This window comes from Pseudomonas sp. B611 (assembly GCF_055407965.1).
Genome location: NZ_JBUZST010000019.1, coordinates 57,672 through 106,492, shown reverse-complemented (window position 1 = coordinate 106,492; position 48,821 = coordinate 57,672). Strand labels below are relative to the sequence as shown.

The window sequence follows — 48,821 nt, the reverse complement described above, 5'->3', positions numbered from 1 at the left end:
GATGAACTGAAGCAACCTGCTGCCGAAACCTACATAACTCATTGTTTACCAAGGAGTTTTCCGTTTCGACTGCGCCGGAAGTGGGGCGAATTATAGACAGTTACAATTCGCCGTCAACACTTAATTACAGATTTATTCGGATTTGAGCGTGATACGCGCAAACGCCTTCTTTCCGGCCTGGCAGACATGGGTAGCGCCCAGCTCGTATATAAAGGTGCGATCGACAACCTCACCATCTATACGCACACCGCCCGAACCCAGAAGATCACGCGCAACCGCCGAGTTCTTCACCAACCCTGCCTTATTAAGGACGGCAGCAATCGGCATAGCCTCCGCAGCAGTCAGCTCAACCTCTGGCAGATCATCCGGCAGCTCGCCATCCTTCATGCGATTGCCCGCCGCGCGGTGAGCACTGGCCGCAGCCTCTTCACCATGGAAACGCGCAACAATCTCTTCCGCCAGCTTGATCTTCACGTCACGCGGATTGGCGCCCGCCTCGACATCAGCACGCAGCGCATTGATCTCGTCCATCGAGCGGAAGCTCAACAACTCGAAGTAACGCCACATCAACGCATCCGGAATCGAAACCAGCTTGCCGTACATAACGCCCGGCGCCTCCTGGATACCCACATAGTTACCCAGCGACTTAGACATCTTCTTGACGCCATCCAACCCTTCCAGCAACGGCATAGTCAGGATGCACTGAGCTTCTTGCCCATACGCACGCTGTAGCTCACGCCCCATCAGCAGGTTGAACTTCTGATCGGTACCACCCAACTCAACGTCCGCACGCAGCGCCACCGAGTCATACCCCTGGACCAGCGGATACAGGAACTCGTGAATAGCGATTGGCTGGTTGGTAGAGTAACGCTTGTCGAAGTCGTCACGCTCAAGCATGCGCGCGACGGTGTACTGAGAGGTCAGGCGAATGAAATCCGCCGGTCCCATCTGATCCATCCAAGTGGAGTTGAACGCCACTTCCGTCTTGGCCGGATCAAGGATCTTGAACACCTGAGTCTTATAGGTCTCGGCATTGTCGAGCACTTGCTCGCGCGTCAGCGGCGGGCGCGTCGCACTCTTGCCACTGGGATCACCGATCATCCCGGTGAAGTCACCTATAAGGAAGATGACCTGATGCCCCAGCTCCTGGAACTGGCGCAGCTTATTAATAAGCACGGTATGACCCAGGTGAAGGTCCGGCGCAGTCGGATCAAAGCCGGCTTTAATACGCAGGGGCTGGCCACGCTTGAGCTTTTCGATCAGCTCCGCTTCCACCAACAGTTCTTCCGCACCACGTTTTATCAGCGCTAGCTGCTCTTCAACCGACTTCATAACAGACCCGCAAGGCTCAGATTCAAAAGGGAACCAACCATACAAGATCAGGGACTAATTACAAGTTTTGCCCTGCGAACGGACACCGTTCAGCAAGCCCAGCGTTCGCGAGCTTGCGCCACAGATGATTTGGTTATATTTTATACAGTTATTTCATCTTCATCATGTCATTCATCTTTTCCATTTCATCTTCAAAGTCAAAATTACTTATGACCACTGAACCGTCTAAAGCGCCGCCGCTTTACCCGAAGACCCACCTGCTCGCCGCAAGTGGTATCGCCGCTCTTCTCAGCCTGGCACTCCTGGTATTCCCTTCCAGTGACGTAGAAGCCAAACGAACATCCCTGAGCCTTGACCTGGAAAGTCCAGTTGAACAACTGACACAAGATCAAGACGCTTCCGACGCGCTGCAAGCCACAAATGCACCCACCGAATCACCGTTCGCCCAGATAGACGGCAGCCCGGAAGAGACTCAGCAAGCAACCCAGGAACAACCTGCGCCTGTTACCACTGCGGCCAAGAACCCGCAGCACCGCGAAGTAATCGTGGCCAAAGGCGATACTCTTTCGACCCTGTTCGAGAAGGTCGGCCTGCCGTCAGCCACGGTTAATGAAGTATTGGCCAGCGACAAACAAGCCAAGCAGTTCACCCAGCTCAAGCACGGCCAGAAACTGGAGTTCGAACTGACCCCCGACGGCCAACTTCACAACCTGCACAGCAACATCAGCGACCTGGAAAGCATCACCCTGACCAAGGGCGCCAAAGGCTTCGCCTTCAACCGCATCACCACCAAACCCGTGATGCGCTCCGCCTACTCCCACGGCGTGATCAACAGCTCCCTGTCGCAATCGGCCGCACGCGCCGGCCTGTCCCACAGCATGACCATGGACATGGCCAGCGTGTTTGGCTACGACATCGACTTCGCCCAGGACATCCGCCAAGGCGACGAATTCGACGTGATCTACGAGCAGAAGGTCGCCAACGGCAAAGTGGTCGGCACCGGCAATATCCTCTCTGCACGCTTCACCAACCGCGGCAAGACCTACACGGCCGTGCGCTACACCAACAAACAAGGCAACAGCAGCTACTACACGGCTGATGGCAACAGCATGCGCAAGGCCTTCATCCGCACACCCGTGGACTTCGCTCGTATTAGCTCGCGTTTCTCCATGGGTCGCAAGCACCCAATTCTGAACAAAATCCGCGCCCACAAAGGTGTCGACTATGCCGCCCCTCGCGGTACGCCTATCAAGGCCGCAGGTGACGGCAAAGTCCTGCTCGCCGGCCGCCGCGGTGGTTACGGCAACACTGTCATCATCCAACACGGCAACACCTACCGCACCCTGTATGGCCATATGCAAGGCTTCGCCAAGGGCGTGCAGACTGGCGGCACCGTGAAGCAAGGCCAGGTGATCGGCTATATCGGCACCACCGGCCTGTCCACCGGCCCGCACTTGCACTATGAGTTCCAGGTCAACGGCGTACACGTCGACCCGCTGGGCCAGAAGCTGCCGATGGCCGACCCGATCGCCAAGGCCGAACGCGCGCGTTTCATGCAACAAAGCCAGCCACTGATGGCACGCATGGACCAGGAGCGCTCCACCCTGCTGGCCTCGGCGAAGCGTTAAGGTATGTCGCTCTATATAGGTGTGATGTCCGGGACCAGCCTCGACGGCCTGGACATCGCCCTGATCAAACAGGGCCCGGCGATCGAGCTGATCTCCACCCACTACATTCCCATGCCCGCCGCCCTGCACACCGAATTGCTCGGACTGTGCGCCAGCGGTCCGGATGAGATCGCCCGTTCGGCCATCACCCAGCAACACTGGGTGACGCTTGCAGCCCAAGGCATCCACGCCCTGCTCGACCAGCAAAACCTCAAGCCTCAGGATATTCGCGCGATTGGCAGCCATGGCCAGACCATCCGCCATGAGCCCGCTCGCGGTTTTACCGTACAGATCGGCAACCCTGCCCTGCTCACCGAGCTGACGGGCATCACCGTGGTCAGCGATTTTCGTAGCCGCGACGTCGCCGCCGGTGGCCAAGGCGCCCCGTTGGTTCCGGCCTTTCACGAAGCGCTGTTTGGCGAACGCACCGGCAATCGCGCGGTTTTGAACGTAGGAGGCTTCAGCAACCTAAGCCTGATCGAGACTGGCAAGCCAGTAGCCGGTTTCGACTGCGGCCCAGGCAATGTGCTGCTGGATGCGTGGATTCATGAACAGCGGGGTGAACACTTCGACCGTGATGGCCAATGGGCAGCCAGCGGCACTATCGTGCCACAGCTACTCAACGCCTTGCTCAGCGACCCCTTCTTCCTGACCAAGGGCCCTAAAAGCACCGGCCGCGAAGTGTTCAACCTGGGATGGCTGCAACAACACCTTGGCCGCTTGCCCGTATTCGCGCACCAGGACGTCCAGGCCACCCTGCTGGAGTTGACCGCCCTGACCATCGTGGAGTCCCTGCAAACCGCCCAACCCCAGACCGAAACCCTGCTGGTCTGTGGGGGTGGCGCGCACAACTCGACATTGATGAATCGTCTGGCGGCGCTACTCCCCTCAACCCAGGTCAGCAGCACCGCGACCCATGGCGTAGACCCTGACTGGGTCGAGGCGATGGCCTTCGCCTGGCTGGCACATTGCTGCCTTGAGGGCATCGCCGCCAACCGCCCCAGCGTTACCGGCGCGCGCGGGCTTCGAGTACTGGGCGCGATCTACCCCGCCTGACTCTCCCCCACAATCAGCAGACAGCAAAACGCCGCTTGGCCTATGAAAGCCAAGCGGCGTTTTTGTATCCGCTATCGATCAGATCGAGAACGAAGACCCGCAACCACAAGTGGTGGTGGCGTTAGGGTTCTTGATCACGAAACGCGAACCTTCCAGACCTTCCTGGTAATCCACCTCGGCACCTGCCAAGTACTGGAAGCTCATCGGGTCCACGACCAGGCTCACGCCTTCGCGCTCGACGATGGTGTCGTCATCGGCCACATCTTCATCGAAGGTAAAACCGTACTGAAACCCTGAACAACCGCCGCCCGTAACAAATACGCGCAGCTTCAAGCGATCATTACCCTCTTCATCGACCAGGCTCTTCACCTTGTGCGCAGCACCGTGGGTGAATTGCAAAGCCGTGGGGGTGAAGGACTCAACGCTCATGCTGATAATCTCCCGGCGTACCGCCGCCATATGCGTAATGGCGGGCATTATCCGCTTCTCCTAGAAAAGCGGTCAACTATTGTTACGGTATATCAATCTGCGCAGCGGCCATTAAAAACGCAAAAGGCCCGATCAACGGGCCTTATGTGCTACCACCGCAATGCCTTAAGGCAGCATGCCGGCGTGGGACAAGCCCAGCTTCTCATCCAGGCCGAACAAGATGTTCATGTTCTGCACCGCCTGGCCCGACGCGCCCTTGACCAGGTTATCGATCACCGACAACACCACCACCAGGTCGCCGTCCTGTGGACGGTGCACGGCAATACGGCAAACGTTGGCACCGCGCACGCTGCGGGTTTCCGGGTGGCTGCCAGCCGGCATCACATCGACGAACGGTTCGTTGGCATAGCGTTTTTCAAACAGCGCCTGCAGATCCACCGAGCGATCGACCACGGTTGCGTACAGCGTGGAGTGAATGCCACGGATCATCGGCGTCAGGTGCGGCACAAACGTCAGCCCCACATCCTTGCCGGCCGCACGACGCAGCCCCTGGCGGATTTCCGGCAAGTGACGATGCCCTTTTACCGCATAGGCCTTCATGCTTTCCGACGTCTCGGAGTACAGCGAACCTACCGCAGCACCACGACCGGCACCGCTGACGCCCGACTTGCAGTCAGCGATCAAACGCGATGCATCCGCCAGCCCGGCCTCCAGCAGCGGCAGGAAACCCAGCTGCGTTGCGGTCGGATAGCAACCTGGCACCGCAATCAGGCGCGCTTGCTTGATCTGCTCACGATTGACTTCCGGCAGACCGTACACCGCCTCTTCAAGCAATTCCGGGGCGCCGTGAGGCTGGCCGTACCACTTGGCCCACTCATCGGCGTCTTGCAGACGGAAGTCAGCCGACAGGTCGATGACCTTGGTACCCGCCGCCAGCAACTCACCGGCCAGTGCATGGGCAACCCCGTGCGGCGTAGCGAAGAACACCACGTCACAGGCGCCCAGGGTCTTGATGTCCGGCACGCTGAACGCCAGGCCGTCATAGTGGCCTCGCAGGTTCGGGTACATATCGGCCACGGCCAGCCCAGCCTCGGATCGGGAAGTGATGACCACCACCTCTGCCTGCGGATGCTGAGCCAACAGACGCAGCAATTCGACACCGGTGTAACCCGTGCCGCCGACGATACCGACCTTGACCATAAACCTGCCCTCAACGAACCCACTGGAAAGCCGACGATAATAGGGGCCGTATCGTCCTGCGACAACCGCCAACGTGACGTACGGGCGCATGAGCCACTACTATCTTGGCTACCGTGAACCTGGGAATAACTAAAAATGCTTTATCTATGGGTCAAAGCCTTCCACATCATCAGCATCGTCTGCTGGTTTGCCGGGCTGTTCTACCTGCCACGCCTGTTCGTCTACCACGCGCAAAGTGAGGATACCGTCAGCAAGGAACGCTTCAGCCTGATGGAGCGCAAGCTGTATCGCGGCATCATGGGCCCGGCGAGCGTGGCCACGCTGGTGTTTGGCGGCTGGCTGATCTACCTGAACCCGAGCATCTTTCAATCGGGCGGCTGGATCCACGCCAAGCTCACCCTGGTCGTGCTGCTGATCGGCTACCACCACATGTGCGGCGCGCAGGTAAAACGCTTTGCCCGTGGCGAAAACACCCGCAGCCATGTCTTTTATCGCTGGTTCAATGAAGTCCCGGTTCTGATATTGCTGGCTATCGTAATTTTGGTCGTGGTCAAACCGTTCTAACTTCAATCACACGGGGTAACTCCAATGTCGCTGCCCGCTTTGCTCGAACAACGTCTGCGCCTGCCTGTGGTGGTCGCGCCGATGTTTCTGATTTCCAATCCGCAACTGGTACTGGCCTGCTGCCGCAATGGTGTCGTCGGCAGTTTCCCGGCGCTCAACCAGCGCGAAAGCAGTGGTTTCAAAGCCTGGCTGGAAGAAATCGAAGCGGGCCTGGCGCAGTTGGACAACCCCGCGCCCTACGCCGTGAACCTGATCGTGCACCACAGCAACCCACGGCTGGAGGCCGACCTGGCGATCTGCGTCGAGCACAAGGTGCCGATCGTCATCACCAGCCTCGGCGCGGTGAAGGAGTTGGTCGATGCCGTGCACAGCTACGGCGGCCTGGTCTTCCACGACGTGACCACCCGGCGCCATGCCGAGAAAGCCGCTGAAGCCGGCGTAGATGGCCTGATCGCCGTGGCCGCCGGCGCCGGTGGCCATGCCGGCACCTGGAGCCCGTTCGCACTGATCGCCGAGATTCGTCAGTTCTTCGACAAAACCTTGCTGCTGGCCGGTTGCCTCAACCACGGCCACGAGGTCCTCGCGGCCCAACTGCTGGGGGCTGACCTGGCGTATTTCGGCACGCGCTTTATCGGCACCACCGAAAGCCACGCCCCGGATGCCTATAAAGAGATGCTGCTCACATCGCGCGCCGCCGACATCGTGCACACTCCCGCAGTGTCCGGCGTGCCCGCCAGCTTTATGCGCCAGAGCCTGGAGAACGCCGGTTTCGACCTCGCTGCGCTGCAGGGTAAAGGTGAGGTCAACTTCGGCTCCAAGCTCAAGCCATTAAGCGACGAAGCCAAGGCCTGGAAGACCGTCTGGTCGGCAGGCCAAGGCGTTGGTGAGATCGATGACCTGCCCAGCGTCGATGAACTCGTTGCCCGCCTGGATGCCGAATACCGCAAGGCACGCGAACAGGCGGTACAATTGCGCTGGCCACGCTGAACCCACCGCAAGGCCTGCCGATTGAGCGGGCCTGCATTACCTCCCCGATTAAGTGACAAGGAAGCCCGCATGAGCGACAACCGTTTCAAGATTGTGTTTGATGGAGCCTTGCTCCCGGGGGTCGAAAGCACCACTGCCAAACTGAACCTGGCCGAGCTGTTCAAAAGCGAAGTCGAGGCGATCGAGAAGCTCTTTACCGGCCGCACAGTCGCGCTGAAACGCGACCTGTCCCGTCCGGATGCAGAAACCTATCTCAATGCGCTGAAAAACGCCGGGGTCGATGCACGCATCGAAGCCGAGCAGCCCGTCGCATTCAGCCTTGCCGAAACCCATGAGACCGATTCGACTGCGCCTGGCGCATCCCCCTACGCACCGCCGCGTGCTGCCGTAGGTGATGACTTGCCGGAGTACGCCACCCTCAACGTGTTCACCCTCAACGGCCGTATTGGCCGCCTGCGCTACCTGGCGTGGATGTTGGTGATGAGTGTCGCGATGCTCTTTGCGGCTGGCATTATCATCACCGTGGGTGCCGCCATATCGGTCGCCTCGCCGTTGGTCGCCATGATTGTCGGCCCGCTGCTGTGGCTCGCGCTGATCGTCGCGATGTTCTGGATCAGCATACTCATCAGCGTGCAGCGCCTGCATGACCTTGGCTGGTCTGGATGGTTGTACGCGCTGAACCTGGTGCCGGTCGTCAACACCGTCTTCGCCATTCTACTGCTGGTGCTTCCGGGCAACGCCGGTGCCAACCAGTACGGCGCGCCACCACCGCGCAACTCGACCGCGGTAAAAGTCCTGGCCACCCTGTGGCTGGCGTTTATTCCCGTGATGCTTGCCATCATGGTCACGTTGAGCATGTACGGCTACCTCGACCAACTCGGCGCCAACATCGACAGCAGCTACGAAAGCAGCTCCATCACCTCCGATGCTGACAGCGAGCAGAGCGTGATCGTTGAGGAAGACGACGCGCAAAGTGCTGACGAAGCAGCTGAACCTGTAGACTCTCCAGAACAGTAAGAAACGCCCGCCGCCTGTGATGCCTCTGTCACAGGCTCGGCGGCGTTGCGATGGAGAAAGGCATGACCCGTTACGCTCTGATCACCGGTGCCTCCAGCGGCATCGGCCTGGCTTTGGCCGAAGCCCTGGCCCGCCGCGGCCGCAGCTTGATTCTGGTGGCCCGCCAGCGTGATCAGTTGGAAAGCATTGCACTCGAATTGACTCAGCGTTTCGGCGTCGAGGTGCTGTTCCGTGCCTGCGACCTGGGTGAGCCGCTGCGCTTGTCCGGTTTTCTACTGGAGCTTGAAGAAGGCGAACGGCAGATCGACCTGCTGGTCAACTGCGCCGGTATCGGCACCAGCGGGCCGTTCCTTGCCCAGGACTGGATGACCGAACAGGACCTGATCGAAGTTAACATCCTGGCCCTGACCCGCATGTGTCACGCCTTGGGCAATTCGATGGCGCTGCATGGTGGTGGGCAAATTCTCAACGTCGCCTCGGTGGCCGCCTTCCAGCCTGGCCCGTGGATGAGCAGTTACTACGCCAGCAAAGCCTACGTGCTGCACTTTTCCGAAGGCTTGCGCGAAGAATTGAAGACCTGCGGCATCAAGGTCTCCGTGCTCTGCCCCGGCCCGACACGCACCGCGTTCTTCGGCACCGCGCAAATGGACACCGCCAAGCTCGAGCGCAGTGAAAAACTGATGAGCCCGGAAGAAGTGGCCCTGTTCACCGTGCGCGCCCTGGAAAAAAACAAAGCCATCATCATTCCCGGCCGCCGCAACCGCTGGCTCGCCTTCAGCCCGCGTTTCAGCCCACGCTGGCTCACCCGCAAGATTGCCGGCGCGATCAACAAGGCCTATTGCCCGCGTTGATTGCCTGAGTACACTCACCCTGCCTATTCAAAATGGAGAAACAGCTGTGGATACTCTGTTCACCAAGATCATCAACCGGGAAATACCGGCGGACATCATCTACGAAGATGATCAAATCCTAGCCTTCAAGGACATCTACCCGGCAGCGCCCGTGCATTTCCTGGTCATCCCGAAGAAACACATCGCCACCCTCAATGACCTGACCGAAGAAGACAAAGCCCTGGCCGGCCACATCTTGTTCACCGCCCAGCGTTTGGCGCTGGAGCAGGGTTGCGAGGAAGGCTTTCGCCTGGTGATGAACTGCAACCCGAAAGGCGGGCAGACCGTTTATCACATTCATATGCATGTGCTGGGTCAGCGCCAGATGAACTGGCCGCCGGGTTGATTTCCCTCCGAGGGAGCTTGCTCCCTCGCCATCAGGGCAAATTGACTCAGCGCAAACGCTTCACCTTCTCTTGCGGTAAACTGGCCGCCGAGATTCTTCCCGGAGGTCAGCATGACTACCCAACGTCACTACTCGCCGATTGACCGTCTGTTGCTGCAAGCCGACATGGCGATGCGCACGCTGCTGCCGTTCAGCGGCCAGCCGTATCGCCCTTCGCCAGCCATCGTGCAGCCCGACGCGCAGATGAGCGAGACCGACACCCGCCACGTCGCCGGCCTGATGCGTATCAACCATACCGGCGAAGTCTGTGCCCAGGCGCTGTACCAGGGCCAGGCGCTGACGGCCAAGCTGCCGCAAGTGCGCGCAGCCATGGAACATGCCGCCGAGGAAGAAATCGACCACCTGGCCTGGTGTGAGCAACGCATTCGCCAGCTCGGCAGCCATCCCAGCGTGCTCAACCCGCTGTTCTACGGTTTGTCGTTTGGTATCGGCGCCGCAGCCGGGCTGATCAGCGACAAGGTCAGCCTGGGCTTTGTCGCCGCGACTGAACATCAGGTGTGCAAACACCTGGACGAACACCTTGAGCAATTGCCGGCCGAAGACGAAAAGTCTCGCGCCATTCTTGAGCAAATGCGCATCGATGAAGAGCACCACGCAGAAAGCGCGCTGGATGCCGGCGGTTTCCGCTTCCCAGCGCCGGTGCGGTTCGGCATGAGCCTGTTGGCCAAGGTCATGACCAAAAGCACGTACCGTATCTGACCCACAAAAAAAGGGCGCTTTCAAAGCGCCCTTTTCTTTTGCCCATCGGCAATCAACCCAGTTCGATAATCTCGTAATCATGGGTGATGGCCACACCGGCCGCGCCGAGCATGATCGACGCAGAGCAATACTTCTCGGCCGACAGCTCGATGGCACGCTTGACCTGGGCTTCTTTCAGCGCCCGGCCCTTCACCACGAAATGCATGTGGATCTTGGTAAACACCTTGGGATCTTCAGTGGCGCGCTCGGCTTCCAGGAAGGCTTCGCAGCTTTCCACGGCCTGGCGGGACTTCTTCAGGATGCTCACCACGTCGAAATTGCTGCAACCGCCTACACCAAGCAGGAGCATTTCCATCGGGCGTACGCCCAGGTTACGGCCACCGGCTTCCGGCGGGCCATCCATGACCACTACATGGCCACTGCCCGACTCACCGAGGAACATGGCTTCGCCCGCCCATTGGATGCGTGCCTTCATCGCCCAGACTCCACTGCTAAAAAAGGGTCGCCAGCTTAGCACAGGGCCCGTCGCCGGCTGCGCTTCCCATCAAAGCGATCAATAGCAGGGTTTGCCGAGTAAATTGGCTAATCGAGTCAGAATGTGTCTGTTAAGCTGGCGCCAAATCGATGGCGTATTGCTAGCATTTATACAACGCGCATCAATGCCGATACCCACGAATACAACAACTTCGCGCTGTCTTCCGGGATACAACCATGGTTGCTCTTACGCCCATACCCAAGATCAAGAATCTCGACAAGCTGTTGATGCACTGCCAGCGCCGACGTCACCCGGCCAAGCACAACATCATTTGCGCCGGCGAACGCTCCGAAACGCTGTTTTTTATCATCAAGGGCTCGGTCACCATCCTGATCGAGGACGAAGACGGCCGCGAGATGATCATCGCCTACCTCAACACCGGTGATTTCTTTGGCGAGCTGGGGTTGTTTGAACAAGCGGGCAAAGAGCAGGAGCGCAGCGCCTGGGTGCGGGCCAAGGTCGAGTGCGAAGTGGCCGAGATCAGCTACACCAAGTTCCGCGAACTGGCCCAGCAAGACCCGGACATTCTCTACGCCCTCAGCGGCCAGATTGCCCAGCGCCTGCGGGACACCACGCGCAAGGTCGGCGACCTGGCGTTCTTTGACGTCACCGGACGCGTGGCCCGCTGCCTGCTGGACCTGTGCAAGCAACCCGATGCCATGACCCACCCCGATGGCATGCAGATCAAAGTCACGCGCCAGGAAATCGGGCGCATTGTCGGTTGTTCGCGAGAGATGGTCGGCCGCGTGCTCAAGGATCTGGAAGAGCGCAACCTGGTCAACGTCAAAGGCAAGACGATGGTGGTGTTCGGTACCCGCTAAACCGCCAGGAAGCTGGCCAGCATCTGCCGGTACAAGGTGTCTAGCCGGCTGATTGCATCCGGCGCGGGAAAGGCTTCGTGCAAGGCGATATGGCTGTCGGCACGCACCCGTTGGTCGAGACCGCAGGCTTCGTTGAAGCGATTGACCGCCGCGATCAGTTCTTCACGGTCGCCGTCCAGCAGCAGCGCACCGTGCACCAACCCCACGGGGCGGCCGCCACTTTGGCGCCAGCGCTGGGCAGTACCGACCATTTTCCGACCATTGAGATTGACGTTATAGCGACCGTCGCAGAACGCGCCGTCGATTTCACCGACAGACGCATCGCCCCCCAGCTCGATCAGCAGATCGCAGATGGGCTGACAGAGCCGCAAGTAGCCGGTTTCGATACGATTCTGGTCACCTTCACTACGCGGGGGTGCGTAGACCAGGGCGATGTTGACCGTGGCCGACGACTGCGGCACGGGCTCGCCGCCGGTTTCCCGCAACAACACCGGCCAACCGGCCTCTGCCGAAACCTGGCTGGCGGCGTCAAATGCCGGCAGGCGGCTCAACCGGCGTGGCATCACCAAGGCTTGGTCGTTGGGTTGCCAGAACAGCAGGCCGTAGTCCTGATCGCCGGCGCAGACGGCGGCCAACAGGTCTTGCTCGGCGGCAAGCCCAGCTTCAACCGTCATCCTTACTGGCTTAATCATCAAACACCTACCTTTCTGAACAAACACAAAACCCAATGTGGGAGCGGGCTTGCTCGCGAATTCGGTGGGTCAGCCAACACATGCATCGACTGACACTCCGCTTTCGCGAGCAAGCCCGCTCCCACAGTTTGACCGCGTTTCAAATCAATCTAGCGTGGAACCACTGACCGCCACACCCCGCTCCGGGAAGAACAGGCGCTGCAACTCCGCCCCCGGGTTCTCGGCGCGCATGAACGTCTCGCCCACCAGGAACGAATACACCCCACTGATTTCCATCAGCTCCACATCGGCACGGTTGACGATGCCACTCTCGGTAATCACCAAACGGTCGCGCGGAATGCGCGGGAGCAGGTCGAGGGTGTTTTCCAGGCTGACTTCAAAGGTGTGCAGGTTGCGGTTGTTGACCCCCACCAGCGGTGTGTCGAGGGTTTTCAGTGCTCGCTCCAGCTCATCGCCGTCGTGCACTTCCACCAGCACATCCAAACCGACGCTTTTCGCCACGGCTGCCAGCTCGGCCATCTTCACGTCATCCAGTGCGGAGACGATCAGCAACACACAATCGGCGCCCAGGGCGCGGGCTTCGACGATCTGGTACGGGTCAACCATGAAGTCCTTGCGGATCACAGGCAACTTGCACGCCGCGCGGGCCTGTTGCAGGAACAGGTCGCAACCCTGGAAGTAATCGATATCGGTCAGGACGGACAGGCATGTCGCGCCGCCCTTCTCATAGCTGACGGCGATTTCCGACGGAACGAAGTTCTCGCGGATCACGCCTTTGCTCGGCGAAGCCTTCTTGATCTCGGCGATCACCGCCGGCTGCTTGAGCTTGGCCTGGGCGATCAAGGCATTGGCGAAACCACGCGGTGCATCGGCAAGCTTCGCCTGGGCTTCCAGCTCGGCGAGGCTGACGCGGGCGCGGCGCTCGGCCACCTCTTCGGCTTTGCGGGCCAGGATCTTTTCCAGAACGGTTGGCACACTCATCCTTCATTCTCCATCTTGAATACTGCGGTGAATGCTCCCAGCTCTTCGAGCTTCTCGCGAGCCAGACCGGTGTGCAGCGCATCGTGGGCCAAGGCGACACCTTCCTTAAGACTATAGGCGTGGTCGGCCGCGTAAAGCGCCGCGCCAGCATTCAGAACAATCATCTCCGCTGCTTTTTGGCCATTCTCGGTCTTGCGACGCCCCAGGGCATCGCGAATCAATTCAAGCGAAGCCGCCGGGCTTTCCACCGCCAGGCCGTGCAGGCTCTGGCTCTTCATGCCCAGGTCTTCAGGTTCGACCCAGTATTCGGTGACTTGATCATTCTTCAACTCCGCCACAAAGGTCGGCGCCGCCAGGCTGAACTCGTCCAGGCCATCCTTGGAATGCACCACCAGCACATGCTTGCTGCCTAGACGCTGCAACACTTCGGCCAATGGCCGGCACAGCGCCTGGCTGAACACACCCACTACCTGGTGCTTCACACCGGCCGGATTCGTAAGCGGGCCGAGCATGTTGAACAGGGTGCGCAGGCCGAGGTCTTTACGCGGGCCAGCGGCGTACTTCATCGCGCTGTGGTGGGTCTGGGCAAACATGAAGCCGATGCCGACGTTGTCGATGCAACGCGCCACTTGCACCGGCGTGAGGTTCAGGTAGATGCCGGCCGCTTCCAGCAGGTCGGCGCTGCCGCTCTTGCCGGACACCGCGCGGTTACCGTGCTTGGCCACGGTGCAACCCGCCGCCGCCACGACAAAAGAAGATGCCGTCGACACGTTGAAGATGTTCGCACCGTCACCGCCGGTGCCCACCACATCGACCACGCCGTCGAGGGTCTTGAGCTCAACCTTGTCCGCCAGCTCGCGCATCACCGACACGGCGCCGACGATCTCGTCGATGCTTTCGCTCTTCATGCGCATCGCCATCATGAACGCGCCGATCTGCGCGTCGGTGCATTGACCGGTCATGATCTCGCGCATCACATCGCTCATTTCAGCGGTGCTCAGGTCCAGGTGGCCGACGATACGGCTCAGGGCAGTCTTGATATCCATGGAAAGTCCTTAGCGCGTGCCGCCGCTCTGCTTGAGAAAGTTGGCGAACAGCTCGTAGCCCTGCTCGGTCAGGATCGATTCAGGGTGAAATTGCACCCCTTCGACATTCAGTGTCTTGTGGCGCAGGCCCATGATTTCATCGACCGAGCCGTCTTCCAGTTGGGTCCAGGCGGTCAGCTCCAGGCAATCTGGCAGGGTTTCGCGCTTGACCACCAACGAGTGATAGCGCGTCACCGTCACCGGATTGTTCAAGGCCTGGAACACGCCCAGGTCTTTATGGAATACCGGGCTGGTCTTGCCGTGCATCACCTGGCGCGCACGCACCACGTCACCGCCAAAGGCCTGGCCGATGGACTGGTGGCCCAGGCACACGCCGAGGATCGGCAGCTTGCCAGCAAAATACTGGATCGCTTCCAGGGAAATGCCCGCCTCGGTCGGCGTGCACGGCCCCGGCGAAACCACGATGCGCTCCGGGTTCAGGGCGGCGATTTCGGCCACGGTCATTTCGTCGTTGCGCACCACCTTGACCTCGGCACCGAGCTCGCCCAGGTACTGCACAACGTTGTAGGTAAAGGAGTCGTAGTTATCAATCATCAGCAACATGGGGCAACCTCAGGAATTGGGGGTCTGTTCAGCCAGCGCAACGGCGCGGAACATCGCGCGGCGCTTGTTCAGGGTTTCTTCCCATTCGAGGGCCGGCACCGAGTCGGCGACAATCCCGCCACCGGCCTGCACGTGCAGCTCCCCGTCCTTGATCACGGCGGTGCGGATCGCAATCGCCGTGTCCATGTTGCCGTTCCAGGCGAAATAGCCCACGGCGCCGCCGTAGACACCGCGCTTGACCGGCTCCAGCTCGTCGATGATTTCCATCGCGCGGATCTTCGGCGCACCCGACAAGGTGCCGGCCGGCAGAATCGCGCGCAGTGCGTCCATTGCGGTCAAGCCGGCTTTCAGCTCGCCGGTGACGTTGGACACGATGTGCATCACGTTGGAATAACGCTCGATGACCATCTTCTCGGTGAGCTTCACCGAGCCGATTTCCGAGACGCGCCCGGTATCGTTGCGGCCCAGGTCGATCAGCATCAGGTGCTCGGCGATTTCCTTGTCGTCGCTGAGCAGGTCTTTTTCCAGCGCCACATCCTCTTCTTCGGTCGCGCCACGTGGGCGGGTACCGGCAATCGGGCGCACGGTGATCAGGTTGTCTTCGACACGCACCAGCACTTCCGGCGAACTGCCCACCACGTGGAAGTCGCCAAAGTTGAAGAAGTACATGTACGGCGTCGGGTTGAAGCAACGCAGGGCGCGGTACAGATCGATCGGCGCGGCCTTGAAGTCGATGGACATACGCTGCGACGGAACGACCTGCATGCAGTCACCGGCGAGGATGTATTCCTTGATGGTATCGACGGCGCGCTCGTAGTCATCCTGCGTGAAGCTTGAACGAAAAATCGGGTCGGCCGCCGGCGGACGACTAAGGTCCAGGCCACGACGCGGGGTGATCGGTTGGCGCAGTTTTTCCAGCAGGGCTTCGAGGCTGGCCTGGCCTTGCTCGAATGCGTCCGCCTGGGATGGGTCAGCCAGCACAATCGCGTGCATCTTGCCGGCCAGGTTGTCGAACACGACGACCGCGTCGGAGACCATCAGCAGAATGTCCGGCACGCCCAGCGGGTCCGGGTTCGGGCATTTGCCCAAGCGCTTTTCCACGTAGCGCACACAGTCGTAGCCGAAATAGCCCACCAGGCCACCGTTGAAACGCGGCAGGCCCGCAATGGTCGGCACGTTGTAGCGCGCCTTGAAGGTTTCGACAAAGGCCAGCGGGTCTTCTACGTCGTGGCTTTCGATCTCGACGCCATCATGGGTGATGCTCACATGGTGGTCGTGAACACGCATGACGGTGCGGCACGGCAGGCCGATGATCGAATAACGGCCCCACTTCTCGCCGCCCTGTACCGATTCCAGCAGATAGGAATTGGGCTCGTCGGCCAGTTTCAGGTAGATCGACAGCGGCGTGTCGAAGTCGGCCAGGGTTTCGCAGGCCAGGGGGATACGGTTATAGCCGGCAGCGGCCAAACGCAGGAATTCTTCGCGGATCATGTGTGCCTCGTGGCGTGAGGGTCTAACAGTCAGGTATGCAAACGTGCCGCATGGCGCGGCGGGGATCAGTCAGGCGCGCCAACGCCAGCGGGCCAGGGCCTTGATGACTTTCATCCAGAGTTTGCGAGTGACCACCACGATGGGATTTCCAGAAGGGGACGGATCGATGTCGGGCAACGTTATCTCAGCGCCCGCTCCCAAGCAACCGGGGATTAGCAGTCGCAGGTCATCAATCACCAGCGACGGCGACTCTTCGGCAATCGGTCGGCCATGGTTATAGCCGTAGCTCAAGGCTACGCACTGCACGCCAGCCGCCTTTGCCGCCTGCACATCGCTGCGCGAATCGCCAACAAACAGCGACTGCGACGCCGGGATATTGGCCATTTTCATCACAAAAAACAGCGCGGCCGGGTCGGGTTTCTTCTGCGGCAAGGTATCGCCGCCGATGATCCAGCGGAAATACCGGCCGATTTTCATCTGGTCCAACAGCGGCGCGACGAAGCGTTCCGGTTTGTTGGTGATCAGGGCCATTTCCACGCCCTGCTTGCTCAGCCATTTGAGGGTGTCACGCACGCCGGGGTAAACCACGGTCAGTTCGTGGCCGTCTTCATAGGCGGTGTTGAACAGTTCCAGGGCATGCTCGGCCTCGACCTCATCGACACCATCTGCATCGATATCATTGGCCAAGGCCCGGCGCACCAGCATCTGCACGCCGTTGCCGACCCACGTGCGCACGGCCTCGATCGCCACCGGCTTGCGCCCCAGCTTGAGCAGCATCTCGTTCACCGCGGCGGCAAGATCTGGCACCGAGTCGATCAGGGTACCGTCCAGATCGAACATCACCAGCCGTGGCAGCTTGCCGGGGAACAGCTGCTCGAAGCCGCTCATGGACGCGCCAGCGCTAGCTCGGAACGCATCTTGTCGATGACGTCCTGGTAGTTCGGTGCGTTGAAGATCGCCGAGCCGGCCACAAACGTGTCGGCGCCAGCGGCGGCGATTTCGCGGATGTTGTTGACGTTGACCCCACCGTCGATCTCCAGGCGGATATCCCGGCCCGAAGCATCGATCAGCGCACGGGCTTCGCGCAGCTTGTCGAGGGTGCCGGGGATGAACTTCTGCCCGCCGAAACCTGGGTTGACGCTCATCAGCAAGACCATGTCGACCTTGTCCATCACGTACTTGAGCACGTCCAGCGGTGTCGCCGGGTTGAACACCAGGCCCGCCTTGCAGCCGCCTTCGCGGATGAGTTGCAAGGTGCGGTCCACGTGCAACGTGGCTTCCGGGTGGAAGGTGATGTAGGTCGCGCCGGCTTCGATGAAGTCACCGATGATGCGATCCACCGGGCTGACCATCAGGTGCGCGTCAATCGGCGCGGTCACGCCGTACTTGCGCAGCGCCGCGCAGACCATCGGGCCGATGGTCAGGTTGGGCACGTAGTGGTTGTCCATGACATCGAAGTGCACGAAGTCGGCGCCAGCGGCCAACACGTTGTCCACTTCCTCACCCAGGCGGGCGAAGTCGGCGGAGAGAATCGATGGAGCAATTACGAAGGGCTGCATGACGCACCTTTTCTGAGCTAAATCACGATGGCGCGCATTGTATACCGCATGCTTTGCCGCGCGCACCGTGACCTGGCTCAATGGCTAGTAGGCAGCCCGGTAGATTTTCTCGATATCAGCCGCGCTGAGCTTGCGCGGATTATTGCGCATCAGCCGCTCGATGCCCGCCGCTTCGCTGGCCATGGCGGGGATCGCGTCCTCGGGCACGCCGAAGCTGCGCAGCCCCGCCGGGATCTCGACTGCGGCACACAGTCGCGTCATCGCCTCGACGGCCTGGTCGGCCGCATCATTGGCACTCAGGCCACTGACATTCACGCCCATGGCCTGGGCAATCTCCTGCATGCGCTCCACGCACGCCAGCTTGTTCCAGTGCATCACGTAGGGCAGCAGCAAGGCATTGCTCACGCCATGGGCGATATTGAAACGCCCGCCCAGCGGATACGCCAACGCATGCACCGCACCCACCCCGGCATTGCCGAAGGCCATACCGGCCATCAGGCTGGCGGTGGCCATATCGTCGCGGGCCTGCAGGTTGGATGGGTTGGCGTAGGCCTTGGGCAGCGCCTTGGCGATCAGCTTGATTGCGCCAATGGCCAGCGCGTCGGTGATCGGCGAAGCATTCAGCGACAGGTACGACTCGATTGCATGCACCAGCGCATCCACGCCACTGGCGGCGGTGACGCTGCGCGGGCAGGTGAGGGTCATTTGCGGGCTGATCAGCGCGACGTCCGGCAACAGGTAGTCGCTGACGATGCCTTTTTTCAGCTGCGCGGCCTTATCGGACAGAATCGCCACGTTGGTCACTTCCGAGCCGGTGCCGGCCGTGGTCGGAATGGCGATCAACGGCGGGCCTTTGCGCGGCACCTGGTCAACGCCGAACAGATCCGCCAGCGCCCCGTGGTAACCGGCATACGCGGCCACGCTCTTGGCAATGTCGATGGCACTGCCACCGCCCACACCGATCAAGCCGTCATGCCCACCCTCACGGTATACGCGCATGCAGTCTTCGACGATGGCGATTTCCGGGTCGGGCAGCACGCGGTCGAAGATTTCATAACTGCGCTCGCCCAGGTGCTCGAGCGCCAGCGCCACGGTGCCGGACTTGACCAGCGCGGCGTCGGTGACGATCAGCGGATTGTCCACATCCAGGCGGGCGAGCTCAGCGGCCAGTTGTTCGATGGCACCTGCGCCAGTGAGCAGTTTGTGGGCGATCTTGAATGAGGAAGTACTCATGTGCGCGGCCTCTTATTCGGAAATGGGCTGGCACAAGAGTAGCTGTCCGTGGCGTGTTGTCAGCTATTCAGCAACTGAATGGACACAAAACCCATGTGGGAGCGGGCTTGCTCGCGAATGCGGTGTGTCAGTCAATACATGTGCCGGCTGCCCCACCGCATTCGCGAGCAAGCCCGCTCCCACATTTTTGATCTCCAGCAGGCTTTAGACCTGGGCGGTACGCAGTTTTTCGCTACGGCCGCGTAGCCACTCCAATGTCAGCAACAGCAGCACCGAGAACGCAATCAACAAGGTCGCGGCAGCCGCAATCGTCGGGCTGAGGTTCTCGCGAATCCCGCTGAACATCTGCCGCGGCAACGTCGCTTGCTCAGGCCCGGCGAGAAACAGCGTCACCACCACTTCATCAAACGAGGTGGCAAAGGCAAACAACGCCCCGGAAATCACCCCCGGCGCAATCAGCGGCAAGGTCACCCGGCGGAACGCGGTCAACGGCGACGCCCCCAGACTGGCCGCCGCCCGCACCAGGTTATGGTTGAACCCCTGCAACGTCGCCGACACGGTAATGATCACAAACGGCACGCCCAGCACGGCATGCACCACGATCAGCGAGAAGAAACTGTTACCCAGGCCCAGCGGCGCAAAGAACAGGTAACTGGCCACGCCGATAATCACCACTGGCACCACCATCGGCGAAATCACCAGGGCCATCACCAATGCCTTGCCCGGGAAGTTGCCGCGCGTCAGGCCAATCGCCGCCAGCGTGCCGAACACCATGGCCAATACCGTGGCCGCCGGGGCGACGATGATGCTGTTCTTCAGCGCCCGCATCCATTCGGCCGAGGCGAAGAAGTCCTGGTACCAGTGCAGCGAGAAGCCTTGCAGCGGGTACACGAGGAAACTGCCGCTGTTGAACGACAGCGGGATGATCACCAGCACCGGCAGTATCAGGAACAGCAGGATCAAGCCGCAGAGAATCCGCAAGCTGTAGAACCAAACCCGCTCAACGGGCGACATATAAGGGCTCAGCATCGCAAGGTCTCCTCAGCTCAGGCGCAGGCGGCTGGCGCCCACCAGCCGGTTGTAGATCAGGTACAGCACCACGGTGGCCAGCAGCAGCAAGCCGCCCAACGCCGTGGCCATACCCCAGTTGATGCTGGTGTTGGTGTAGAACGCCACGAAATAGCTGACCATCTGGTCGTTCGGGCTGCCCAGCAGGGCCGGGGTGATGTAGTAACCAATCGCCAGGATGAACACCAACAGGCAACCGGCGCCCACGCCAGCGTAGGTCTGCGGGAAGTACACGCGCCAGAAGCTGGCGAAGGGGTGACAGCCCAGGGAAATCGCCGCGCGCATATAGGTGGGCGAGATGCCTTTCATCACGCTATAGATCGGCAGAATCATGAACGGCAGCAGGATGTGCACCATGGAGATGTACACCCCGGTGCGGTTGAACACCAACTCCAGCGGTTTATCGATCAGGCCCATACCCATCAGCGCACTGTTGATCAGCCCGCCCGATTGCAGCAACACGATCCACGCCGCCACCCGCACCAGGATCGAGGTCCAGAACGGCAGCAACACGAGGATCATCAACAGGTTGCTTTTGCGCGCCGGCAGGTTGGCCAGCAGGTACGCCAGCGGATAGGCCAGCAACAGGCAGATCGCGGTGATCACCAGGCCCATCCAGAAAGTACGGGCAAAGATGTCCAGGTAGATGGCCTGGTCCGGCGTGGCCGGGGCCACTTCGCCGAGGTCGTCGATGCGGTGATCGACGGCCGCCAGCAGATAGAACGGCGTCAGGTTGCTGGTATTGCGCCGGATCGCCTGCCAGTACGCGGGGTCACCCCAGCGTTCGTCGAGGTTTTCCAACGCTTCTTTATAAGAGGCCGGCGCTTCGGTAAACGGCAGCGCCCGCGCGGTTTTGGTCAGCAGGCTGCGATAGCCGGCCAGTTCCATGTTCAAGCGTTTGGACAGATCGCCCAAGGTCTGGTTTTTGCGCGCTTCGCCCAGGTCCTCGCTGAGGGCCTGATACACCGGCTCGCCCGGCAGGCCGCGACCGTCCCAGGCCGTGACCGCCACCACGGTACGCGGCAGCCCGCCCACCACTTCCGGGTTGCCGACGCTCTTGAACAGCAGCGCAACGATCGGCACCAGGAACACCAGCAGCAAAAACAGCACCAGCGGCGCAATCAAGGCCTGGGCCTTCCAGCGGTTGACCCGCTCGGCACGCGCCAGGCGCTGCTTGAGGGTGGGGCTGTTGACCTCGTTCGAGGGAACGGCGATGGCCATGGCTAACTCCGATTTCTTAAACATCAATGCAAAACGGCGGATGTGGCACTTGTCCTGTGGCGAGGGAGCTTGCTCCCGCTGGGGCGCGAAGCGGCCCCAAAAGATGGGACTGCTGCGCAGTCCAGCGGGAGCAAGCTCCCTCGCCACAGGTTCAATCTCACAGCCCTTTCGGTGTTACTTGGCAGCCCACGAGTTGAAACGCTGCTCCAGCTGCTCGCCGTTATCCGCCCAGAAGCTCACGTCGATCTGCACCTGGTTGGCGATGTTTTCCGGGGTGGTCGGCATATCCTTGAGGATGTCCTTGGCCAGCAACGTTACGGCTTGGGTGTTGGCCGGGCCGTAGGCGATGTTTTCCGAGTAGGTCTTCTGCTGCTGCGGTTGCACGGAGAAGGCGATGAATTTTTTCGCCGCTTCAGCGCGGTCTTTTGCCAGGCCTTTAGGGATGGCCCACGCGTCGAAGTCGTAGATACCGCCGTTCCACACCACTTTCAGGTTGCTTTCTTTCTGCACGGCGGCGATGCGACCGTTGTACGCCGAGCTCATGACCACGTCACCCGAGGCCAGGTACTGCGGCGGCTGTGCGCCGGCTTCCCACCACTGGATCGACGGTTTCAGTTCGTCGAGTTTCTTGAACGCACGGTCCTGGCCATCTTTGCCGGCCAGCACTTTGTAGACGTCCTTCGGCGCAACGCCGTCGGCCATCAGGGCGAATTCCAGGGTGTACTTGGCGCCTTTACGCAGGCCACGCTTGCCCGGGAATTTCTTCACATCCCAGAAATCAGCCCAACTGGTGGGTGCCGAGGCCAGTTTGTCGGCGTTGTAGGCCAACACCGTGGACCACACGAAGAAACCCACGCCGCACGGTTGAATGGCGCCCTTCACGTAATCGGCGGTATTGCCGAACAGTTTCGGGTCCAGGGGCTCGAACATATCTTCGTCACAGCCACGGGACAGTTCTGGCGATTCCACTTCCACCAAGTCCCAGGACACGCTCTTGGTGTCGACCATGGCCTTGACCTTGGCCATTTCACCGTTGTACTCGCCAGCGACGATCTTGCCGTAGCCCGCGCTTTCCCACGGCGCATAGAACGCCTTGACCTGTGCCGCCTTGTTCGCGCCACCGAAGGACACGACTGTCAGGTCCGGGCCGGCCATGGCGTGTGTGGCGCCCATCAAACCGATAGCCAGCGCCGAATACTTCAGGGATTTCAACATTGTTGTTCTCTCCACGTGCAGGGTTGGTGAAGCCATGGGGGCGATCAATTCGCCTCTAGAAGTGGGTCGAGTGCGCGAACGTGCTCGACTTGCCAGCCAATCGGAACCACGTCGCCGACGGCCAGGGCTGGGTCGAGCTCGGCAATCGGTTGTTTCACAAAAAAATCGCTCTTGCCGCAGACTTCCAGGCGCACACGCACGTGGTCGCCCAGGTAGATGAATTCGGCCACGCGGCCAGAGAAGCGGTTGACGCAGCTTTCGCTGGAGCCATTGAGGCTCACGCGCTCCGGGCGTACCGACAGGGTCACCGGGCCGCCGATCTGGCCGACGTTGACCGCCAGCGCCTCGACTTTCTCGCCGCGCGCCAGCTCCACCACGCAACGCTCGCCGGTGTGGCTGTGCAGGCGGCCGTTGAGGCGGTTGTTCTCGCCAATGAAGTTGGCGACAAAAGTGTTCTTCGGCTCTTCGTACAGGGTGCGCGGCGCGGCGATCTGCTGGATCTCCCCCTGATGGAACACGGCCACGCGGTCAGACATGGTCAGCGCTTCGCCCTGGTCGTGGGTCACGTACACCACGGTCACGCCGAGGCGTTGGTGCAGGTGCTTGATCTCCATCTGCATGTGTTCGCGCAGTTGCTTGTCGAGGGCGCCGAGGGGTTCGTCCATCAGCACCAGCTGCGGCTCGAACACCAGCGCCCGGGCCAGGGCCACACGCTGTTGCTGGCCGCCGGACAACTGCGCCGGATAACGCTGGGCGAAGGCATCGAGCTGGACCATGCTCAGCACGCGTTTGACGCGCTCGCTGATGTCGGTCTTGCTCAAGCCGCGCACCGACAGCGGGAACGCCAGGTTCTCGGCGACGGTCATGTGCGGGAACAGCGCATAGTTCTGGAACACCATGCCGATGTCGCGCTTGTGCGGCGGCACGTTGTTGATGGAACGCCCGGCCAGCTGGATTTCGCCGGCGGTCGGCGTTTCAAAGCCGGCGAGCATCATCAGGCTGGTGGTCTTGCCCGAACCGGAAGGCCCGAGCAAGGTGAGGAACTCGCCCTTGCGAATCTCCAGGTTGAGGTCTTTGACGATCAGGTTCTCGCCGTCGTAGCTCTTCTGCACGCCACGAAAGCTGACCAGGACCTCATTTGAATCCACCTCGCTCATACCCGCACCTTTGTGTTTTGGACTGCTGTGGCACAAGCGTAGTCCAGGCGCGAGGCCCCGGAAATCGGGGGCCGGGAGAGAATTGCATCAGCCGGATGGAAGGCTGGGGGTAGGGATCGCCCTACACGGCTGGCGGGGATGGGACAGTGCAGTCGCTGCAAGTAGCGAGAATGGGTTTGGCGGTGCTTGCGGGGTGTCGTTATTGGGCATGTGATCGTTCCCACGCTCCGCGTGGGAATGCAGCCCGAGGCGCTCCGCGCCCCAACGCGTGACGCGGAGCGTCACAAGACGCGTTACCACGCAGAGCGTGGGAACGATCGAGTCAGAGGAGCTTGTGCTCCATGGCGTACTTCACCAGTTCGGCCAGGGAGGTGATATTGAGCTTTTGCATCAGGCGCGCCTTGTGGGTGCTGATGGTCTTGCTGCTCAGCGCCAGCTGCTGGGCGATGTCATTGACGTTGGCGCCCTGGGCCAGGCGCTCGAACACCGAGAACTCACGCTCCGACAACAATGAGTGCAAGGGCCGCGTATCGGTGAGGCCGACTTCAAAGACCATGCGGTCGGCCAAATCCGGGTCGATGTAGCGCCCGCCCGCCGCAACCTTGCGAATCGCCGTGAGCAACAGCGCCGGATCGCTGTCCTTGGTCGCATAACCGGCAGCGCCGACCTTCAACGCACGCGCGGCCATTTGCGCTTCGTCATGCATGGACAACACCAGGATCGCCGGCGGATTGCTCAACGCACGAATCCGCGCGATCGCTTCCAGGCCGTTGACGCCGGGCATCGAGATATCCAGCAACACCACCTCGCACGGCACATGGCGCAAGGTCTCCAGCAACTGTTCACCATTGCTCGCCTCCCCTACTACCAGCAGGTCTTTGGCCAGGCCGATCAATTGCTTGATGCCTTCTCGAACGATGGTGTGGTCTTCGGCTACCAGTACGCGAATCACAGGGACTTCCTCTTAGCGTTATGCATCCAACGGCACCGTGACACTCAATGTGGTGCCCTCCCCCAACTCGCTGGAAAGGCTCAATTGCCCGCCCATGATCAGCACCCGCTCGCGCATGCCCACCAGGCCAAACGACACCGGGCGGCCCTGGGCCTGGACGAACCCGACGCCATCGTCGCTGATGGTCAGCCGCAGGTGCGCGCCTTCCAACGCCAGGGTCAATTCGACAGTATGCGCCTGGGCATGACGCATCACATTGGTCAGCGCCTCTTGCAGGATGCGAAACAGGCCGATGGCCTTGGCATCGCTCAAGGCCGGCAGATTATCCGGGACCTGCACCAGGCAGGGGATTTGTGTACGGGCTTCGAAGCGCCGAGCCTGCCATTCGATGGCGGAGGCAATGCCGGCGTCGAGAATCGGCGGGCGCAAGGCCGTCGCCACGTCGCGCACCAGCTGGAACAGTTGAGCGATGAGGCGTTTCATGCTGTTCAAGCGCTCGTGCAGGCCAGGGTCCAGCTGTGCGTAGGCCAGTTCGCACATGGAGGTTTCCAGCTTGAGCACGGTGAGCATCTGCCCCAGTTCGTCGTGGACTTCCCGGGCGATGCGCGCTTTTTCTTCTTCGCGCACGGTCTCCAGGTGGGCGGACAGTTCGCGCAATTGCGCCTCGCTTTGCAGCAAGGCGGCGACGTAGCGGCGGCGCTCGGTTACGTCGTTGAGGTAGACCACCAGGTATTCGCCGTCGGCAAAGCGCAAAAAGCTCAACGACACATCGGCGGGCAAGAGGCTGCCATCGGCGCGCCGGCAATCGGTGGCGAAGTTCTGCGGGCCGTCTTCGCTGGCACGGGCGCGCTTCCATAGGTTGAGCCAGCGGTCCATGTCCAGCGTCGGATCAAGGTCCGCCAGCGGCCGTTCGATCAGCGCGCCGGGGCCATAGCCGAGCATGCTTTCGGCCGCACGGTTGGCGTAGCGCACGTGGCTGTCCCAGTTGACCCAGAGGATGCCGACGGTGCTTTGGTCGATGGAAAACTGCGTCAACCGCAACGCTTCGGCCCCCGCCGCCCGCGCGGCACTTTCTTCCCGTGCACCGAGCAAGCTGTGCTCCAGGCCGCGCAACTGGCGGCGCTGCCAAAGCACCACGGCCAGGCTGGCCAGCAGCAACAGGGCAAGCAACAAACTGAGGTTTTGCCACAGCCCCGGCGACTCCGACAACCGCGGGTATTTGGGTTGCAGCCAGCGGTTGTGCAGTTGGTCGAGGTCACGGGCGGGGATCGCGCGCAACGCGCTTTGCATGATGCCGGCCAGCTCCGGCCATTCCCGGCGTGTGGCCACCCGCAGCAATTGCGGCAGGCCGATGTCGCCCACCACGGCCAGCCCGGCGAATTCGGCTTCACCCGACAACCGGCTCAGTTGCGCCTCATCCACCACGGCGTAGCGCGCCTGTTGGCTGACCAGCAACTGCAACGCCTGGCGTTCCATGGGCACGCCTTGCAGGTTCAGCTTGGGATAAGTGCTGCGCAGGTAATCGGCGACGGCGCTGGGCATGCGCACGGCGATGCGCGAGAGTTCGTCGAGTTTTTCCAGCTCGACGGCACCGCCACCGTCACGGATGCCAACGATATGCTGAGGCACCCGCATATACGGGTCGCTGAACAACCACAGACGCAAACCGGCCGGGGTTTGCTGCAGGCCGGGGGCGATATCCACCTCGCCATCGCGCACGGCGGCTTCCAGCTGTTCCTGGGTGGGAAAGTTGCGCCAACTCAGCTCGATATTCAGCGCCTTGGCCAGCCACTGCATCAACTCGACATTGGCCCCTGACAAGCGCTGCAAGCGCCGATCGTATTGCGCGTAGGGCGCCTGCAAGACCACGCCCACCCGTAACTCCGGGTGCGCGGCCAGCCACTCCCGTTGCCCCGCATCCAGTTGCGCTTGCGGTACCGCAGGCGCAGAGGTGGCCCCCGCGATCAAGGGAAACCACAAACAGCCGATAACCAGCAGACAGCGAAAACCCATGATCCACGTCTCACATCACTGACAAATACAGACCAACCCATTAGGCTGCTGGAATCTCTTCTGGCCGGAAATCAACGATGCCATCTCGAAACCGTTCAGCAGTGCCAGCATTGTGCCTGTCGTTACTCTTTACCAGCTGCTTTTCTGTGCAGGCCGCCGACACGCCCGCTCCACCTGCCGAAACAGCCGCTTTCCGCCAGCCCTTGGCCGAGCGTGGCCAGGAAGACGCCGCTGCCCTGGAACGCCAGGTGCCACGGGAGGAACAACAACAATTGCAGGGCGGCAGCGACACCTTCCTCGCCCTGTGGAAGCCGGCCAACAGCGCCGAGCCCGAGGGCGTGGTGATTATCGTACCGGGCGCCGGGGAAAGTGCTGACTGGCCGCAAGCAATCGCACCGCTGCGGCGCAAATTACCCGACGCCAACTGGGGCACCCTCAGCCTGTCGCTGCCGGACGTGAACATCGACACCCTGCCGCCCCGCCTGATCGAAGCACCCAAGGCGGCGGTCGACACCAGCAGCAAAGACGGCAGCACCGCCGCCAAGCCCATCGAACAAGCCGCCAGCGCCGAAGCCGAAGGCACCGACCCCGCCGTGGTCGCGGGTGCGGACGAGCAAGACAAGACCGACGCCAAACGCATCTTCGACCGGATCGATGCGGCAGTCGCCTTCGCCCAGACCCAAGGCGCACGCAGTGTGGTGCTGCTCGGCCATGGCACCGGCGCGTGGTGGGCCGCGCGTTACGTGGAAGAGAAGCAACCGGCACAGGTGCAGAAACTGGTGATGGTCGCGGGCAAGTCGCCGGTCGGTCGCCAGCCGGGCTTGCAACAACTGGCGCCGACACTGAAAGTGCCGACGGCGGATGTGTTCTATCAAGACGCGGCCCAGGATCGCAAAGCGGCACTGGAACGAGTCCAGGCGGCCAAACGCTCGAAAAATGACGGCTATAAGCAGGTGTCGCTCAAGACCTTGCCGGGGAATAGCGCGGCGGAGCAGGAGCAGTTGTATCGGCGGATTCGCGGGTGGTTGAGCCCGCAGGCGACTGCCGACTGATCACATACGCCAAGAACACCGCAAATCCCCTTGTGGGAGCGGGCTTGCTCGCGAATGAGGTCTGCCAGTTGATACAACTTTGGCTGATCCACCGCTTTCGCGAGCAAGCCCGCTCCCACATTGGAATGGGTTATCAAATCAAAACTGTGACAGCTAGCGAAAATCCCGGCGCTCGCGAATCAACGTGTAGGCATTGTGCAGTTCGCGGGTGCGCTCGGTCGCCTCATGCACTTGCGCAGAGCTGGCACCACTGCCGGCAATCTTGTCCGGATGGTGGCGACTGAGCAGGCGGCGGTAGGCGCGCTTGATCACCGCAGGTTCAGTGGTGATCGTCACACCGAGCAGGCGCAACGCCTCCTGATAAGACATGCCCCGACTCACCAGCGGCTTGCGCTCCGGCTTGTAGTCGGCGGCCAACGCCTGGAGCTGTTGCGGCGTCCAGCCCAGCCACTTGCCCCACAGTTCGATCAGGTCGCGCTCGGCGTCATCCGCCTTGCCGTCGGCCCACACCATGCGCCAGCACGCACGCAGCACACCTTCCGCCGCATGGGGCTGGTTCTTGAGCACGCGCAAGTAACTGCGCACGCGGTCGGCACCGGACTTGCCACGATTGAACGCAGCAATCGCGCGGCGCCGGGCCGGCTCGCTCATGTCCAGCGCGCGCATTTCTTGCCGCGCCTGCTGGATATGCCCGTCGACGATCCGGCCATTGCTTTTCGCCAGGCGGCCGAGCAGCACAAACAACAGCTCGTCATTGCGCAACGCCGGGCGCCCGCCGAGGCGTTCGCGCAGCTGCGCCCAATTGTGCAGTTGCAGCCGGCGATCCAACGCCTGCCCCAACAGCGCACCCAACAAGGCCCCCGGAATGCTGGCAATGGCAAAGCCAGCCCCGGCGCCGATCAGCGTCCCTGGCCACAGCATCTTACTGCTCCGCGGTCAGCAGGGTTTCAACCTGCGCCAGGCGCTCCAGCGTCCCGACATCAATCCAGCGTCCCGCCATGTGTTCCCCCGTTACCAAACCTTTGGCCATCGCCGCCCGCAGCAGCGGCGCCAGCTTGAAGGCACCGGCAGTGCAACCCGCGAACAACTGCGGGTCGAGAACCGAAATGCCACTGAAGGTCAGGTTATCGGCACCGGGCGCGGCATCATGAAGCAAACCCTGATCCAGGTAGAAATCGCCGCCCGAGGGGTGATGCGCCGGGTTGTCGACCATCACCAGATGGGCCAGGCCCTGGAGCGGTTGCTTGAGCTGGGTGAAGTCGTAGTCGGTCCAGATATCGCCATTGACCACCAGGAACGGCTCATCCCCCAGCAACGGCAAGGCCTGGAAAATCCCGCCGCCCGTCTCCAGCGGCTCACCCTCTGGCGAGTACTGGATACGCAAGCCAAACTGCGCGCCGTCGCCCAGGTAGCTTTCGATCTGCTGGCCAAGCCAGGCATGGTTGATCACGATATCGGTGAAGCCAGCCTTGGCCAGCGCCTCCAAGTGATACTCGATCAGCCGTTTGCCGCCGGCCTGCACCAACGGTTTGGGCGTGTGCAGGGTGAGCGGACGCATCCGCTCGCCTTTGCCCGCGGCCAGAATCATGGCCTTCATACGGTGGCCCCGACGGGTTGGCGCAGGCTGGCCAACAGTTCAGCCAGTTCACGCAGCTCAGGGCGATCGGCCAGTACCGCTTCTATATAGGCAAAGAAGCGCGGCACGTCGGCCAGGTAACGGGGCTTGCCGTCGCGATGGCAGATACGCGCGAAGATACCGATGACCTTGAGGTGGCGCTGCACGCCCATCAGGTCGCTGGCGCGCAGGAAGTCGTCGAATTGCGCTTGCACCGGAATGCCGGCTTGCATCGCGCGCTCCCAATAACCGCGCTGCCATTCGCGCACACGGGCCTGGGGCCAACTGAGGAACGCGTCCTTGAACAGGCAGGTGATGTCGTAGGTCACCGGGCCATAGACCGCATCCTGGAAATCCAGCACGCCAGGGTTCGGCGCGCTGATCATCAGGTTGCGCGGCATGTAGTCGCGGTGCACCAGCACTTTCGGCTGGGCCAGGGCGCTGTCGATCAACAGGTCGCTGGCACGTTGCCAGAGCGCTTGCTGCTGGGCATCCAAATCGATCCCCAGGTGACGGCGTACGTACCACTCGGGAAACAATTCCAGCTCGCGGCGCAGCAAGGCGACGTCATAGCTAGGCAGTGGCGCGTCCATCGGCAACTGCTGGAAAGCCAGCAACGCGTCGATGGCTTCGACGAACAATTGATCGGCGTTTTTCGCGTCAATCACGTCCAGATAGGTTTTTGTGCCCAGGTCATTGAGCAAAAGAAAGCCGCGCGGCAAATCTTCTGCATAAATTTTTGGCACATTTATTCCCGACTTCGCCAGCAAATGAGCGATATCGACGAAAGGTTTGCAGTTTTCCTGGGGGGGTGGCGCGTCCATCACGACGAACGTGCGGGCGCCGCCTTCCCAGCGGAAATACCGCCTGAAACTCGCGTCGCTACTGGCCGCGGTCAATGTGGCCGGGGGTACGGCACCCCAGCCTTGAGCGTTGAAAAGGATCGGCAGTTGCTCATCCAGCCAGACTTCCAGCTGTTGTAAACGTAGATCTTGGTCGGGCATTACAAGGGTCTCCGACGGCCCTAGCCGTCAAGCGGGTCATGCTTTATTATCACGCATCTTTTTCAGACCATCGAGAGTCGTGCGGCCCACACCGCGGGCAGATGGCACGCAGGAAGCCCGGACTAATAAGATGGCATTGAAATCCCCCGCGTTTCGTAGAAAATTTCCGTTGCTGGTAACCGGCAGTCTGCTGGCCATGCAACCTTTCGCCACCTCATTCGTGGTCGCTGCGGAGCAGTATGACTGTTCCGTCTCCGCTTCGGGTGCCTGGGCTTGCGCGCCGAAGACCGCCGCTGCCCCATTGCCACCGCGCCCGGTGCATGACGGTGCTGCCGTCAGCTCGGCCGGCGACACGGCGCAAGCCGCTGCCGGTGGCAACGCAGAGGCCGTGCCGCAGACCGCGCTGGTCACCGAAGCCAAGGGCCGTGGCCTGCGTTCGCGCAGCGCCGACTATAGCCACCTGGACTGGGTACCCCGCGAGAAGCTGACCGCCGCCCAACTGGCCGAAACCGGCCCGTATTGCGGCGGTGCGTACATCGAGCCGACCCGTCCGGGCATGAACGACAAGACGAGTTCGAGCGATGCACCGACCTTCATCGGTGCCAAGGCTTCTCGTTACGAGCAGGAATCCCAAGTCGCAACCCTGGCCGGTGACGTTGTCATGCGCCAGGGCAGCATGCAGCTGGAATCCGAAGAGGCCAGCCTCTATCAGGCAGAGAACCGTGGCGAGCTGAACGGCAAAGTCCGTCTGCGCGACAACGGTGCCCTGATCGTCGGTGACCACGCCGAAGTCCAGCTGGACACCGGCGCAGCGCAGATCGATAACGCCGAATACGTGATGCACAAATCACGCATCCGCGGCAGCGCGCTGTACGCCAAGCGTGCCGAAAACGCGATCATCCGTCTCAAGGACGGTACGTACACCACCTGCGAGCCAGACAGCAACGCCTGGCAGCTCAAGGGCAACAACATCACGTTGAACCCGGCCACCGGTTTCGGTACGGCCACCAACGCGACGTTGCGGATCAAGAACATTCCGATCCTGTACACCCCTTACATCTATTTCCCGATCGACGACCGTCGTCAATCCGGCTTCCTGCCGCCGAGCTTCAGCACCGGCAGCGAAACCGGCTTTACCCTGGTTACGCCGTACTACTTCAACCTGGCGCCGAACTACGATGCCACGTTGTATCCGCAGTACATGACCAAACGCGGCCTGTTGATGGAAGGCGAATTCCGCTACCTCACCAAGTCCAGCGAAGGTCAGTTCGGTGGGGCGTATCTGAATGACGATAGCGACGAGCGGAAGAAGCAGACTGATTACGAAAAAACTCGCTATATGCTCAATTGGCAGCATAAGGGTGGGTTGGATTCGCGCCTGTCGACCGAGGTCGACTACACCAAGATCAGCGATCCGTTCTACTTCCAAGACCTGAAGGCCTATCAGGAAGGTGTTGAGAGCCGAGACTTCCTGAACCAGCAAGGGGCACTGACTTACCGGGGCGACTCCTATAAGGCACGATTGAATGTCCAGGCCTATCAGCTGGCGACGATCTCCCAGATCACGCCGTATGACCGGCTGCCACAGATCACCTTCAACGGGACACTGCCTTACCATCCGGGTGGACTGAACTTCACCTACGAGACAGAGGCTGTAAGGTTCGATCGAGACCTCAGGAGCGGCAACGTCATCAATGAAGACGGTGGCCCGATAAACGCGGACGGTACTGTCGGTGAAAGACGTTTGGATGAGTACGTTAGGGGGTTAACCCGTGCAAACGGCACGCGCCTGAACGCAGCCCCGGCTGTTTCATACCCGATGGAATCGACCTATGGTTTCATTACGCCGAAGCTGAAGTACGTCTACACCAAGTATGATCTGGACCTGGATGCTATCGGCAAAGCCGATCTGGCTGCCGCCGGCCAAACCTTCAAAAGCTCCCAGGATCGTGCAATCCCTGTCGCCAGTATCGACAGCGGCCTGTACTTCGACCGCAATACCAACTGGTTCGGCAAGGAATATCGCCAGACCCTGGAGCCGCGTGCGTACTACCTGTATGTACCGAACAAAGACCAGAGCGACATTCCGGTATTCGACACCAGCGAAAGCTCGTTCAGCTACTCCTCGTTGTTCCGCGACAACCGCTTCAGCGGCTCCGACCGGATCGGTGACGAGAACAAGCTGTCCTTGGGCGTGACCAACCGCTGGATCGAAGAGAACGGCTTCGAGCGTCAGCGCATAGCTGTGGGCCAGGCGATTTACTTCAAGGATCGCGAAGTACAACTTCCAGGCGTACTTGCAGCGGACCGTGCCGACGCACAGTCAGACTTGTCGCCAATCGCACTGGACTACGAGTTCCGCTTCAACCGTGACTGGCGCGCCACTGCCGACTACAACTGGGACACCGAGAACCACAGTCCTCGTTCCGGCAGCGCGATGTTCCACTACCAGCCGGAAGACAACCCGAACAAGGTCGTCAACCTCGGCTACCGCTATCGCAACGACCAGGTGGTGTACAACCAGCTGACCGGCAAATGGCAGTTCGGTGGTGACTACGGCACGCCTGGCCAAGCGAATTACGTGAAGGATTACTACAAAATCCAGCAACACGACTTCTCGATGATGTGGCCGATCGTTCCGCAGTGGAACCTGATCACCCGCTGGCAGTATGACTATGCCCGCAACCGTACCCTGGAAGCCTTTGGTGGTTTCGAGTACGACAACTGCTGCTGGAAACTGCGCGTCATCAACCGTTACTGGGTTTCCAACGACGAATACAGCCAGATCGCCCCGCTTAACGAAAAGGGTGACCACGGGCTCTTCTTCCAAATCGTCCTCAAAGGACTCGGCGGCCTGACCGGCGCCAAGGTAGAGAGCTTCCTCGACAAAGGCATTGAAGGTTATCGTGAACGTGAAAACCAAGCTTTCTGATTGTCTGCGCCCGCTCGTACTGGGCGCGCTGTTCCTGGGTACCGCATCGGCACACGCTGCGGTTCAACAGTTGGATAAAGTGGTGGCCATCGTCGATAACGACGTGATCATGCAGAGCCAGCTGGACCAACGCGTCAAGGAAGTTCAGCAAACCATCGCCAAGCGTGGCGGTGGTGTGCCACCGACCAGCGTGCTGGACCAACAGGTGCTGGAGCGCCTGATCGTCGAGAACCTGCAACTGCAGATCGGCGAGCGTTCGGGCATCCGTATTTCGGATGAAGAACTGAACCAGGCGGTTGGCACCATCGCTCAACGCAACAACATGAGCATTGACCAGTTCCGCGCTGCCCTGGCCCGCGACGGCCTGTCCTATGAGGACGCCCGTGACCAGATCCGCCGCGAAATGATCATCAGCCGTGTACGTCAGCGTCGTGTGGCTGAGCGGGTGCAGGTCTCCGAGCAGGAAGTGAAGAACTTCCTGGCCTCGGACCTGGGCAAGATGCAGCTTTCCGAAGAACTGCACCTGGCCAACATCCTGATCGGTACACCGGACAGCGCCAACTCCGAGCAGCTCAACGCCGCCGCAGCGAAGACCCAGGCGGTTTATGACCGTTTGAAAGCCGGTGCCGATTTTGCCCAGACCGCAATTGCCGTCTCCAACAGCGACAACGCACTGGACGGCGGTGACATGGGCTGGCGTAAAGCCGCGCAACTGCCACCTCCGTTCGACCGTGAGCTGAGCGCCATGCAGCCGGGTGAGATCACTCAACCTGCACGTACGCCAGGCGGTTTCATCATCCTGAAGTTGCTGGAAAAACGCGGCGGCGAGACCTCGCTGAAAGACGAAGTACACGTTCGTCATATCCTGGTCAAACCAAGCGAAATCCGCACCGAAGCGCAAACCAAGGAACTGGCCCAGAAGATCTACGACCGCATCCAAAGCGGTGAAGACTTCGCCACCCTGGCCAAGAGCTTCTCGGAAGATCCAGGTTCTGCCCTCAATGGCGGCGACTTGAACTGGATCGACCCGAAAGCCCTGGTGCCGGAGTTCCAACAGGTGATGGCCGATACCCCGCAGGGTGTATTGTCCAAGCCGTTCAAGACCCAATACGGCTGGCACGTGCTGGAAGTCCTTGGCCGTCGCGCCACCGACAACACCAGCCAGGCCCGCGAGCAACAAGCCCTGTCCGTACTGCGTAACCGCAAATACGACGAAGAGCTGCAAACCTGGTTGCGTCAGATCCGTGACGAAGCCTACGTAGAAAACAAGCTACCAGGCGCCGAGCAAACAGGCACCGACCAGGCAGCCCAGTGAAACCCCAGCGTTTCGCGGTAACACCCGGCGAGCCGGCCGGCATTGGTCCAGACCTGTGCCTGCTGCTCGCCTCGCACCCCCAGCCACACCCCCTGATTGCCATTACCAGCCGCGACCTGCTCCTCGAGCGGGCCGCGCAACTGGGCGTGGCTGTCAGTTTGCTGGATGTGGCACCGGGCAACTGGCCCGACCTGCCCGCCCCCGCCGGCAGCCTGTATGTGTGGGACACCCCACTGCAAGCCAAGGTGGTGGCCGGACAGCTGGACACCGCCAATGCCGCGTTCGTCCTGGAAACACTGACCCGCGCCGGGCAAGGCTGTATCGACGGCGACTTCGCCGGCATGATCACCGCCCCGGTGCACAAAGGCGTGATCAACGAATCCGGCATCGCCTTTTCCGGGCATACCGAATTCCTCGCCGAACTGACCCGCACCGAACAAGTCGTCATGATGCTGGCCACCCGTGGCCTGCGCGTCGCCCTGGTCACCACGCACCTGCCGCTGCGTGAGATTGCCGACGCCATCACCGTCGAGCGTGTGGAACGCGTCACCCGCATCCTGCACGCCGACCTGCAACAGAAATTCGGCATTGCCCAACCGCGCATCCTGGTCTGTGGGCTCAACCCGCACGCCGGTGAAGGCGGCCACCTGGGCCATGAAGAAATCGACATCATCGAACCCACCCTGGAGCGTCTGCGCCAAGAAGGCATGGACCTGCGCGGCCCATTGCCTGCGGACACTCTGTTTACCCCCAAATATCTGGAGCACTGCGACGCAGTGCTGGCGATGTACCATGACCAGGGGCTGCCTGTGCTGAAATACAAAGGCTTTGGCGCCGCAGTCAACGTGACACTGGGCCTGCCGATCATCCGCACCTCCGTCGACCATGGCACTGCCCTGGACCTGGCCGGCAGCGGCAAGATCGATACCGGCAGCCTGCACGTGGCCCTGGAAACCGCCTATCAGATGGCCGAGACCCGTATATGACCGAGCATTACCAACACCGGGCGCGCAAGCGCTTCGGGCAAAACTTCCTGCACGACGCGGGCGTGATCGACCGCATCCTGCGCTCCATCCATGCCAAGCCCGAAGACCGCCTGCTGGAAATCGGTCCCGGCCAGGGCGCACTGACCCAAGGCCTGCTGGCCAGCGGCGGGCAACTGGACGTGGTGGAACTGGACAAGGACCTGATCCCGATCCTCAACCAGCAGTTCGCCGGCAAGTCGAACTTCAACCTGCACCAGGGCGATGCGCTGAAGTTCGACTTCAACAGCCTCAATGCCGCACCCAACAGCCTGCGGGTCGTGGGTAACCTGCCGTACAACATCTCCACGCCGTTGATCTTCCACCTGCTGAACAACGCCGGGATCATCCGCGACATGCACTTCATGCTGCAGAAAGAAGTGGTTGAGCGTTTGGCGGCAGGCCCTGGCGGTGGTGATTGGGGCCGCCTGTCGATCATGGTTCAGTACCACTGCCGCGTCGAACACCTGTTCAACGTTGGCCCGGGCGCATTCAATCCGCCGCCGAAGGTCGATTCGGCCATCGTGCGCCTGGTGCCGCATGCCGTGCTGCCGCATCCGGCCAAGGACCACAAACTGCTGGAACGTGTCGTCCGCGAAGCGTTCAACCAGCGCCGCAAGACGTTGCGCAACACGCTCAAGGCCCTGCTGAGCAACGCTGAAATCGAAGCCGCCGGCGTCGATGGCAGCCTTCGCCCAGAGCAACTGGACCTGGCGGCGTTCGTGCGCCTCGCCGACCAGCTTGCCATCCAGCCAGCGCCCGTCGCGGACTGAAGCCTGCCGAGCCTGGGCCAGACAGCATGTCTGGCCTAGTGCCCACCTCTTGGCCTAGACTGATCCGCATCTGCTGTCCCCCCGCTTTTGCTTTTAAGGCCTCTTGCATGTCCGATCCTCGCTACCAGATCGACGTCAGCGTCGTCACCCGCTTCCTGGCGGACCAATCGCAACCCGAATACAACCGCTTCGCCTTTGCCTACACCATCACGGTGAAAAACAACGGGCTGGTGCCGGCCAAGCTGCTGTCGCGCCACTGGGTGATCACTGACGGCGACGGCCAGGTCGAGGAAGTGCGCGGCGCAGGCGTGGTTGGCCAGCAGCCGTTGATTGATTGCGGAGCCAGCCACACCTACAGCAGCGGCACGGTGATGACCTCCAAGGTCGGCACCATGCAAGGCTCGTATCAGATGAAAGCCACCGACGGCCAGTTGTTCGACGCCATCATCGCGCCCTTCCGCCTCGCCGTGCCGGGAGCCCTGCACTGATGGCGACGTACGCGGTCGGCGACCTGCAAGGCTGCCTGGAACCTCTCAAGTGCCTGCTTGAACGCGTGTCCTTCGATCCAACTCGCGACCGCCTGTGGCTGGTCGGTGATCTGGTCAACCGCGGCCCGCAATCTTTGGAAACCTTGCGCTACTTATATAACCTGCGCGACTCACTGGTGTGCGTCCTGGGCAACCACGACCTGCACCTGCTGGCCGCCGGCAAGAACATCGAGCGCCTGAAAAAGGGCGACACCCTGCGGGAAATCCTCGAAGCGCCGGACCGTGCCGACCTGCTCGACTGGCTGCGCCGCCAGAAGATCATGCACTACGACGAGGCCCGCAACACGGCCTTGGTCCATGCGGGCATCCCGCCCCAATGGACCTTGAAGAAAGCCCTCAAGTGCGCCGCCGAAGTCGAAGCCGCCTTGGCCGATGACAGCCTGTACACCGCCTACCTCGACGGCATGTACGGCAACGATCCCGTGAAGTGGGACAACGACCTGACGGGCGTTGCCCGCCTGCGCGTGATCACCAACTACTTCACCCGCATGCGCTTCTGCACCGCCGAAGGCAAACTGGACCTCAAGAGCAAGGAAGGTGCCGATACCGCACTGCCCGGCTACAAACCCTGGTTCGCCCACAAAGAGCGCAAGACCCGTGACACAAAGATCATCTTTGGCCACTGGGCAGCCCTCGAAGGCCAGTGCGATGAACCCGGCGTGTTCGCCCTCGACACCGGTTGCGTGTGGGGCGGCGCCATGACCCTGATGAACATCGACACCGGCGAGCACCACCGCTGCCAGTGCGAATCCCCCCTTTCCGTTACCCTGCCGGCCGCCAAGCCCTAGGAGCCTCCATGAGCGAATTCAAACGCATCTCCCCCGAACAAGCCCAGGCCCTGCGCGTGCAAGGCGCAGTGGTCGTCGACATCCGGGATCAGCCTACCTACGTGGCGGCTCACATCACCGGCGCCCAACACCTGGACAACGTCAACATCGCCGACTTCATCCGCGCAGCCGACCTCGATGCGCCAGTGATCGTGGCCTGCTACCACGGCAATTCCAGCCAGAGCGCAGCCGCCTACCTGATCAGCCAGGGCTTCTCCGACGTCTATAGCCTGGACGGTGGCTTTGAGCTGTGGCGTACGACGTTTCCTGCGGAAATTGCCTCGGGCGATTCGCAATAATTTTTTTCAAACCCCGCTACCCCGCGTGACGCTTGGGCTCGCGCCGTTTCTGACGAACGGCGCAGCCAAACTAATTACGCATCGCGCCTTGACCTCCCCGATTCCGAACTATCCTTAAGCGCAGGCCATCCGAATCAGGGGAGAGCCGGTACACCGGCGTGCGGGTCATCGGTAGCGTTTCAGGGTGTTCTGGGGGGAAAACGGCCATTGGCGATCGTCAATGACTGCCAGCATCGACTGATTGATCCGGCGTCGGCTCCACGTATCGAGCGAGGTGACGACGTCATGAGTATTTTTAGCCACTTCCAACAACGCTTCGAGTCCACACAGCAAGAAGAACTCACGCTGCAGGAGTATCTTGAACTGTGCAAAAAGGACCGCAGTACCTATGCGTCTGCCGCCGAACGCCTGCTGCTGGCGATTGGCGAGCCGGAGCTGGTAGACACCTCCAACAACTCGCGCCTGTCGCGGATTTTTTCCAACAAGGTGATCCGCCGCTATCCGGCCTTTGAAGACTTCCATGGCATGGAAGAATGCATCGACCAGATCGTCTCCTACTTCCGCCATGCCGCCCAAGGCCTGGAAGAGAAGAAACAGATCCTCTACCTGCTCGGCCCCGTTGGTGGCGGTAAATCGTCCCTGGCCGAAAAGCTCAAACAACTGATCGAGAAGGTGCCCTTCTACGCGATCAAGGGCTCGCCGGTCTTCGAGTCGCCCCTGGGCCTGTTCAACGCCACCGAAGATGGCGCGATCCTCGAAGAAGACTTCGGCATTCCACGCCGCTACCTCAACACCATCATGTCGCCCTGGGCCACCAAGCGCCTGGCCGAGTTCGGCGGTGACATCAGCCAGTTCCGCGTGGTCAAGCTCTACCCATCGATCCTCAATCAGATCGGCGTGGCCAAGACCGAACCGGGCGACGAAAACAACCAGGACATCTCGGCGCTGGTGGGTAAGGTCGATATCCGCAAGCTCGAAGAATTCCCGCAGAACGACGCCGACGCCTACAGTTACTCGGGCGCGCTGTGCCGGGCCAACCAGGGCCTGATGGAGTTCGTGGAAATGTTCAAGGCACCGATCAAGGTGCTGCACCCACTGCTGACCGCCACCCAGGAAGGCAACTACAACAGTACCGAAGGCCTGGGTGCGATTCCGTTCACCGGCATCCTGCTGGCCCACTCCAACGAATCGGAGTGGCACACCTTCCGCAACAACAAGAACAACGAAGCCTTCATCGACCGGATCTATATCGTCAAGGTGCCGTACTGCCTGCGGGTCAGCGATGAAATCAAGATCTACGACAAGCTGCTGTTCAACAGCTCCCTGGCCAAGGCGCACTGCGCACCCGACACCCTGAAGATGCTCGCCCAGTTCACCGTGTTGTCGCGCCTCAAGGAGCCGGAAAACTCGAACATCTACTCGAAGATGCGCGTGTACGACGGCGAAAACCTCAAGGACACCGACCCCAAGGCCAAGTCGATCCAGGAATACCGCGACACGGCCGGCGTAGACGAGGGCATGAACGGCCTGTCGACGCGGTTTGCGTTCAAGATCCTGTCCAAGGTCTTCAACTTCGACCCCCACGAGATCGCCGCCAACCCAGTGCACCTGCTGTATGTGCTGGAACAGCAGATCGAACAGGAGCAATTCCAGGCCGAGACCCGCGAACGCTACCTGCGCTTCCTCAAGGAATACCTGGCGCCGCGCTACATCGAGTTTATCGGCAAGGAAATCCAGACCGCGTACCTGGAGTCCTACAGCGAGTACGGCCAGAACATCTTCGACCGCTACGTGCTGTACGCCGACTTCTGGATCCAGGACCAGGAATACCGCGACCCGGAAACCGGCGAGATTCTCAACCGCGTAGCCCTCAACGAGGAACTGGAGAAAATCGAGAAACCGGCCGGTATCAGCAACCCGAAAGATTTCCGCAACGAAATCGTCAACTTCGTGCTGCGTGCCCGGGCCAACAACAACGGCAAGAACCCGACCTGGCTCAGCTACGAGAAGCTGCGGGTGGTCATCGAGAAGAAAATGTTCTCCAACACCGAGGATCTGCTGCCGGTCATCAGTTTCAACGCCAAGGCCAGCAAGGAGGACCAGCAAAAACACAACGACTTCGTCACACGCATGGTCGAACGTGGCTACACCGACAAACAGGTACGGCTGCTCTCCGAGTGGTACCTGCGGGTTCGCAAATCGCAGTAAGGCAGCGACGCGCGCGCAGTGCCAGGCCTTGGGCCTGGCAACTGACCGCCTGTCTTTAAGCTTCCAGCTCGCAGTTTGAAGCTTGTAACGTGAAGCTGCCCGGAGGGCTCCCCATGAGCTATGTGATCGACCGACGCCTCAATGGCAAGAACAAGAGCACGGTAAACCGCCAGCGTTTCCTGCGGCGTTACCGTGACCACATCAAAAAGGCCGTGGAAGAGGCCGTCAGCCGCCGCTCCATTACCGACATGGAACATGGCGAACAAATCAGCATTCCCGGACGGGACATCGACGAACCGGTGTTGCACCACGGCCGTGGCGGTAAACAGACGGTGGTACACCCGGGCAACAAGGAGTTCACCACCGGCGAGCATATCCAGCGCCCCCAAGGCGGTGGCGGCGGCAAAGGCCCGGGCAAGGCCGGCAACTCCGGCGAGGGCATGGATGAGTTCGTGTTCCAGATCACCCAGGAGGAATTCCTCGAATTCATGTTCGAAGACCTGGAGCTGCCCAACCTGGTCAAGCGCAACCTCACCGGCACCGACACCTTCAAGACCGTGCGCGCGGGGATCAGCAATGAAGGCAATCCGTCGCGCATCAACATCATCCGCACCCTGCGTTCGGCCCATGCGCGGCGTATCGCCCTGTCTGGCAGCAGCCGCGCCAAATTGAAGGAAGCCAAGGAAGAATTGGCCCGCCTGAAACGTGAAGAGCCGGACAACTTCGGCGATATCCAGGAAATCGAGGCGGAAATCGAAAAACTCAGCGCACGCATCCACCGCGTGCCGTTCCTCGACACCTTCGACCTTAAGTACAACTTGCTGGTCAAGCAGCCCAACCCCAGCTCCAAGGCGGTGATGTTCTGCCTGATGGACGTCTCCGGCTCCATGACCCAGGCCACCAAGGACATCGCCAAGCGCTTCTTTATCTTGCTGTACCTGTTCTTGAAGCGGAACTACGACAAGATCGACGTGGTGTTTATCCGCCATCACACCAGCGCCCGGGAAGTGGACGAAGAGGAGTTTTTCTACTCGCGGGAAACCGGCGGCACCATTGTTTCCAGCGCGCTGAAGCTGATGCAGGAGATCATGGCCGAACGCTACCCGGCCAACGAGTGGAACATCTACGCCGCCCAGGCTTCGGACGGTGACAACTGGAACGACGATTCGCCGATCTGCCGCGACATCCTGATCAACCAGATCATGCCGTTCGTGCAGTACTACACTTACGTTGAGATCACCCCCCGTGAGCACCAGGCCCTGTGGTTCGAATACGAGCGCATCGGCGAAGCCTTTGCCGACACGTTCGCCCAGCAGCAATTGGTCTCGGCCGGCGATATCTACCCGGTCTTCCGTGAACTCTTCCAGCGCAGGTTAGTGACATGACCGCCAAAAAAGAGCAAAGACGCCAACCGATTTCCACGGGTTCCGAGTGGACCTTTGAACTGATCCAGGCCTATGACCGGGAAATCAGCCGTATTGCGGCAGGTTATGCCCTGGACACCTACCCCAACCAGATCGAAGTGATCACCGCCGAACAGATGATGGATGCCTATGCCTCGGTGGGCATGCCCCTGGGTTATCACCATTGGTCCTACGGCAAACACTTCCTCAGCACCGAGAAGTCCTACAGTCGCGGGCAGATGGGCCTGGCTTACGAGATCGTCATCAACTCGGACCCGTGCATCGCCTACCTGATGGAAGAAAACACCATCTGCATGCAGGCGCTGGTGGTGGCCCATGCCTGTTACGGGCACAACAGCTTCTTCAAGGGCAACTACCTGTTCCGCACCTGGACCGACGCCAGCTCGATCATCGACTACCTGGTGTTTGCCAAGCAGTACATCATGCAATGCGAGGAACGCCACGGCATCGACGCCGTGGAAGACTTGCTCGACTCCTGCCATGCGCTGATGAACTACGGCGTGGACCGCTACAAACGCCCGTACCCGATTTCTGCCGAGGAAGAACGCCTGCGACAGAAGGAGCGCGAGGAGCACCTGCAAAAGCAGATCAACGACCTGTGGCGCACCATTCCGAAAAAAACCGGCAAGAACAACGACAAGGACAATGCACGCTTCCCCGCCGAACCTCAGGAAAACATCCTGTATTTCCTGGAAAAACACGCACCGCTGCTGGAGCCCTGGCAGCGGGAGATCGTGCGTATCGTGCGTAAGATCGCCCAGTACTTTTATCCACAGCGCCAAACCCAGGTGATGAACGAAGGCTGGGCGACGTTCTGGCACTACACGCTGATGAACGACCTGTATGACGAAGGCCTGGTCACCGACGGCTTCATGATGGAGTTCCTCACTTCCCACACCAGCGTGGTATTCCAACCCGGCTTCGACAGCCCGTACTACAGTGGCATTAACCCCTACGCCCTGGGTTTTGCCATGTACCGAGATATCCGACGCATGTGCGAACACCCCACCGAAGAGGACCGCCGCTGGTTCCCGGAAATCGCCGGCACCGATTGGCTGTCCACCATCAAGTTCGCCATGAGCAGCTTCAAGGATGAGAGTTTCATCCTGCAATACCTGTCACCCCAAGTGATTCGCGACCTCAAGCTGTTCAGCATCCTCGACGACGACCTCAAGGACGACCTGGTGGTACCTGCCATCCACGACGAACCCGGCTACCGCACCATCCGTGAAACCCTGGCGGCGCAATACAACCTGGGCAACCGCGAGCCCAACGTACAGATCTACAGCATCGATGTGCGCGGCGACCGCTCGCTGAGCCTGCGTCACCAGCAACACGACCGCAAACCCCTGGGCGAGTCCACCGAGGAAGTGCTCAAGCACCTGCACAGGCTCTGGGGCTTCGACATCCACCTGGAAACCCTGCAGGGCGATCAGGTGATGAAAACCCACCATGTGCCACCGCGCACCGATCACAACGACAACGACTACGGCCGCCTGGACCTGGCCGTCGTGCATCTCTGAAGCCGCAAAGCCTCCATTGGCCAGGCGCAGGCGTTATCCTGTGGGGCTAATGGAGGCTTTTTCATGAAAATCTACAAAGTCGGCGGCGCGGTACGCGATCGCCTGCTGGGCATCCCGGTCACCGACATAGACCGTGTCGTGGTTGGCGCCACGGCCGAAGAGATGCTCGCCTTGGGCTATAAACCGGTGGGCTCGGACTTCCCGGTGTTCCTCGACCCGAAAAACGGCGACGAGTACGCCCTCGCCCGCACCGAACGCAAGAGCGGCCGGGGTTACGGTGGCTTTGTGTTCCACGCCAGCCCTGACGTCACGCTGGAAGAAGACCTGATCCGCCGCGACCTGACCATCAATGCGATGGCGGAAGACGACGATGGCAATGTGACCGACCCTTACGGCGGCCAGCTTGATCTCGAAGCGCGCGTTTTACGTCATGTTTCCCCCGCGTTCGCCGAAGATCCACTGCGAGTCCTGCGCGTTGCCCGCTTCGCTGCACGCTACGCCAACCTGGGTTTCACCATTGCGCCGCCAACCCTGGAATTGATGCGCCAACTCAGCGCATCCGGCGAACTGGAAGCCCTGACCCCGGAGCGCAGCTGGAAAGAAATCTCCCGCGCACTGATGGAAGATCAGCCCCAGGTATTCATCCAGGTCCTACGGGATTGCGCTGCACTGGAAACCTTGATGCCGGAGGTGGATGCGCTCTTCGGCGTGCCGCAACCTGCGGCCCATCACCCCGAAATCGACACCGGCGTACACACCTTGAGCGTGCTGGAACAGGCCGCCTTGCACAAACAGCCACTGACCGTGCGCTGGGCCTGCCTGCTGCATGACCTGGGCAAAGGCCTGACGCCTGTGGATAAGTTGCCGCAGCATATTGCCCACGAACACACCGGCCTGAAGCTGGTCAAGGCGGTCAACGAACGCTTCAAGGTACCGAGGGATTGCCAGGAGCTGGCGCTGCTGGTTTGCCAGTATCACACCCACGGGCACCGCGCCCTGGAGCTTAAGGCCTCGACTTTGCTGGAGTTGCTACAGAGTTTTGACGTGTACCGTCGCCCGCAGCGCTTTGAAGAGTTTGTGGTCGCCTGTGAAATGGACGCCCGGGGCCGCAAGGGTTTCGAGCAACGCAGTTATCCACAGGCCGATTATTTGCGCGGCGCAGCCAAGGCTGCACGCGAAGTGGCGGTGGCGCCACTGCTGGAGCAAGGCTTCAAAGGCCCGGAACTGGGCGAAGCGCTCAAGCGCGAACGGCTCAAGACGCTGAAAGCCTACAAAGAGCAACACTCCCTGTAGACGCCAATCCAGTGTGGCGAGGGAGCTTGCTCCCGCTGGAGTGCGCAGCGCTCCCAGGATTTTGGGGCCGCTACGCAGCCCAGCGGGAGCAAGCTCCCTCGCCACAGAAAGCTCAGTGCCTACAGAAGCTCGTTGGGTGTGAGCTGCTGGCCCTGCCATTCAAACCCGACAGGCGCCAGCACTTGGTCGATCTGCGCATCGCGCCACAGCTCGGCCAACGTCTTGCCCACCTCAGGATGCACACGCTGCGGCGCCATCAACGACAGAGGCCACAACACGAAGGCGTTCTTGAGGATTTCTGCACGCGGCAGGATCAAGCCATCGAAATTGCCCACCAGATCGCCGTACAACAGTACGTCGATGTCCAGCGGCAGGCCCTTGCGATCCGGCGCATAACGGCCATTGTCGGCCTCGATGAATTTCAAGCGGCGATCCAGCTCCATCAGCGGCAGGTCGGTATAGGCCGACACCACCATATTGAAGAACGGACCACTCTTGATCCCCACCGGCTGGCTTTCGAACACCGCCGAGCAGCGGATATCCGTCAAAAAACTCGCCAGCGCGTCAAGGCCGGCGCACAGATGAGTCTCGCGCTCGATATTGCTGCCAAGGCCAAGGTAAACCTGAGTTAGCGACATCCGCGCTCGATCTCCACGCCCACACCCTTGGCAGCCGGAACGGCCCCGGGCTTGGTCAACTTGAGGTGCAGCCAGGGAATCTGGAACTCACTCATCAACACTTCGGCCAGGCGCTCGGCGAAGGTTTCCACCAGCTGATATTGGGATTGCTCGGCAAACGCCTGGATACGTGCGGACACGCTGGCGTAGTCCAGGGCCAGGGTCAGGTCGTCACCGGCCGCAGCCGGGCGGTTGTCCCAGGCAAAGCTCAGGTCCAGGCGCAGGCATTGGCGGATTCCGCGCTCCCAGTCGTAGGCCCCGATTACGGTGTCAACTTCCAGGCCTTCGATAAACACTCTGTCCAAGCACTCTTCTCCGCAGCACGACAAGGGCGCAATGCCCCGTTAGAATCAGGGCGTCCTCGCCCGGAATAGTTAGCATGTTTTGGTCACTGGCGATTCTCGCCTACCTGCTCGGCTCGCTGTCCTTCGCCATTTTGCTCAGCCGCCTGACGGGAAATCCCGACCCGCGAATGAGTGGCTCAGGCAATGCCGGCGCCACCAATATGTTGCGCCTGGCCGGCAAGAAGCTCGCCGTGCTGACGTTGCTGGGCGACCTGTGCAAGGGCCTGTTGCCCGTACTGATCGCCAGCCTCGCCGGCCTTACCCTGCAACAGCAGGCGTGGATCGGCGTATGCGCCGTCCTCGGCCATCTGTTTCCCCTGTACTTTCGCTTTCGCGGCGGCAAGGGTGTGGCTACGGCAGCCGGCATGCTGCTGGGGATCTACCCACCGGCGGCCTTGCTGGCCGTTATCGCCTGGCTGCTGACGTTCTACCTGACCCGCACCAGCTCGCTCGCCGCGCTGATCGCCACCCCGCTGACCCTGCCGCTACTGGCCTGGCAGGAACCGGCGGCGCTGTTGCCGATGAGCGTGCTGACACTGCTGATCGTCTGGCGCCACCGCGGCAATTTACGCGACCTGTTTGCCGGGCGCGAACGGCATTTTTAAATACCCGCGATGAACCCGGCTCACGTTACGCGTTACAGCGGCGACAACTGCTCCATCGGCCAGCGTGCCTGCACGCTGATCGCCAGGCTTTCATGCTGCCCGGCCTGCAAGCGCTGGCAGCCGGCATAGGCGATCATCGCGCCGTTATCGGTGCAGAACTCAGGGCGCGCATAGAACACATCCCCTTTCATGTCGCCGAGCATTTTTTCCAACGACGTGCGCAACGCCTTGTTGGCGCTGACGCCGCCAGCAATCACCAGGCGCTTCATGCCGGCCTGCTTGAGGGCGCGCTTGCACTTGATGGTCAAAGTCTCCACCACGGCCTGCTGGAACGCCAGTGCGATGTCGCAACGGGCTTGCTCACTGTCGTCCCCGGCGCTGACGCTGTGCTGCCAGGTATTCAGCGCAGAGGTTTTCAGGCCGCTGAAGCTGAACATCAGGCCCGGGCGATCACACATCGGCCGCGGAAAGGTATAGCGACCGGCCACACCTTTTTCGGCAAGACGGGCGATTTCCGGGCCACCTGGATAATTGAGGCCCATCATCTTCGCGGTCTTGTCGAAGGCTTCGCCGGCGGCGTCGTCCAACGATTCGCCCAGCAGGGTGTATTGGCCGATGCCATCCACCTGAACCAGCTGCGTGTGACCGCCGGAAACCAACAAAGCGACGAACGGGAACTCGGGCGGTGTTTTTTCCAGCATCGGCGCCAGTAAATGGCCTTCCATGTGGTGCACGCCGAGGGCCGGAATGCCCCAGGCAAACGCCAGCGCCTGGGCGCAAGAAGCCCCAACCAGCAGGGCTCCGACCAATCCAGGGCCTGCGGTGTAGGCAATCGCGTCGATCTCGGTCGGCACGCAGCCGGCCTCGTCCAGCACCTGGCGAATCAACGGCAGCATGCGTTTGACGTGATCGCGGCTGGCAAGCTCCGGCACCACGCCACCATAGGCGCGGTGCAGGTCGATCTGACTGAACAGTGCATCGGCCAAAAGCCCGCGTTCACTGTCGTAAAGTGCGACACCGGTTTCGTCGCAGGAGGTTTCAAGTCCCAGTACTAGCATGGGTTTGCGCCTTGTAGAGGCTGAATTCGAAGGCGCGCATAATAGTCGCCACTCCCCCTCCCGACTAGCGGTTTTCGATCAGAGGCTTTGCATTCCGGGCAATGAGGGGTTAACATCCGCAACCCTTAAAAACCGACGACCTCAGCCGCGAATTTCTTGCGACGAGAACGTTGATCCCGGTAATGAAAGAAGGTAGCTCTGGATGCCAGCCGTCAAAGTTAAAGAGAACGAACCCTTCGACGTAGCTCTGCGTCGTTTCAAGCGCTCCTGCGAAAAAGCCGGTGTACTGGCTGAAGTTCGTAGCCGCGAATTTTACGAGAAGCCAACTTCTGAGCGTAAGCGCAAAGCAGCAGCCGCTGTTAAGCGTCACGCTAAGAAAGTTCAGCGCGAACAGCGCCGCGCCGTTCGTCTGTACTAATACACAGACGTTCGTAGCAAGCTTCTGCCAAGCCCGGCCCTCAGCCGGGCTGTTGGCATTTGCGGATATCGCTTGATGCTTCACTGTTGACGCCGCACACGCGACCGAAACAACTGCTTCACACGTCAGGACTGGCTCTTCTGCCAGCGGTGCACGTCTCTTCTGACGAGTCTAACAAGGCTACTGACGAGCACACTTATTCTTCAAACAGGCGATCAACTGAGTCGGCTGTGCCTGCACGAGCTTCCGAGGCCCACCATTGGCCAACACCGGATGCCGGGGCAACATTTCCATGCCGAAAAGCTGATTGAAATTAACGTCAGTGAATGAACGGCAGATACACTTCCTGAAAGCCCAAGCAGACAGTTGATGATCGAGCCACGATAAGTGCGCCCGAGCACATCGCGGGCCCTCATTTACACGCAGTGATGACGAGAACGCCATGGCCGGGCTGATTCCCCAGAGCTTTATTGACGACCTTCTGAACCGCACCGACATCGTCGATGTTGTCAGCTCACGCGTGCAACTGAAAAAAGCCGGCAAGAACTACACCGCCTGCTGCCCGTTTCACAAAGAGAAAACCCCGTCGTTCAGCGTCAGCCCCGACAAGCAGTTCTACTACTGCTTCGGCTGCGGCGCGGGTGGCAACGCCCTCGGCTTTCTCATGGACCACGACAACCTGGATTTCCCCCAGGCCATCGAGGACCTGGCGAAGGCTGCCGGCATGGAAGTCCCGCGCGAAGAAAGTGGCCGCCCGCACAAACCGCGCCAACCCACCGATTCGCCGCTGTACCCACTGCTGACGGCCGCTGCCGACTTTTATCGTCAGGCGCTTAAAAGCCATCCGCAACGCAAGGCCGCCGTCGACTACCTCAAGGGGCGCGGCCTCACTGGCGAAATCGCCCGCGACTTCGGCCTGGGTTTTGCCCCGCCCGGCTGGGACAGCCTGTACAAGCACCTGAGCAGCGACACCCTGCAACAAAAAGCCATGATTGACGCCGGCCTGCTGGTGGAGAACGCCGAGACCGGCAAGCGCTACGACCGCTTCCG

Annotated in this window: 48 protein-coding genes (1 of these 48 only partly in view); 24 read left to right on the top strand and 24 right to left on the bottom strand. The window is 61.0% G+C overall.

The genetic code is table 11. The annotated features are described in order from the left end of the window. Positions 1-132: 132 nt before the first annotated feature. Positions 133-1,332, bottom strand: coding sequence for a tyrosine--tRNA ligase (gene tyrS, locus ACZRMO_RS26115; RefSeq protein WP_017739632.1), 1,200 nt, complete (start codon positions 1,330-1,332; stop codon positions 133-135). Positions 1,333-1,541: 209 nt separating this feature from the next. On the opposite strand from tyrS, the gene ACZRMO_RS26110 reads away from it, so the two are divergent. Both ACZRMO_RS26110 and ACZRMO_RS26105 read left to right on the top strand, forming a co-directional pair. Beyond that, positions 1,542-2,960 (top strand): peptidoglycan DD-metalloendopeptidase family protein, encoded by a 1,419-nt coding sequence (locus tag ACZRMO_RS26110; RefSeq protein ID WP_463974744.1) that lies wholly within the window; start codon positions 1,542-1,544, stop codon positions 2,958-2,960. A gap of 3 nt (positions 2,961-2,963) precedes the next feature. Beyond that, positions 2,964-4,055 carry an anhydro-N-acetylmuramic acid kinase gene (locus tag ACZRMO_RS26105; protein ID WP_463974743.1) on the top strand — a complete coding sequence of 364 codons (1,092 nt, stop codon included), beginning with the start codon at positions 2,964-2,966 and terminating at the stop codon, positions 4,053-4,055. A 78-nt stretch (positions 4,056-4,133) separates the two neighbouring features. Here the strand turns inward: ACZRMO_RS26105 and erpA are convergent, their stop codons facing one another. Together erpA and argC are read right to left on the bottom strand one after the other, a co-directional pair. Beyond that, positions 4,134-4,484, bottom strand: coding sequence for an iron-sulfur cluster insertion protein ErpA (erpA, locus tag ACZRMO_RS26100; protein ID WP_003176443.1), 351 nt, complete (start codon positions 4,482-4,484; stop codon positions 4,134-4,136). 165 nt (positions 4,485-4,649) lie between these two features. Then, positions 4,650-5,684 (bottom strand): N-acetyl-gamma-glutamyl-phosphate reductase, encoded by a 1,035-nt coding sequence (gene argC / locus ACZRMO_RS26095; protein WP_010206935.1) that lies wholly within the window; start codon positions 5,682-5,684, stop codon positions 4,650-4,652. A gap of 135 nt (positions 5,685-5,819) precedes the next feature. Between argC and hemJ the strand changes: the two genes are divergently transcribed. The 6 genes from hemJ (at position 5,820) to coq7 (ending at position 10,247) form a co-directional block, all read left to right on the top strand. Continuing rightward, positions 5,820-6,248 carry a protoporphyrinogen oxidase HemJ gene (gene hemJ / locus ACZRMO_RS26090; protein ID WP_124529307.1) on the top strand — a complete coding sequence of 143 codons (429 nt, stop codon included), beginning with the start codon at positions 5,820-5,822 and terminating at the stop codon, positions 6,246-6,248. A gap of 24 nt (positions 6,249-6,272) precedes the next feature. Beyond that, on the top strand, positions 6,273-7,235 hold the full coding sequence (locus ACZRMO_RS26085; RefSeq protein ID WP_257782412.1) for an NAD(P)H-dependent flavin oxidoreductase: 963 nt from the start codon (positions 6,273-6,275) through the stop codon (positions 7,233-7,235). A gap of 69 nt (positions 7,236-7,304) precedes the next feature. Next, on the top strand, positions 7,305-8,252 hold the full coding sequence (locus ACZRMO_RS26080) for a DUF805 domain-containing protein (RefSeq protein ID WP_463974742.1): 948 nt from the start codon (positions 7,305-7,307) through the stop codon (positions 8,250-8,252). 62 nt (positions 8,253-8,314) lie between these two features. Next, entirely contained in the window at positions 8,315-9,103 is a 789-nt protein-coding gene (locus ACZRMO_RS26075; RefSeq protein ID WP_124529313.1) for an SDR family NAD(P)-dependent oxidoreductase, read from the top strand. A gap of 46 nt (positions 9,104-9,149) precedes the next feature. Further along, positions 9,150-9,488, top strand: a complete 339-nt coding sequence (locus ACZRMO_RS26070; RefSeq protein WP_395610314.1) for a histidine triad nucleotide-binding protein — start codon at positions 9,150-9,152, stop codon at positions 9,486-9,488. Positions 9,489-9,599: 111 nt separating this feature from the next. Further along, positions 9,600-10,247 (top strand): 2-polyprenyl-3-methyl-6-methoxy-1,4-benzoquinone monooxygenase, encoded by a 648-nt coding sequence (gene coq7 / locus ACZRMO_RS26065; RefSeq protein ID WP_017739622.1) that lies wholly within the window; start codon positions 9,600-9,602, stop codon positions 10,245-10,247. Between the two features lie 52 nt (positions 10,248-10,299). Here coq7 and ACZRMO_RS26060 read toward each other — a convergent pair whose 3' ends face one another. Further along, a complete protein-coding gene (locus ACZRMO_RS26060) occupies positions 10,300-10,722 on the bottom strand; it encodes an OsmC family protein (protein ID WP_005792019.1) in 423 nt (140 codons plus the stop codon). Positions 10,723-10,958: 236 nt separating this feature from the next. Here ACZRMO_RS26060 and crp point away from each other — a divergent pair, with 236 nt between their 5' ends. Further along, the gene (gene crp / locus ACZRMO_RS26055; protein WP_448186014.1) at positions 10,959-11,603 is read left to right on the top strand and encodes a cAMP-activated global transcriptional regulator CRP; all 645 of its coding nucleotides are present in this window, start codon (positions 10,959-10,961) and stop codon (positions 11,601-11,603) included. On the opposite strand, the gene ACZRMO_RS26050 is transcribed toward crp, so the two are convergent. From ACZRMO_RS26050 to ACZRMO_RS25985, 14 genes are all read right to left on the bottom strand, one after another. Next, positions 11,600-12,295: a lipoate--protein ligase family protein gene (locus tag ACZRMO_RS26050; RefSeq protein ID WP_463974741.1), complete on the bottom strand. Its 696-nt coding sequence runs from the start codon at positions 12,293-12,295 to the stop codon at positions 11,600-11,602. The two genes, crp and ACZRMO_RS26050, sit on opposite strands and share 4 nt — an antisense overlap. A 144-nt stretch (positions 12,296-12,439) precedes the next feature. Further along, positions 12,440-13,276 (bottom strand): indole-3-glycerol phosphate synthase TrpC, encoded by an 837-nt coding sequence (gene trpC, locus ACZRMO_RS26045; protein WP_207045031.1) that lies wholly within the window; start codon positions 13,274-13,276, stop codon positions 12,440-12,442. Beyond that, complete coding sequence (trpD, locus tag ACZRMO_RS26040; protein ID WP_017739618.1) at positions 13,273-14,322, bottom strand: anthranilate phosphoribosyltransferase; 1,050 nt, start codon at positions 14,320-14,322, stop codon at positions 13,273-13,275. Before trpD ends, trpC begins: the two co-directional genes overlap by 4 nt. A 9-nt stretch (positions 14,323-14,331) precedes the next feature. Further along, positions 14,332-14,925, bottom strand: a complete 594-nt coding sequence (locus tag ACZRMO_RS26035) for an aminodeoxychorismate/anthranilate synthase component II (RefSeq protein WP_463974740.1) — start codon at positions 14,923-14,925, stop codon at positions 14,332-14,334. 9 nt (positions 14,926-14,934) lie between these two features. After that, positions 14,935-16,416 (bottom strand): anthranilate synthase component I, encoded by a 1,482-nt coding sequence (gene trpE / locus ACZRMO_RS26030; protein ID WP_124529323.1) that lies wholly within the window; start codon positions 16,414-16,416, stop codon positions 14,935-14,937. 69 nt (positions 16,417-16,485) lie between these two features. Continuing rightward, the gene (locus ACZRMO_RS26025) at positions 16,486-17,304 is read right to left on the bottom strand and encodes a phosphoglycolate phosphatase (RefSeq protein ID WP_463974739.1); all 819 of its coding nucleotides are present in this window, start codon (positions 17,302-17,304) and stop codon (positions 16,486-16,488) included. Next, positions 17,301-17,975 (bottom strand): ribulose-phosphate 3-epimerase, encoded by a 675-nt coding sequence (gene rpe / locus ACZRMO_RS26020; protein ID WP_207045034.1) that lies wholly within the window; start codon positions 17,973-17,975, stop codon positions 17,301-17,303. The genes ACZRMO_RS26025 and rpe overlap by 4 nt, the downstream gene beginning before the upstream one ends. Before the next feature lie 84 nt (positions 17,976-18,059). Further along, complete coding sequence (locus ACZRMO_RS26015) at positions 18,060-19,208, bottom strand: iron-containing alcohol dehydrogenase (protein ID WP_463974738.1); 1,149 nt, start codon at positions 19,206-19,208, stop codon at positions 18,060-18,062. A 204-nt stretch (positions 19,209-19,412) separates the two neighbouring features. Further along, complete coding sequence (locus ACZRMO_RS26010; protein WP_017739612.1) at positions 19,413-20,237, bottom strand: ABC transporter permease; 825 nt, start codon at positions 20,235-20,237, stop codon at positions 19,413-19,415. 12 nt (positions 20,238-20,249) lie between these two features. Beyond that, positions 20,250-21,497 carry an ABC transporter permease gene (locus ACZRMO_RS26005; RefSeq protein ID WP_463974737.1) on the bottom strand — a complete coding sequence of 416 codons (1,248 nt, stop codon included), beginning with the start codon at positions 21,495-21,497 and terminating at the stop codon, positions 20,250-20,252. Positions 21,498-21,671: 174 nt separating this feature from the next. Further along, positions 21,672-22,712 carry an ABC transporter substrate-binding protein gene (locus ACZRMO_RS26000; protein WP_463974736.1) on the bottom strand — a complete coding sequence of 347 codons (1,041 nt, stop codon included), beginning with the start codon at positions 22,710-22,712 and terminating at the stop codon, positions 21,672-21,674. Positions 22,713-22,756: 44 nt separating this feature from the next. Next, positions 22,757-23,869: an ABC transporter ATP-binding protein gene (locus ACZRMO_RS25995; protein WP_017739609.1), complete on the bottom strand. Its 1,113-nt coding sequence runs from the start codon at positions 23,867-23,869 to the stop codon at positions 22,757-22,759. Positions 23,870-24,191: 322 nt separating this feature from the next. Then, complete coding sequence (locus ACZRMO_RS25990; protein ID WP_017739608.1) at positions 24,192-24,821, bottom strand: response regulator; 630 nt, start codon at positions 24,819-24,821, stop codon at positions 24,192-24,194. An 18-nt stretch (positions 24,822-24,839) separates the two neighbouring features. Next, positions 24,840-26,834 carry a sensor histidine kinase gene (locus ACZRMO_RS25985; protein ID WP_463974735.1) on the bottom strand — a complete coding sequence of 665 codons (1,995 nt, stop codon included), beginning with the start codon at positions 26,832-26,834 and terminating at the stop codon, positions 24,840-24,842. Positions 26,835-26,911: 77 nt separating this feature from the next. On the opposite strand from ACZRMO_RS25985, the gene ACZRMO_RS25980 reads away from it, so the two are divergent. Then, a complete protein-coding gene (locus tag ACZRMO_RS25980; protein ID WP_463974734.1) occupies positions 26,912-27,886 on the top strand; it encodes an alpha/beta hydrolase family protein in 975 nt (324 codons plus the stop codon). 153 nt (positions 27,887-28,039) lie between these two features. On the opposite strand, the gene ACZRMO_RS25975 is transcribed toward ACZRMO_RS25980, so the two are convergent. From ACZRMO_RS25975 to ACZRMO_RS25965, 3 genes are read right to left on the bottom strand one after another with little or no spacing between them, the layout of a single operon-like run. Next, positions 28,040-28,807, bottom strand: coding sequence for a TerB family tellurite resistance protein (locus ACZRMO_RS25975; RefSeq protein WP_463974733.1), 768 nt, complete (start codon positions 28,805-28,807; stop codon positions 28,040-28,042). A 1-nt stretch (position 28,808) separates the two neighbouring features. Beyond that, on the bottom strand, positions 28,809-29,483 hold the full coding sequence (gene murU / locus ACZRMO_RS25970; protein WP_207045051.1) for an N-acetylmuramate alpha-1-phosphate uridylyltransferase MurU: 675 nt from the start codon (positions 29,481-29,483) through the stop codon (positions 28,809-28,811). Further along, positions 29,480-30,505: an aminoglycoside phosphotransferase family protein gene (locus ACZRMO_RS25965; RefSeq protein ID WP_463974732.1), complete on the bottom strand. Its 1,026-nt coding sequence runs from the start codon at positions 30,503-30,505 to the stop codon at positions 29,480-29,482. The genes murU and ACZRMO_RS25965 overlap by 4 nt, the downstream gene beginning before the upstream one ends. A 130-nt stretch (positions 30,506-30,635) precedes the next feature. On the opposite strand from ACZRMO_RS25965, the gene ACZRMO_RS25960 reads away from it, so the two are divergent. From ACZRMO_RS25960 to ACZRMO_RS25910, 11 genes are all read left to right on the top strand, one after another. Continuing rightward, complete coding sequence (locus ACZRMO_RS25960; RefSeq protein ID WP_463974731.1) at positions 30,636-33,437, top strand: LPS-assembly protein LptD; 2,802 nt, start codon at positions 30,636-30,638, stop codon at positions 33,435-33,437. Continuing rightward, on the top strand, positions 33,418-34,752 hold the full coding sequence (locus ACZRMO_RS25955) for a peptidylprolyl isomerase (protein ID WP_463974730.1): 1,335 nt from the start codon (positions 33,418-33,420) through the stop codon (positions 34,750-34,752). The genes ACZRMO_RS25960 and ACZRMO_RS25955 overlap by 20 nt, the downstream gene beginning before the upstream one ends. Continuing rightward, entirely contained in the window at positions 34,749-35,738 is a 990-nt protein-coding gene (gene pdxA / locus ACZRMO_RS25950) for a 4-hydroxythreonine-4-phosphate dehydrogenase PdxA (protein WP_463974729.1), read from the top strand. Before ACZRMO_RS25955 ends, pdxA begins: the two co-directional genes overlap by 4 nt. Beyond that, on the top strand, positions 35,735-36,547 hold the full coding sequence (gene rsmA / locus ACZRMO_RS25945; protein WP_463974728.1) for a 16S rRNA (adenine(1518)-N(6)/adenine(1519)-N(6))-dimethyltransferase RsmA: 813 nt from the start codon (positions 35,735-35,737) through the stop codon (positions 36,545-36,547). Before pdxA ends, rsmA begins: the two co-directional genes overlap by 4 nt. Before the next feature lie 107 nt (positions 36,548-36,654). Further along, a complete protein-coding gene (gene apaG, locus ACZRMO_RS25940) occupies positions 36,655-37,035 on the top strand; it encodes a Co2+/Mg2+ efflux protein ApaG (protein ID WP_463974727.1) in 381 nt (126 codons plus the stop codon). Further along, positions 37,035-37,883 (top strand): symmetrical bis(5'-nucleosyl)-tetraphosphatase, encoded by an 849-nt coding sequence (locus tag ACZRMO_RS25935; protein ID WP_463974726.1) that lies wholly within the window; start codon positions 37,035-37,037, stop codon positions 37,881-37,883. The genes apaG and ACZRMO_RS25935 overlap by 1 nt, the downstream gene beginning before the upstream one ends. 8 nt (positions 37,884-37,891) lie before the next feature. Then, positions 37,892-38,221 (top strand): thiosulfate sulfurtransferase GlpE, encoded by a 330-nt coding sequence (gene glpE, locus ACZRMO_RS25930; protein WP_463974725.1) that lies wholly within the window; start codon positions 37,892-37,894, stop codon positions 38,219-38,221. A gap of 285 nt (positions 38,222-38,506) precedes the next feature. Further along, positions 38,507-40,429 (top strand): PrkA family serine protein kinase, encoded by a 1,923-nt coding sequence (locus tag ACZRMO_RS25925; protein WP_017739508.1) that lies wholly within the window; start codon positions 38,507-38,509, stop codon positions 40,427-40,429. A 113-nt stretch (positions 40,430-40,542) separates the two neighbouring features. Then, positions 40,543-41,814: a YeaH/YhbH family protein gene (locus tag ACZRMO_RS25920; RefSeq protein WP_016977872.1), complete on the top strand. Its 1,272-nt coding sequence runs from the start codon at positions 40,543-40,545 to the stop codon at positions 41,812-41,814. Next, positions 41,811-43,376, top strand: coding sequence for a SpoVR family protein (locus ACZRMO_RS25915; protein WP_463974724.1), 1,566 nt, complete (start codon positions 41,811-41,813; stop codon positions 43,374-43,376). The genes ACZRMO_RS25920 and ACZRMO_RS25915 overlap by 4 nt, the downstream gene beginning before the upstream one ends. A gap of 63 nt (positions 43,377-43,439) precedes the next feature. Then, positions 43,440-44,669, top strand: a complete 1,230-nt coding sequence (locus ACZRMO_RS25910; protein ID WP_463974723.1) for a multifunctional CCA addition/repair protein — start codon at positions 43,440-43,442, stop codon at positions 44,667-44,669. A 119-nt stretch (positions 44,670-44,788) separates the two neighbouring features. Here ACZRMO_RS25910 and folK read toward each other — a convergent pair whose 3' ends face one another. Together folK and folB are read right to left on the bottom strand one after the other, a co-directional pair. Next, positions 44,789-45,307, bottom strand: a complete 519-nt coding sequence (folK, locus tag ACZRMO_RS25905) for a 2-amino-4-hydroxy-6-hydroxymethyldihydropteridine diphosphokinase (RefSeq protein WP_463974722.1) — start codon at positions 45,305-45,307, stop codon at positions 44,789-44,791. Then, positions 45,298-45,651, bottom strand: coding sequence for a dihydroneopterin aldolase (gene folB, locus ACZRMO_RS25900; protein ID WP_015886183.1), 354 nt, complete (start codon positions 45,649-45,651; stop codon positions 45,298-45,300). Before folB ends, folK begins: the two co-directional genes overlap by 10 nt. A 74-nt stretch (positions 45,652-45,725) precedes the next feature. On the opposite strand from folB, the gene plsY reads away from it, so the two are divergent. Then, positions 45,726-46,295 (top strand): glycerol-3-phosphate 1-O-acyltransferase PlsY, encoded by a 570-nt coding sequence (gene plsY, locus ACZRMO_RS25895; protein ID WP_017739514.1) that lies wholly within the window; start codon positions 45,726-45,728, stop codon positions 46,293-46,295. A 32-nt stretch (positions 46,296-46,327) separates the two neighbouring features. Here plsY and tsaD read toward each other — a convergent pair whose 3' ends face one another. Continuing rightward, complete coding sequence (tsaD, locus tag ACZRMO_RS25890; protein ID WP_017739515.1) at positions 46,328-47,353, bottom strand: tRNA (adenosine(37)-N6)-threonylcarbamoyltransferase complex transferase subunit TsaD; 1,026 nt, start codon at positions 47,351-47,353, stop codon at positions 46,328-46,330. A 202-nt stretch (positions 47,354-47,555) separates the two neighbouring features. Here tsaD and rpsU point away from each other — a divergent pair, with 202 nt between their 5' ends. Together rpsU and dnaG are read left to right on the top strand one after the other, a co-directional pair. After that, on the top strand, positions 47,556-47,771 hold the full coding sequence (gene rpsU / locus ACZRMO_RS25885; RefSeq protein WP_002551877.1) for a 30S ribosomal protein S21: 216 nt from the start codon (positions 47,556-47,558) through the stop codon (positions 47,769-47,771). A 442-nt stretch (positions 47,772-48,213) separates the two neighbouring features. Further along, positions 48,214-48,821, top strand: the start of a protein-coding gene (gene dnaG, locus ACZRMO_RS25880; protein ID WP_463974721.1) for a DNA primase. It continues 1,366 nt past the right edge of the window; the window shows 608 of its 1,974 coding nt (coding positions 1-608); it begins with the start codon at positions 48,214-48,216; its stop codon lies beyond the right edge, outside the window.

What these genes read in the sequence shown, in the direction of transcription:
- crp (WP_448186014.1), top strand. Translation starts at nt 10,959, where the DNA reads ATGGTTGCTCTTACGCCCATACCCAAGATCAAGAATCTCGACAAGCTG.
- ACZRMO_RS25995 (WP_017739609.1), bottom strand. Translation starts at nt 23,869, where the DNA reads ATGAGCGAGGTGGATTCAAATGAGGTCCTGGTCAGCTTTCGTGGCGTG.
- rpsU (WP_002551877.1), top strand. Translation starts at nt 47,556, where the DNA reads ATGCCAGCCGTCAAAGTTAAAGAGAACGAACCCTTCGACGTAGCTCTG.
- ACZRMO_RS26110 (WP_463974744.1), top strand. Translation starts at nt 1,542, where the DNA reads ATGACCACTGAACCGTCTAAAGCGCCGCCGCTTTACCCGAAGACCCAC.
- coq7 (WP_017739622.1), top strand. Translation starts at nt 9,600, where the DNA reads ATGACTACCCAACGTCACTACTCGCCGATTGACCGTCTGTTGCTGCAA.
- ACZRMO_RS26080 (WP_463974742.1), top strand. Translation starts at nt 7,305, where the DNA reads ATGAGCGACAACCGTTTCAAGATTGTGTTTGATGGAGCCTTGCTCCCG.
- glpE (WP_463974725.1), top strand. Translation starts at nt 37,892, where the DNA reads ATGAGCGAATTCAAACGCATCTCCCCCGAACAAGCCCAGGCCCTGCGC.
- murU (WP_207045051.1), bottom strand. Translation starts at nt 29,483, where the DNA reads ATGAAGGCCATGATTCTGGCCGCGGGCAAAGGCGAGCGGATGCGTCCG.
- trpE (WP_124529323.1), bottom strand. Translation starts at nt 16,416, where the DNA reads ATGATCCGCGAAGAATTCCTGCGTTTGGCCGCTGCCGGCTATAACCGT.
- ACZRMO_RS25925 (WP_017739508.1), top strand. Translation starts at nt 38,507, where the DNA reads ATGAGTATTTTTAGCCACTTCCAACAACGCTTCGAGTCCACACAGCAA.
- rpe (WP_207045034.1), bottom strand. Translation starts at nt 17,975, where the DNA reads ATGCAGCCCTTCGTAATTGCTCCATCGATTCTCTCCGCCGACTTCGCC.
- tyrS (WP_017739632.1), bottom strand. Translation starts at nt 1,332, where the DNA reads ATGAAGTCGGTTGAAGAGCAGCTAGCGCTGATAAAACGTGGTGCGGAA.
- ACZRMO_RS26050 (WP_463974741.1), bottom strand. Translation starts at nt 12,295, where the DNA reads ATGATTAAGCCAGTAAGGATGACGGTTGAAGCTGGGCTTGCCGCCGAG.
- argC (WP_010206935.1), bottom strand. Translation starts at nt 5,684, where the DNA reads ATGGTCAAGGTCGGTATCGTCGGCGGCACGGGTTACACCGGTGTCGAA.
- apaG (WP_463974727.1), top strand. Translation starts at nt 36,655, where the DNA reads ATGTCCGATCCTCGCTACCAGATCGACGTCAGCGTCGTCACCCGCTTC.
- ACZRMO_RS26025 (WP_463974739.1), bottom strand. Translation starts at nt 17,304, where the DNA reads ATGAGCGGCTTCGAGCAGCTGTTCCCCGGCAAGCTGCCACGGCTGGTG.
- folK (WP_463974722.1), bottom strand. Translation starts at nt 45,307, where the DNA reads ATGTCGCTAACTCAGGTTTACCTTGGCCTTGGCAGCAATATCGAGCGC.
- ACZRMO_RS25975 (WP_463974733.1), bottom strand. Translation starts at nt 28,807, where the DNA reads ATGCTGTGGCCAGGGACGCTGATCGGCGCCGGGGCTGGCTTTGCCATT.
- ACZRMO_RS26015 (WP_463974738.1), bottom strand. Translation starts at nt 19,208, where the DNA reads ATGAGTACTTCCTCATTCAAGATCGCCCACAAACTGCTCACTGGCGCA.
- ACZRMO_RS25960 (WP_463974731.1), top strand. Translation starts at nt 30,636, where the DNA reads ATGGCATTGAAATCCCCCGCGTTTCGTAGAAAATTTCCGTTGCTGGTA.
- ACZRMO_RS26105 (WP_463974743.1), top strand. Translation starts at nt 2,964, where the DNA reads ATGTCGCTCTATATAGGTGTGATGTCCGGGACCAGCCTCGACGGCCTG.
- plsY (WP_017739514.1), top strand. Translation starts at nt 45,726, where the DNA reads ATGTTTTGGTCACTGGCGATTCTCGCCTACCTGCTCGGCTCGCTGTCC.
- tsaD (WP_017739515.1), bottom strand. Translation starts at nt 47,353, where the DNA reads ATGCTAGTACTGGGACTTGAAACCTCCTGCGACGAAACCGGTGTCGCA.
- ACZRMO_RS25935 (WP_463974726.1), top strand. Translation starts at nt 37,035, where the DNA reads ATGGCGACGTACGCGGTCGGCGACCTGCAAGGCTGCCTGGAACCTCTC.
- ACZRMO_RS25910 (WP_463974723.1), top strand. Translation starts at nt 43,440, where the DNA reads ATGAAAATCTACAAAGTCGGCGGCGCGGTACGCGATCGCCTGCTGGGC.
- trpC (WP_207045031.1), bottom strand. Translation starts at nt 13,276, where the DNA reads ATGAGTGTGCCAACCGTTCTGGAAAAGATCCTGGCCCGCAAAGCCGAA.
- ACZRMO_RS26060 (WP_005792019.1), bottom strand. Translation starts at nt 10,722, where the DNA reads ATGAAGGCACGCATCCAATGGGCGGGCGAAGCCATGTTCCTCGGTGAG.
- ACZRMO_RS25965 (WP_463974732.1), bottom strand. Translation starts at nt 30,505, where the DNA reads ATGCCCGACCAAGATCTACGTTTACAACAGCTGGAAGTCTGGCTGGAT.
- ACZRMO_RS26000 (WP_463974736.1), bottom strand. Translation starts at nt 22,712, where the DNA reads ATGTTGAAATCCCTGAAGTATTCGGCGCTGGCTATCGGTTTGATGGGC.
- hemJ (WP_124529307.1), top strand. Translation starts at nt 5,820, where the DNA reads ATGCTTTATCTATGGGTCAAAGCCTTCCACATCATCAGCATCGTCTGC.
- ACZRMO_RS25920 (WP_016977872.1), top strand. Translation starts at nt 40,543, where the DNA reads ATGAGCTATGTGATCGACCGACGCCTCAATGGCAAGAACAAGAGCACG.
- ACZRMO_RS25980 (WP_463974734.1), top strand. Translation starts at nt 26,912, where the DNA reads ATGCCATCTCGAAACCGTTCAGCAGTGCCAGCATTGTGCCTGTCGTTA.
- trpD (WP_017739618.1), bottom strand. Translation starts at nt 14,322, where the DNA reads ATGGATATCAAGACTGCCCTGAGCCGTATCGTCGGCCACCTGGACCTG.
- ACZRMO_RS26035 (WP_463974740.1), bottom strand. Translation starts at nt 14,925, where the DNA reads ATGTTGCTGATGATTGATAACTACGACTCCTTTACCTACAACGTTGTG.
- ACZRMO_RS26075 (WP_124529313.1), top strand. Translation starts at nt 8,315, where the DNA reads ATGACCCGTTACGCTCTGATCACCGGTGCCTCCAGCGGCATCGGCCTG.
- rsmA (WP_463974728.1), top strand. Translation starts at nt 35,735, where the DNA reads ATGACCGAGCATTACCAACACCGGGCGCGCAAGCGCTTCGGGCAAAAC.
- ACZRMO_RS26005 (WP_463974737.1), bottom strand. Translation starts at nt 21,497, where the DNA reads ATGGCCATCGCCGTTCCCTCGAACGAGGTCAACAGCCCCACCCTCAAG.
- ACZRMO_RS26085 (WP_257782412.1), top strand. Translation starts at nt 6,273, where the DNA reads ATGTCGCTGCCCGCTTTGCTCGAACAACGTCTGCGCCTGCCTGTGGTG.
- ACZRMO_RS26010 (WP_017739612.1), bottom strand. Translation starts at nt 20,237, where the DNA reads ATGCTGAGCCCTTATATGTCGCCCGTTGAGCGGGTTTGGTTCTACAGC.
- ACZRMO_RS25985 (WP_463974735.1), bottom strand. Translation starts at nt 26,834, where the DNA reads ATGGGTTTTCGCTGTCTGCTGGTTATCGGCTGTTTGTGGTTTCCCTTG.
- ACZRMO_RS25915 (WP_463974724.1), top strand. Translation starts at nt 41,811, where the DNA reads ATGACCGCCAAAAAAGAGCAAAGACGCCAACCGATTTCCACGGGTTCC.
- erpA (WP_003176443.1), bottom strand. Translation starts at nt 4,484, where the DNA reads ATGAGCGTTGAGTCCTTCACCCCCACGGCTTTGCAATTCACCCACGGT.